This is a genomic window from Novosphingobium mangrovisedimenti, assembly GCF_025153475.1.
Classification (GTDB): Bacteria; Pseudomonadota; Alphaproteobacteria; order Sphingomonadales; family Sphingomonadaceae; genus Novosphingobium; species Novosphingobium mangrovi_A.
Genome location: NZ_JANZXA010000004.1, coordinates 1 through 55,876 on the forward strand (window position 1 = coordinate 1; position 55,876 = coordinate 55,876).

The 55,876-nt window shown below is 64.9% G+C and carries 56 protein-coding genes (1 of these 56 cut by a window edge); 34 read left to right on the top strand and 22 right to left on the bottom strand.

All coding sequences use genetic code 11. From position 1 onward, the window contains the following. Positions 1-264: transposase (locus tag NZK81_RS07165; RefSeq protein ID WP_260045354.1), on the top strand; the 264-nt coding region annotated here is incomplete at its 5' end. Positions 265-276: 12 nt separating this feature from the next. Here NZK81_RS07165 and NZK81_RS07170 read toward each other — a convergent pair. The 6 genes from NZK81_RS07170 to NZK81_RS07195 form a co-directional block, all read right to left on the bottom strand. After that, the gene (locus tag NZK81_RS07170) at positions 277-1,347 is read right to left on the bottom strand and encodes a beta family protein (protein WP_260045357.1); all 1,071 of its coding nucleotides are present in this window, start codon (positions 1,345-1,347) and stop codon (positions 277-279) included. A gap of 2 nt (positions 1,348-1,349) precedes the next feature. Then, positions 1,350-1,871 carry an ImmA/IrrE family metallo-endopeptidase gene (locus tag NZK81_RS07175; protein ID WP_260045359.1) on the bottom strand — a complete coding sequence of 174 codons (522 nt, stop codon included), beginning with the start codon at positions 1,869-1,871 and terminating at the stop codon, positions 1,350-1,352. Then, the gene (locus tag NZK81_RS07180) at positions 1,871-2,362 is read right to left on the bottom strand and encodes a hypothetical protein (RefSeq protein WP_260045361.1); all 492 of its coding nucleotides are present in this window, start codon (positions 2,360-2,362) and stop codon (positions 1,871-1,873) included. Before NZK81_RS07180 ends, NZK81_RS07175 begins: the two co-directional genes overlap by 1 nt. Before the next feature lie 214 nt (positions 2,363-2,576). Further along, entirely contained in the window at positions 2,577-2,864 is a 288-nt protein-coding gene (locus NZK81_RS07185; RefSeq protein WP_260045364.1) for a helix-turn-helix domain-containing protein, read from the bottom strand. A 48-nt stretch (positions 2,865-2,912) separates the two neighbouring features. After that, positions 2,913-3,332 carry a type II toxin-antitoxin system RelE/ParE family toxin gene (locus tag NZK81_RS07190; protein WP_260045366.1) on the bottom strand — a complete coding sequence of 140 codons (420 nt, stop codon included), beginning with the start codon at positions 3,330-3,332 and terminating at the stop codon, positions 2,913-2,915. A gap of 169 nt (positions 3,333-3,501) precedes the next feature. Next, positions 3,502-4,218 carry a hypothetical protein gene (locus tag NZK81_RS07195; protein WP_260045368.1) on the bottom strand — a complete coding sequence of 239 codons (717 nt, stop codon included), beginning with the start codon at positions 4,216-4,218 and terminating at the stop codon, positions 3,502-3,504. Between the two features lie 198 nt (positions 4,219-4,416). Between NZK81_RS07195 and NZK81_RS07200 the strand changes: the two genes are divergently transcribed. The 6 genes from NZK81_RS07200 to NZK81_RS07225 all read left to right on the top strand — a co-directional run bounded on the left by NZK81_RS07200 (position 4,417) and on the right by NZK81_RS07225 (position 9,682). Further along, positions 4,417-5,589: an acyltransferase family protein gene (locus NZK81_RS07200; RefSeq protein ID WP_260045370.1), complete on the top strand. Its 1,173-nt coding sequence runs from the start codon at positions 4,417-4,419 to the stop codon at positions 5,587-5,589. 226 nt (positions 5,590-5,815) lie between these two features. Beyond that, positions 5,816-6,391: a helix-turn-helix transcriptional regulator gene (locus NZK81_RS07205; protein WP_260045372.1), complete on the top strand. Its 576-nt coding sequence runs from the start codon at positions 5,816-5,818 to the stop codon at positions 6,389-6,391. A gap of 77 nt (positions 6,392-6,468) precedes the next feature. Beyond that, a complete protein-coding gene (locus NZK81_RS07210) occupies positions 6,469-6,813 on the top strand; it encodes a hypothetical protein (protein ID WP_260045375.1) in 345 nt (114 codons plus the stop codon). A 45-nt stretch (positions 6,814-6,858) separates the two neighbouring features. Continuing rightward, positions 6,859-7,371, top strand: a complete 513-nt coding sequence (locus tag NZK81_RS07215; RefSeq protein ID WP_260045377.1) for a hypothetical protein — start codon at positions 6,859-6,861, stop codon at positions 7,369-7,371. Further along, positions 7,278-7,907: a JAB domain-containing protein gene (locus NZK81_RS07220; RefSeq protein WP_260045378.1), complete on the top strand. Its 630-nt coding sequence runs from the start codon at positions 7,278-7,280 to the stop codon at positions 7,905-7,907. Before NZK81_RS07215 ends, NZK81_RS07220 begins: the two co-directional genes overlap by 94 nt. 140 nt (positions 7,908-8,047) lie before the next feature. Next, complete coding sequence (locus NZK81_RS07225; protein WP_260045380.1) at positions 8,048-9,682, top strand: alpha-D-glucose phosphate-specific phosphoglucomutase; 1,635 nt, start codon at positions 8,048-8,050, stop codon at positions 9,680-9,682. 19 nt (positions 9,683-9,701) lie between these two features. Here NZK81_RS07225 and NZK81_RS07230 read toward each other — a convergent pair whose 3' ends face one another. Both NZK81_RS07230 and NZK81_RS07235 read right to left on the bottom strand, forming a co-directional pair. Then, positions 9,702-10,235 (bottom strand): MarR family winged helix-turn-helix transcriptional regulator, encoded by a 534-nt coding sequence (locus NZK81_RS07230; protein WP_260045382.1) that lies wholly within the window; start codon positions 10,233-10,235, stop codon positions 9,702-9,704. Positions 10,236-10,240: 5 nt separating this feature from the next. Continuing rightward, on the bottom strand, positions 10,241-11,503 hold the full coding sequence (locus NZK81_RS07235; RefSeq protein WP_260045384.1) for a cytochrome P450: 1,263 nt from the start codon (positions 11,501-11,503) through the stop codon (positions 10,241-10,243). A 311-nt stretch (positions 11,504-11,814) separates the two neighbouring features. Here NZK81_RS07235 and NZK81_RS07240 point away from each other — a divergent pair, with 311 nt between their 5' ends. The 3 genes from NZK81_RS07240 (at position 11,815) to NZK81_RS07250 (ending at position 14,918) form a co-directional block, all read left to right on the top strand. Then, positions 11,815-13,125, top strand: a complete 1,311-nt coding sequence (locus NZK81_RS07240; protein ID WP_260045385.1) for an NtaA/DmoA family FMN-dependent monooxygenase — start codon at positions 11,815-11,817, stop codon at positions 13,123-13,125. Positions 13,126-13,127: 2 nt separating this feature from the next. Next, entirely contained in the window at positions 13,128-14,294 is a 1,167-nt protein-coding gene (locus NZK81_RS07245; protein WP_260045387.1) for an alpha-hydroxy acid oxidase, read from the top strand. A gap of 171 nt (positions 14,295-14,465) precedes the next feature. Beyond that, entirely contained in the window at positions 14,466-14,918 is a 453-nt protein-coding gene (locus NZK81_RS07250) for a tRNA (cytidine(34)-2'-O)-methyltransferase (RefSeq protein ID WP_260045389.1), read from the top strand. Positions 14,919-14,943: 25 nt separating this feature from the next. Here the strand turns inward: NZK81_RS07250 and malQ are convergent, their stop codons facing one another. Next, positions 14,944-16,932 carry a 4-alpha-glucanotransferase gene (gene malQ, locus NZK81_RS07255; RefSeq protein WP_260045391.1) on the bottom strand — a complete coding sequence of 663 codons (1,989 nt, stop codon included), beginning with the start codon at positions 16,930-16,932 and terminating at the stop codon, positions 14,944-14,946. Between the two features lie 178 nt (positions 16,933-17,110). Here malQ and NZK81_RS07260 point away from each other — a divergent pair, with 178 nt between their 5' ends. The 4 genes from NZK81_RS07260 to NZK81_RS07275 all read left to right on the top strand — a co-directional run bounded on the left by NZK81_RS07260 (position 17,111) and on the right by NZK81_RS07275 (position 22,207). Further along, the gene (locus tag NZK81_RS07260; protein WP_260045393.1) at positions 17,111-17,989 is read left to right on the top strand and encodes an alpha/beta fold hydrolase; all 879 of its coding nucleotides are present in this window, start codon (positions 17,111-17,113) and stop codon (positions 17,987-17,989) included. Between the two features lie 428 nt (positions 17,990-18,417). Continuing rightward, positions 18,418-20,991, top strand: a complete 2,574-nt coding sequence (locus NZK81_RS07265; protein ID WP_260045395.1) for a TonB-dependent receptor — start codon at positions 18,418-18,420, stop codon at positions 20,989-20,991. 137 nt (positions 20,992-21,128) lie between these two features. Beyond that, complete coding sequence (locus tag NZK81_RS07270) at positions 21,129-21,971, top strand: arylamine N-acetyltransferase family protein (protein ID WP_260045397.1); 843 nt, start codon at positions 21,129-21,131, stop codon at positions 21,969-21,971. 14 nt (positions 21,972-21,985) lie between these two features. Next, on the top strand, positions 21,986-22,207 hold the full coding sequence (locus tag NZK81_RS07275) for a hypothetical protein (protein ID WP_260045398.1): 222 nt from the start codon (positions 21,986-21,988) through the stop codon (positions 22,205-22,207). A gap of 2 nt (positions 22,208-22,209) precedes the next feature. On the opposite strand, the gene moaB is transcribed toward NZK81_RS07275, so the two are convergent. The 3 genes from moaB to NZK81_RS07290 all read right to left on the bottom strand — a co-directional run bounded on the left by moaB (position 22,210) and on the right by NZK81_RS07290 (position 25,353). After that, a complete protein-coding gene (gene moaB / locus NZK81_RS07280) occupies positions 22,210-22,737 on the bottom strand; it encodes a molybdenum cofactor biosynthesis protein B (RefSeq protein ID WP_260045400.1) in 528 nt (175 codons plus the stop codon). Beyond that, positions 22,727-24,508 (bottom strand): lytic transglycosylase domain-containing protein, encoded by a 1,782-nt coding sequence (locus NZK81_RS21615; protein ID WP_311202072.1) that lies wholly within the window; start codon positions 24,506-24,508, stop codon positions 22,727-22,729. Before NZK81_RS21615 ends, moaB begins: the two co-directional genes overlap by 11 nt. Before the next feature lie 77 nt (positions 24,509-24,585). Then, on the bottom strand, positions 24,586-25,353 hold the full coding sequence (locus tag NZK81_RS07290; RefSeq protein WP_260045402.1) for a uracil-DNA glycosylase family protein: 768 nt from the start codon (positions 25,351-25,353) through the stop codon (positions 24,586-24,588). Positions 25,354-25,452: 99 nt separating this feature from the next. Here NZK81_RS07290 and NZK81_RS07295 point away from each other — a divergent pair, with 99 nt between their 5' ends. The 10 genes from NZK81_RS07295 to NZK81_RS07340 all read left to right on the top strand — a co-directional run bounded on the left by NZK81_RS07295 (position 25,453) and on the right by NZK81_RS07340 (position 35,720). Next, positions 25,453-27,102, top strand: coding sequence for an electron transfer flavoprotein-ubiquinone oxidoreductase (locus NZK81_RS07295; RefSeq protein WP_260045404.1), 1,650 nt, complete (start codon positions 25,453-25,455; stop codon positions 27,100-27,102). Between the two features lie 123 nt (positions 27,103-27,225). Then, on the top strand, positions 27,226-27,660 hold the full coding sequence (locus NZK81_RS07300) for an endonuclease domain-containing protein (protein ID WP_260045406.1): 435 nt from the start codon (positions 27,226-27,228) through the stop codon (positions 27,658-27,660). After that, positions 27,657-28,466 carry a 4-(cytidine 5'-diphospho)-2-C-methyl-D-erythritol kinase gene (locus tag NZK81_RS07305; protein WP_260045408.1) on the top strand — a complete coding sequence of 270 codons (810 nt, stop codon included), beginning with the start codon at positions 27,657-27,659 and terminating at the stop codon, positions 28,464-28,466. The genes NZK81_RS07300 and NZK81_RS07305 overlap by 4 nt, the downstream gene beginning before the upstream one ends. Before the next feature lie 8 nt (positions 28,467-28,474). Continuing rightward, positions 28,475-29,212: an N-formylglutamate amidohydrolase gene (locus NZK81_RS07310; protein ID WP_260045410.1), complete on the top strand. Its 738-nt coding sequence runs from the start codon at positions 28,475-28,477 to the stop codon at positions 29,210-29,212. Between the two features lie 94 nt (positions 29,213-29,306). Continuing rightward, positions 29,307-31,163: a dihydroxy-acid dehydratase gene (ilvD, locus tag NZK81_RS07315; protein WP_260045411.1), complete on the top strand. Its 1,857-nt coding sequence runs from the start codon at positions 29,307-29,309 to the stop codon at positions 31,161-31,163. Between the two features lie 101 nt (positions 31,164-31,264). Beyond that, positions 31,265-31,603: a hypothetical protein gene (locus NZK81_RS07320; RefSeq protein ID WP_260045413.1), complete on the top strand. Its 339-nt coding sequence runs from the start codon at positions 31,265-31,267 to the stop codon at positions 31,601-31,603. Next, a complete protein-coding gene (locus tag NZK81_RS07325; RefSeq protein ID WP_260045415.1) occupies positions 31,590-32,987 on the top strand; it encodes an NAD(P)H-hydrate epimerase in 1,398 nt (465 codons plus the stop codon). The genes NZK81_RS07320 and NZK81_RS07325 overlap by 14 nt, the downstream gene beginning before the upstream one ends. Positions 32,988-33,081: 94 nt before the next feature. Then, a complete protein-coding gene (locus NZK81_RS07330; protein WP_260045417.1) occupies positions 33,082-34,341 on the top strand; it encodes a class I SAM-dependent RNA methyltransferase in 1,260 nt (419 codons plus the stop codon). After that, positions 34,338-34,799 carry a GreA/GreB family elongation factor gene (locus NZK81_RS07335; RefSeq protein WP_260045419.1) on the top strand — a complete coding sequence of 154 codons (462 nt, stop codon included), beginning with the start codon at positions 34,338-34,340 and terminating at the stop codon, positions 34,797-34,799. Before NZK81_RS07330 ends, NZK81_RS07335 begins: the two co-directional genes overlap by 4 nt. 132 nt (positions 34,800-34,931) lie before the next feature. Then, positions 34,932-35,720, top strand: a complete 789-nt coding sequence (locus NZK81_RS07340; protein ID WP_260045420.1) for a helix-turn-helix domain-containing protein — start codon at positions 34,932-34,934, stop codon at positions 35,718-35,720. A gap of 30 nt (positions 35,721-35,750) precedes the next feature. On the opposite strand, the gene NZK81_RS07345 is transcribed toward NZK81_RS07340, so the two are convergent. The 5 genes from NZK81_RS07345 to NZK81_RS07365 form a co-directional block, all read right to left on the bottom strand. Further along, positions 35,751-36,011, bottom strand: coding sequence for a hypothetical protein (locus NZK81_RS07345; protein ID WP_260045422.1), 261 nt, complete (start codon positions 36,009-36,011; stop codon positions 35,751-35,753). 170 nt (positions 36,012-36,181) lie between these two features. Next, on the bottom strand, positions 36,182-36,610 hold the full coding sequence (locus tag NZK81_RS07350; protein ID WP_260045424.1) for an MAPEG family protein: 429 nt from the start codon (positions 36,608-36,610) through the stop codon (positions 36,182-36,184). Between the two features lie 51 nt (positions 36,611-36,661). Further along, complete coding sequence (locus tag NZK81_RS07355) at positions 36,662-37,615, bottom strand: threonine ammonia-lyase (protein ID WP_260045426.1); 954 nt, start codon at positions 37,613-37,615, stop codon at positions 36,662-36,664. 16 nt (positions 37,616-37,631) lie between these two features. Beyond that, positions 37,632-38,273 carry a class I SAM-dependent methyltransferase gene (locus tag NZK81_RS07360; RefSeq protein ID WP_260045428.1) on the bottom strand — a complete coding sequence of 214 codons (642 nt, stop codon included), beginning with the start codon at positions 38,271-38,273 and terminating at the stop codon, positions 37,632-37,634. Between the two features lie 4 nt (positions 38,274-38,277). Continuing rightward, positions 38,278-39,510, bottom strand: a complete 1,233-nt coding sequence (locus NZK81_RS07365) for a BtaA family protein (RefSeq protein ID WP_260045430.1) — start codon at positions 39,508-39,510, stop codon at positions 38,278-38,280. A 169-nt stretch (positions 39,511-39,679) separates the two neighbouring features. Here NZK81_RS07365 and NZK81_RS07370 point away from each other — a divergent pair, with 169 nt between their 5' ends. Next, positions 39,680-40,903 (top strand): saccharopine dehydrogenase family protein, encoded by a 1,224-nt coding sequence (locus NZK81_RS07370; RefSeq protein WP_260045432.1) that lies wholly within the window; start codon positions 39,680-39,682, stop codon positions 40,901-40,903. Positions 40,904-40,918: 15 nt separating this feature from the next. Here NZK81_RS07370 and NZK81_RS07375 read toward each other — a convergent pair whose 3' ends face one another. Then, positions 40,919-41,647, bottom strand: coding sequence for an SDR family NAD(P)-dependent oxidoreductase (locus tag NZK81_RS07375; RefSeq protein WP_260045434.1), 729 nt, complete (start codon positions 41,645-41,647; stop codon positions 40,919-40,921). Positions 41,648-41,701: 54 nt separating this feature from the next. Here NZK81_RS07375 and NZK81_RS07380 point away from each other — a divergent pair, with 54 nt between their 5' ends. The 4 genes from NZK81_RS07380 (at position 41,702) to NZK81_RS07395 (ending at position 46,039) form a co-directional block, all read left to right on the top strand. After that, positions 41,702-42,247 (top strand): Crp/Fnr family transcriptional regulator, encoded by a 546-nt coding sequence (locus tag NZK81_RS07380; protein ID WP_260045436.1) that lies wholly within the window; start codon positions 41,702-41,704, stop codon positions 42,245-42,247. Between the two features lie 5 nt (positions 42,248-42,252). Then, complete coding sequence (locus NZK81_RS07385; RefSeq protein ID WP_260045437.1) at positions 42,253-43,455, top strand: carboxynorspermidine decarboxylase; 1,203 nt, start codon at positions 42,253-42,255, stop codon at positions 43,453-43,455. A 389-nt stretch (positions 43,456-43,844) separates the two neighbouring features. Continuing rightward, positions 43,845-45,071, top strand: coding sequence for a type III PLP-dependent enzyme domain-containing protein (locus NZK81_RS07390; protein ID WP_260045439.1), 1,227 nt, complete (start codon positions 43,845-43,847; stop codon positions 45,069-45,071). A gap of 128 nt (positions 45,072-45,199) precedes the next feature. Beyond that, entirely contained in the window at positions 45,200-46,039 is an 840-nt protein-coding gene (locus NZK81_RS07395) for a hypothetical protein (protein ID WP_260045441.1), read from the top strand. Between the two features lie 65 nt (positions 46,040-46,104). On the opposite strand, the gene NZK81_RS07400 is transcribed toward NZK81_RS07395, so the two are convergent. From NZK81_RS07400 to murI, 4 genes are all read right to left on the bottom strand, one after another. Next, entirely contained in the window at positions 46,105-47,205 is a 1,101-nt protein-coding gene (locus tag NZK81_RS07400) for an NADH:flavin oxidoreductase/NADH oxidase (protein ID WP_260045443.1), read from the bottom strand. A gap of 163 nt (positions 47,206-47,368) precedes the next feature. After that, positions 47,369-48,583: a 5-aminolevulinate synthase gene (hemA, locus tag NZK81_RS07405; protein WP_260045445.1), complete on the bottom strand. Its 1,215-nt coding sequence runs from the start codon at positions 48,581-48,583 to the stop codon at positions 47,369-47,371. Between the two features lie 108 nt (positions 48,584-48,691). Beyond that, the gene (locus NZK81_RS07410) at positions 48,692-49,519 is read right to left on the bottom strand and encodes a hypothetical protein (protein WP_260045447.1); all 828 of its coding nucleotides are present in this window, start codon (positions 49,517-49,519) and stop codon (positions 48,692-48,694) included. Next, positions 49,516-50,370, bottom strand: coding sequence for a glutamate racemase (gene murI / locus NZK81_RS07415; RefSeq protein WP_260045449.1), 855 nt, complete (start codon positions 50,368-50,370; stop codon positions 49,516-49,518). The genes NZK81_RS07410 and murI overlap by 4 nt, the downstream gene beginning before the upstream one ends. A 117-nt stretch (positions 50,371-50,487) precedes the next feature. Here murI and plsY point away from each other — a divergent pair, with 117 nt between their 5' ends. The 5 genes from plsY to NZK81_RS07440 form a co-directional block, all read left to right on the top strand. Beyond that, positions 50,488-51,075, top strand: coding sequence for a glycerol-3-phosphate 1-O-acyltransferase PlsY (gene plsY, locus NZK81_RS07420; RefSeq protein WP_260045452.1), 588 nt, complete (start codon positions 50,488-50,490; stop codon positions 51,073-51,075). Next, positions 51,072-52,175 carry a DNA-processing protein DprA gene (gene dprA / locus NZK81_RS07425; protein WP_260045454.1) on the top strand — a complete coding sequence of 368 codons (1,104 nt, stop codon included), beginning with the start codon at positions 51,072-51,074 and terminating at the stop codon, positions 52,173-52,175. The genes plsY and dprA overlap by 4 nt, the downstream gene beginning before the upstream one ends. Then, positions 52,172-52,591 carry a DUF4260 domain-containing protein gene (locus NZK81_RS07430; protein ID WP_260045456.1) on the top strand — a complete coding sequence of 140 codons (420 nt, stop codon included), beginning with the start codon at positions 52,172-52,174 and terminating at the stop codon, positions 52,589-52,591. The genes dprA and NZK81_RS07430 overlap by 4 nt, the downstream gene beginning before the upstream one ends. A 139-nt stretch (positions 52,592-52,730) precedes the next feature. Next, positions 52,731-55,322 carry a type I DNA topoisomerase gene (gene topA / locus NZK81_RS07435; RefSeq protein ID WP_260045458.1) on the top strand — a complete coding sequence of 864 codons (2,592 nt, stop codon included), beginning with the start codon at positions 52,731-52,733 and terminating at the stop codon, positions 55,320-55,322. Between the two features lie 29 nt (positions 55,323-55,351). Next, on the top strand, positions 55,352-55,876 hold the 5' portion of the coding sequence (locus NZK81_RS07440; protein ID WP_260045460.1) for a hypothetical protein. The gene runs 63 nt beyond the window's last position; only the first 525 of its 588 coding nucleotides appear in the window; the start codon lies at positions 55,352-55,354; its stop codon lies off the right edge, out of view.

Genomic DNA, 55,876 nt, shown 5'->3' on the forward strand with positions numbered 1-55,876 from the left:
GGAGACATCGTCATCCTCGACAACCTCTCCAGTCACAAGAAGCCCGCTGTCCGGGCCAGAGGAGCACGGCTCCTGTTCCTGCCGCCCTACAGCCCCGATCTCAATCCGATCGAGCAGGTCTTTGCCAAGCTCAAGCATCTCCTGCGAAAGGCCGCAGAACGATCCGTCGAAGCAACATGGCGACGTATCGGCTCCCTGCTCGATGACTTCCCGCCCAATGAATGCGCAAACTACCTCAGAAACTCAGGATATGCATCAACGTAATGTCATCAGAGTCTAAATTGGGTCGATCCACTCGCCCTGAGGTGGCGGCACATCACCTTCATCGCGATAGTGGTTCTGCAGGTAGAGGTGGATATTGACTCGGGCTGCAATTGCTTGAGGCCCAGTTGAAATCCCGCCTGGTAAGCCTTGAGCGGTCTTCTCAATAAGACCTGTACCCCACACCATGGGACGAGATTCCCATTCTAAAAGTCGAGTAACTCGAGTTGCTGCGTCTTTAAATGACCAGCCTTCTTCTTTTGATCGGGCGATAATCCAGTTTGATTTAGTTGGAAAATCTATTCGTGGCAGTGGTTTGCTGCCGCCTCCATCATAACGCCGGGGTTTGGTGCTCGCCCAGTCGCCGTAGAATATTTGGTAGTTGCCGAATATCTTGGCTAATTCATTAAAGACACCTCGTGCGGCGATATTCTTACTGGATGAAAAGTCATCAAAATCAGAGAATACGTTTGGAAAATTCGATCCAGACACAACGAATTTCGCCAATTCATTGGTATCAACTAGGCGTCGAATGTATGAGGAAATATCTTCAATAAGTTCTATGCTGTTGTCTGCGTATCCGTAGTCGAAAATGGTAAGAATATCGTCTTGAGGATTTTCAGTTATATAATGCAGAACGCTATCAAACAGAAAGAGTTGTGCTGGCTCTAGGCGGAACACATAGCCACGGCCCAGCGCCTTCGCGCGTGCGATCTGATGGGCAATGCCGGTACTGGAAACGCCTTGAAGCTGGATTGTAGGAATGTAGTTTGAGTGTCCTGCAATCAGGTCCATCCACTTTTCTGCGCCGTGATCTCCATCCAGAAGTGACCAAAAATACTCTCTTGAGGGTAAGTCGGACTTGCTTTGGAAGTGCCGATCAATGTCGGCAATTAATGGGATTCCTTGCAGGCTCTTTTCTACGATTTTATGTGTATTGTTAAACTCTATTGAGTTCAGCCATGGGGCTAATAGAACGACAGGAAGCATGCTCTGTTTTTCCAACAGAGGCAGCATTTCCATTGCCTTCATCTCTGCACGACGGATGCAGAGAGTAGGGTAATATCGGTTGGTAAATTCGGACATTCTCAAAAACCAAATCGAAAGCCGACTGCTAAGCGTGAGGCTTTGAACGCTTTGGCAATCTCTTCAACGGTGTCTTGTCGGGGGGGGGTGTCAAATGTCGAGTTATGCCATTCCAAAACTAAATTCCATGGCAGTAATATGGCTGCGGCTAGTTTATTTGCCTGAGCTTCTTGGCGGTTGGATAGCCGTGAACGATATAGAATGTTGTCAGTTATTCCATCAGCATCAATCTGATCTCTATGCAGTAGATAATGAGAGATCTCGTGACATACGGTAAAACGTTGCCTTACAGGCAAGTCCGTATTGTTCACTTCGATTTGGAATTGCCCACCTGATAACTTTATTAGGCCAGAAATCTCGGATTGTAGGGTTTTGCTGATAACAGATATCCCAAGGGCCCTTGCAATTTCTCCGACTTTGACGGGAAATTGGCCAAGCAGATGCCAAAACTTTTCAAGGTCTGCAGGGTTGCATTGTTGCCATAGACTCAAAGCTGGGTCGGCTTCAGGAATGTCCACAGGCATCAGTCCGTTTCACCTTCGTCTGTGGGCTCACCCTCGGCCAAGTTTTCGTCGAGGGTAGATGGGGGCTTTGATGTCATTATTAGCGGCAATAGAAGAACGATTTCTTTGCGTATACGTTCTTTCATCCAAGGTCTAAAATGGCCATCTTCTCGCTGAAATTCACTATCTATATGGTTGAGGGCGGTTCCGTTTTTCTCAAATGCTGATTTTATCTCATTTATAGCTTGGACTTCGGCAAATTTACCAGCATCTTTTTTAAGATTTCGAAATCCGATCGCCCCCAATATCCCTAGGGCAATGGCACAAACTGAAAATATTACTGTAACCGTAGTCAGTAGTACTATTACAATAGTGTTATAATCGACTCTGGGAGGCTGCCCCGGCGGTGCTGAGTGTATGAGGCCATGAATTGCTTTGAACGCAATTATAGCGAGAGAAAGAGTGGCGATGACAGCCAGCGTGCGGTTGAATATCTTCCAGAACTCTTTCATTTTGACGAGATAGCCTGCGTCAGATCTAGGCGCAATGTGCGCTCGAAAGTACTTACTTTAAAAGTTTGCAATCGGAGGCTGTGCGGCGGATTTTGAGGGAGTCAAAAGATGACTCGAAACAGGCATTAGTATCGCGGTTAAGGGAGGTCGCTTTACGGTGCCACAAGGCGCCACGCCGACAGGATTACGGTGACAGTTTACTTAACTCCCAAATTCACCCCATCCGCTCAATCAATGCCAACGCGGCTTCAGGGTCTGCATCCACCATGCTCAGCAGGGTGCGCGCAGGAGCATCGGGGACTCGGCGGTGCTGCTCCCAGTCACGAATAGTCGCGACGGGCACGCGCAGCTTGGCCGCAAAGTTGATCTGGCTAAGCTTCGTCTTGGCACGGATGGCCTTTACGTCCGGGCCAGCGGCGACACGGCCTTTGCTCTTGTCGCCTTCGGCATAGGCGATGGCGTCCGTCAGGCCGCCTGCGATTTTTTCGAATGCGTTGCTCATAATCCTCGGTCCTTTGACCATCGGGCCGGCCTGCTGCCAGCGCCGTATTCAATCTGCGCCCAGACTTTCCCTTAGTTTCGCAGTTAGCGAGCGGAGCGCGTTGCGCTCGCCTTGCGTGAGGTTGGCTTTTTCGCCTTTGCCGAACACCGTCAGCAGAAATACGGGAATGTCTCCGCCGCCGAAATACCACACGATCCGGTAGCCGCCCGACTTGCCCTTGCCGCGACCGGCAAGGCGTGCCTTGCGGACGCCGCCGGTGCCTTGCATCACGTCTCCGCCTTCGGGATCGGATGCCACCAGATCAACTGCAGCCTGCCTTTCCTCCTCGGCCATTCCGGCGTCCTTGACGGCGCGCAGATAGCTTTCGGTCTCGATGACGGTCTGCATGTTGGGGTTTGTACGGCATTGCCGTATAATATTCAAGGTGGCGGGGCGCTGTTTTAGGTTGTCAGGCAGCCGGTGCTGCAAGCCACTACGCGGACAGTAAGGGGAGCGCGAGGGCGATGGCCCTCGCACCTTTCCTTCCTCCCTTCCTGAAACGTCATGCTGTGGGGCCTGTGCCCCTCCACCATCCTTCCTTCGACAAGCTCAGGATGAGCGGAGATGGTCCCCCTCCCCGGGGCGGGGAGGATCTGGTTCAATCCTCTCTGTAGTTGTCCTCTTCCTCATCGTCGTCCGGGGCGGGGAGGGCGCGGGGGCGGTGTTGGTCGGCTTCGTTGCTTTTCTGGTAGGCTTCCCAGAGGCGGCGGGTTCTCTCGCTCATCGTGGCCTGGTGGCGCTGGCGCATCTTGTCGATCTGGGCGTCGATGCTGGCGAGGATTTCCTCCGAGCTCTGGTTGCGCTCGGCCTGTTGTTCCTCTTCCCATTGCTTGCGCCATTCCTTCTTGAGCCGCTGGAGGCTGGACTGGGTGGCGGCGTCGAGGTTGTGGAGGCTGTCGGCGGCGAAGCGGTGGGGTGCCCGGTTGCGCAGGAGGAACATCAGCAGGGCATCGTTGAACACGCGGCGGGTGCCGACGCGTTTGCCGTAGGAGTAGACCGGCACCTCTATCCCGTAGAGCGCGCGTTCCATGGCGACGTCCTCCAGCCGCTGGACGCCGAGCGCGAGCGCGGCCTCCCAGGCCTTGCGGAAGCTTTGACCCTTGGGGTGGCGGCGCAGGAGGTAGGCGCCTTCGGGTGTCATGTTTACGGCATGGGCGGCGGCGCGCACGGAGCCGGTGTCGGCCAGCGCCTCTATGAAGCCGCGCTGGCGTTCGGGCGTCCAGCCGTCGTGGCGTTCGCATTTGCGCGGGACGGGGGTGAAGCGGGGCAGGCTTTTGGTGCGAGGATGATCGGGGCGGGGTGTTCTGTCGATCATCGGGCGACTCCGGTCTGCGGCAGGGGGGCACGATTGTGACCGATCCGGCCGGTTGTAGGACAGCGCCTTTGCGGGCCGGTCGCGATGACATTGTTGTAATCGGGGGTGCCGCAAATGGTTAACATGAGCTATCATGGCCGTATCCGGTAGCGGGGTGGACGGCCGACATGACGCAGCATCGACGAGGACCCGCACGGGATGACTGCTGACGTCGCGGCGGCCGGTGCCGCTTCGGCTCGGGACAGTGCCTCGGGCCAGAGTGCTTCGCAGCCACGCCCCTCGCTCTATTTCGCCGGGCTCGACGTGCTGCGCGCGGTGGCGGTGGCGAGCGTGCTCTACACGCACTATTTCGCGGAGCGGTACTGGCTGCTGGGCGTGCACTGGGGCGGGCTGGGGGTTCAGTGCTTCTTCGTGCTGAGCGGCTTTCTCATCACGCGGATCATCCTGGGCGAGCACGACAGGCAGGAGTTCCGCTATGGCCGGTTCCTGCTGCGGCGCTTCGCGCGGCTTTATCCGTGCCTGCTGGCCTTTCTCCTCGTGGCGCTTGCGGCGACGCCGGGGCGGGACCACGGCCATTTCTTCTGGCATGCCGCCTACCTGAGCAATGTCCTGTTCGTGCTGCAGGGCAACTGGGACGGGATGTACAGCCATCTGTGGTCGCTGGCGGTGGAGCAGCAGTTCTACCTGGTATGGCCGGCCGTGATCCTTGCCGTGCCGCGGCGGTTCCTGCCGGCCTTGTTGGTGGCCGTGATCCTTGCCGCGCCGGCGTTCCGGTTGATCTGGCTGGCGGCGGGGATGGCGGACTTCGGGGTCTGGGTCCTGCCGCCGGCGGTGCTGGATTCGCTGGGCGTTGGCGGGCTGCTGGCGGTCGCGATGCGGGCCGGCGTGCGGACCGGGGTGATCTTCGGCGTGTTCCTGGCGACCGGCCTGATGTTCTGGTTCGTGCCTTTCTCGCTCGTGCTGGGGCCCGTCGATGTATGGCCGACGGCGATGAGCTTCCTGTTCGGCTGCCTTGTCGTGCTGGCGCTGTCGCTGGGGCGGAACGAGCGTCTCGTGGCCTCGCCGCTCGTCCTGCCGCTGATCTACGTCGGGCAGATTTCCTACGGCATCTATATGTACCACCTGATGGTGCAGGACCTGCTCGGCCCGCTTCTCCAGCCGCGTCTGGGGGTGTTCGGGGCCCTGGCGGACCGCATGGTCTGGGCGGGTGTGAGCTTCGTGCTGGCCGCGCTTTCGTACCATGTGCTGGAGGTGCCGGTGCGGTCGTGGATATTGCGGCGCGCGGGCGAAGGGCTGTCCCCCGCGAGCGTGCAGCGCCAGCGGGCGCGGCCCTCGCTGGAGCTGATCGTCGCGCGCATTCGCGGGCAGTGATCGCGGCAAGGTGGTGCGCCCCGGGCGCGTTTTGCGCTCTGCAGGGTGGAGCATTTGCCGCGTCAGCATACCAACTAACGGAAATTGCTCGATTGTGGACCAAACCGCAGTGACATTTTTGTAATCAAGGGGGTGCATCACATAGTTAACCTGCGCTATTACCGCATCGATGCGATGGTGGTGTGGACATCTATCATGAAACGGCGTCAGCCAGAGCGGGCGGACCATGTCTGCTGACGATGAAGCTCTGCGCGCCCGGCCGGGTGAGGCTGCCGGGGGTGACGACCAGTATGGACGGCTGCTGCGGGCCTTCTCCCGGCTGACGGCCAAGCAGCACGAAGTGCTGCGCTACGTCTCCGAAAACCGCACCAGCAAGGAGATCGCCTGGGAACTGGGCATCTCCGAAAGCGCGGTGAACCAGCGGATCGAGGCAGTGCGCGGCCGCACCGGGTCTCCGCCCCGCGCGGAGCTGGCACGCGCTTACCGGCAGTACCTGCAGGACCTGGAAGAGGCCTGTAAGCCGGTACCAGATAAGATTCCTCAGGTTCCGGACCGCCTGCCGATCGCACAACCTCAGCCTCAGGACGGGCCGGCCGAGCAGCTTGCCCTTGCCGACGCGGTGCATTTCACGCTGACACCGCCGTGGCAGGGGGAGGTCATCGGCCGGGTCGGCCCGGAGGTGCTCGACGGCCCGCATGCCGGTCTCAGCCGCACCGCCGCCATGGTCGTCATCGCCGGGGGGATGCTCCTCGTCGCGATGGTCGGTCTGGGCGTCGTTGATGCGCTGAGCAAGCTGTTCTGACCGGCGGCGGAACGTGCCTCCAGCCATGCACGAGACAGGCGCATCGCTCGGGCCGGTGCGGCAGATGGAGGGTCCTTATGTCCATGACGATCACGGCCGCTGCGGCCAGAATTTCCCGCCAGCTTCCCGAAGCCGAGCTGTCGCTCGATTCCGCGCTGCTGGCCTCGACGCGCCTGATGGAATCGATGCTGCTCGCCCGTGGGGCCGAGGGGGTGCAGGTCTATGCCGCGCAGAACGCGCTGATGCGCCTGGCCAAGACGCAGCGCTCGCTGATCGAGACGCAGAACGACATGATCCGCGTCCACCGCGACCTGCTCGATGCCGGGCGCGAGGTGAAGGCGATTGGCGACGATGCCGGGAACTGCCCGGACCAGTCTGTGGGTCTGCTCGTCGAGGTGGAGCCGGCACGTCAGCAGGCCTGAGCCGGTTCCGCTGCCGCCCGGTGCCGCGATGGCATGGTGCGAACCATGCTTGAGTGGCTCTGGGCGGCACGGCCCTTCCTGCAATACGGCTATGCCGCGCTTCTTCTTCTTGCCGCCCTGTCATGGGGCGCCGCGCCCGAGCGTATTCTGGCGTTCGTGCTCGGGGCGATGCTGGCGGTCGACCAGCTCTATCATTTCGTGGTTGGCGGCTCGATCCTCTGGCGCCACGCCGATGTCGGTCACATGGTCATCGACTGCGTGGTCTTCGCCACCGTGCTGCCGGTCGCGCTACGTGCCAACCGGGTCTACCCGTTGTGGATAGGAGGCGCCCAGATCATCGCGCTGATGGCGCACGTCTACCGGTTCTCTCTCACGGAGATCGACCGGACGGCGTACGACATGATGGCGGTCATGCCGTCGTACATCCAGCTTACGGCGATGACGGCAGGGCTGGCATTTCACATGTGGCGGCGGAACAGGCTGGGCAGCTATCCGTCCTGGCGCGACTCCTATACCCCTATGCCGGCGACCGTTCCGAAGTCGTTGCGCGGCGGCTGATCCGGCACTTCGGCTCGATCCGCACGATCTGGTCCGCATCGATCGAGGCGCTCGACGAGGCGCTGGCGCAGGCGGAGGAATGCCCGGCGGAGGTCGGCGCGCTGATCGTCGCGGCCCGCCAGCTTGCCGAGGCCGCCGCGCGCGAGGCGCTGATCGGGCAGCCGATAGACACCCGCGCCCCGGAATTCCGTTACTACCTCGTCCGGCGGCTGGGCATGCGCCGCGAAGAATGCCTGATGATCCTGTTCTTCACCGGGGAGGGGCTGTTCCTTGCCGAGGACTTCTACGACGGCGGCCAGCGCGCCGAAGTGACCATTCCCCTGCGCCAGACCGTCCGCCGCGCTCTCGACCTCGATGCACGGCGACTCGTGGTTGCGCACAATCATCCGTCCGGTTCGGCCGAGCCGAGCGAGGCGGACATCGCCGCGACGGCGCAGTTGCGCCGGGTGGTGGAAGCGCTCGAAGTCGGGCTCGACGATCATTGCATCGTTGCCGGCAATGTCATCGCCAGCATGCGGTCGATGGGCTTGATCTGAAGGCCGGGCGCGGCCTGTACCGGATGGGTACACCGGTTTCCCCGCAGTTGCACAATCGAATGTTTGACATAGTCGGCCCGACACGAAACTGTCGGATGCGCAGTCTACGCCGCGTGTCGCGGTGCAATGGAGATCGACGCTTGAGCCAGATTGTCACGGTTCCTACCCAGCCCTTCGAAGGACAGGCGCCCGGTACTTCCGGATTGCGCAAGAAGGTGAAGGTTTTTCAGCAGCCCAACTATGCCGAGAACTTTATCCAGTCCGTTTTCGATGTGGTTTCGCCCGAGCCGGGCGCGGTGCTGGTGATCGGCGGCGACGGGCGCTTCCACAACCGCACCGTAATCCAGCAGGCGATCCGCATGGCGGCGGCCAATGGCTACGGCAAGGTGCTGGTCGGGCAGGGCGGTATCCTGTCGACCCCGGCGGCAAGCAACGTGATCCGCAAGTACAAGGCCAGCGGCGGGCTGATCCTGTCGGCCAGCCATAATCCCGGTGGGCCCGACGAGGACTTCGGCATCAAGTACAACATCGCCAACGGCGGTCCCGCGCCCGAGGGCGTGACCGGCGCCGTGCTGGACCGTACGAAGGAAATCGACCGCTGGCTGACGGTGGAGGCGGACGACATCGACCTCGACACGCCCGGCGATGTCACCGTCGGCGGGATGACCGTCTCGGTGATCGATCCGGTTGCCGACTATGCCGACCTGATGGAAGAGCTGTTCGATTTCGACGCGATCCGCGCGGCGGTGCAGGGCGGCCTGACCATGCGCTTCGATGCGATGAGCGCGGTGACCGGCCCCTATGCCACCGAAATCCTCGAAAACCGGCTGGGCTTTGCCAAAGGGACCGTGGTCAATGGTACGCCGCTGGAGGATTTCGGCGGTCATCATCCCGATCCCAACCTGATCCACGCCAAGGATCTCTACGACCTGATGATGGGCGAGGGTGCCCCCGATCTTGGTGCGGCCTCGGACGGGGACGGGGATCGCAACCTCATCATCGGGCGCGGGCGCTTCATCACCCCGTCGGATTCGCTCGCCATGCTGGCCGCCAACATCGAATGCGCGCCGGCCTACAAGGGACGCCTGACCGGGATTGCCCGCTCGATGCCGACCAGCGCCGCCGCCGACCGCGTGGCCGAAGCGCTGGGCGTGCCGTGCTTCGAGACGCCTACGGGCTGGAAGTTCTTCGGCAACCTGCTCGATGCCGGCAAGGTCACGATCTGCGGCGAGGAAAGCGCGGGAACGGGCTCCGACCACGTGCGCGAGAAGGATGGCCTGTGGGCCGTGCTGCTGTGGCTCAACATCCTCGCCGTGCGCAAGATCAGCGTCGATGCGCTGGCGCGCGAGCACTGGGCGCGCTTTGGTCGCAACTACTACGCGCGGCACGACTATGAAGGCATCGAAAAGACCGGCGCCGACGCGTTGATGGATGGCCTCAAGGCCCGGCTCGACACGCTGCCGGGCAAGGCTTTCGGCGCGCTCGTCGTCGCGGTGGCGGACAGCTTTTCGTATACCGACCCGGTGGACGGCTCGGTCAGCGCGAACCAGGGCATCCGCGTCTTGTTCGAAGGTGGCAGCCGCGTGGTCTTCCGCCTTTCGGGCACCGGGACGCAGGGGGCGACGCTGCGCGTCTATCTGGAAAACTACACCGGCCCCGACGGTGATCTCGATGCCGAAACCGGCGACATGCTGGCCCCGCAGATCGCGGCGGCGGAGGCGATCGCGGGGATCGTGCAGCACACCGGGCGGACGGCGCCGGACGTGATTACCTGAGGCCCGCGCGCCTCTGCGTCTAGCCCAGCCTTTCGAGCAGGGCGAACGTGCTTCCGGCCGGCAGGCCGGCATCGCCTGTCGATCGGAGGGGAAGCCCCCGGCGCTTCACGTAAGCCTCCAGGGCTTCCCTCAGGGCCTTGAGTTCACCGGTGAGCCCGGCGCAGCGGGGCGCGCTGAATTCGCCGAGGAAGGCTTCCGCGGTTTCGAGCGCGCGGTCTTCCGCCTGGCGCTTCATGGCCTGCGCCTTGTCGGTCGGCACCAGCAGCATGGCGCGCTTGTGGTGCGGGTTCGGCATCTTTTCGAGAATGTCGGCATCGACCAGTTCATTCACGATGCGCTGGATCACCTGGCGTGGATGCCCCAGATCTCGCCCGATCTGGGGAACCGTCGGTGGCACCGGGGCCTCGAACACCGCGAAGAGCACCAGCTTCTGCAATGTCGACATGCCGGAGGCTTCGGACAGTTCTCCGAACAGATCCTCGAAGCAGTTCTGCAGGCGCAGGATCTCGTCGATCATCGCCAGGAATACGTTAGACCTGATGTTTCCACTCATGGCGATCAGCTATCCCAGACAAGGTGGAGCGTGTCGACGCCCAGGATGTGGCTGCACAGGAACGTGGCCGGCCGTTCGGGATCGAGCCGGAACCTTGGCATGCGGGCCAGCAGTTCCTCGTAGAGCGTCTGCAGTTCGAGCCGCGCCAGGTGCGCGCCGAGGCAGCGGTGCGGGCCGGCGTTGAAGGCGATGTGCGACTTATTGTCCCGTTCGAGGTCGTAGATGCCCGGATCGGCGTAGGCGGCAGGATCGAGGCTCGCGCCGGGCAGGTAGAGCATCACCCGTTCGTTGGCCTTCATTTGCAGTCCCCCGAATTCCAGGTCCCGCGCGACCCGGCGAACCGGGACAACGAAGCTGTAGAGCCGCAGCATTTCCTCGGCGGCCTTTGGGATGAGGCCGGGGTCCGCACGCAGCCGGTCCTGGAGTTCGAGGTCCTGCGCGAGGTGCCTTACGGCATAGCCCATCGCGTTCATCACCGTGTCGAGTCCGGCGATGAACAGCAGCACGCCGTAGTTCTCCATGTCCTCGAGCGTTATCGGCTTGCCGTCGATCTCGACTTTCCAGAGCATGCTCAGGATGTCGTCGCGCGGGTTGTCGCGCCGATCGAGGATTTCGTCGCGCATGATGGCGGCGACTTTTATCAGGCGCTGCATCGCGGCGGCGCCGGCGTCGGCGTCCGCTCCCTGCGCGGCGAGATTCTCCTTAACCAGCGCGCGGTACTGCGGCATCATGTCCAGCGGGAGGCCCAGCATCTTCAGGAAGATCTGGACCGGCAGCGGTTCGGCCACGGCGGACATGAACTCGCAGCGCCCCTGATCGACGATCGGATCGATCAGGTCGACGGCCAGTTCGCGGATCTTGTCCTTCAGGCTGGAAACGGTCCGGGGAGAGAAGACGGTCTGGAGCGGTTGGCGGTATCTTTCGTGGAGCGGCGGATCGAGCAGGATCGGATAGGGAATCGGAACGTGGGGTGATCCCTTCGGCATCATCGCCAGCATCGCCATCATCTGATCGTGCGGCATCATCTCGCTGGAAAACGAGGAAGAGTCGCGCGCGCCATCGAAGGCGGCGTCCCGACCCAGGAATATCCAGTGTCCGCCGTTGCGCGGCGTCCAGAAGACCGGCGGTGCCTGCCTGGCCAGTTCCAGCACGCGCTGGTGGGGGTCTTCCAGCAGGCCGGGGTCGTGGAACATGTCGAAATCGAAGACGGCAGCCTCGGGTACGTGGTTCGGCACGGGTGCCAGAAGGGAGAGAGAGGCTGCATTCATGCGCTTGTTTCCCGGGTTCTGCAGAGTGAATAGAAAAGTTCCAATATGGAACATTATGTTCCATATTGGCCAGGCGGCGTCAAGTCGACATGCCGGCCGAGATAGGGTGCCTTCCTCTCCTCCCGCAGAGGTTGCTCCTGCTCTGCCCACATATTGGATATTATTTATTTCAATATCAGGGTAAAAATGCCCGTATTCGCGAAATTAAGGGAATCATTGTATACATGTATGGCAAGATAGTCCTTGCGCTGCGCCGCCTGCCGTTCCATCACGCGCCCGAGAGAGGAACTGCGCGGAACGGGCCAAGAACCATGAGCAAGAAAATCCACCTGATCAGCTTCGAGATTCATTCGCCGATCAATCACACGGTGCTGAGCTGGGCCGCGCCCGGCGACAACCGGCTCGATGCCATGGCGGATCTGAAGAAGTGGCAGGATCTCGCGCGCACGCTGGAGCGCGGCAAGTTCGACGGGCTGTTCTTCGCCGATACTCCCGGCGTGTTCGACCGCTACCGCGACAGCCACGAGGATGCCGTGAAGTACGGCGTGTGCTGGCCGAGCCACGATCCGGTCGTGCTGCTTTCCGCGCTTGCCGCCTCGACCACGCATCTGGGGCTGGCGGCGACGATGTCGACCACCTCGTACAAGCCGTGGTCGATCGTGCGCCAGCTTTCCACCGTGGACTACCTGTCGGGCGGGCGCGTGGGCTGGAACATCGTGACCGGCCACTTGCGGGGCGAACACCGCGCCATCGGCTACCGCGAGGTGATGGAGCACGACCGCCGCTACGACGCGGCCGACGAATTCATGGAGGTCTGCTACCAGTTGTGGGATTCGATCGGGGAAGGCGCGATCCTCGCCGACCGCGAGAGCGGCGTCTATGCCGATCCCTCCAAGGTGAAGTTCGTCAATTATCACGGCGAGTTCTTCGATTGCGAGACGGTCGGCCCGGTGCTGCCGAGCGCGCAGGGGCGGCCGGTGCTGTTTCAGGCAGGCACGTCCGGCCGGGGGCTGAAGTTCGGCATCGAGCACGGCGATGTCGTGTTCTCGATCCAGCCCAACCTGCCCGGCATGAAGCGCTACATGGGGCAGCTGCAGGCCGCCGCCGCCGAGATCGGCAAGCCCGAGCCCGGCGTCGTCTTCGGGGTGCAGCCGATCCTGGGCGGTACCGAGGAAGAAGCGCAGAAGCGGCTCGATGAGCTGATAGAACGCATGCCGCTCGAAGCCTGCCTCGCCCGTCTGTCGGGGACGATGGGCGTCGATTTCAGCGGCATCGACCTCGACAAGCCGATGCAGGAACAGCAGACCAATGCCTCGCAGGGGCTGATGAAGGCCTTTACCTCGGTACTGGGCGACCGGCCCTTCACCTTGCGTGAGGTGGCGATCAAGTGGGGCCTCTCGGTCGGCATGCCGCAGCTTGTCGGCACGCCCGAGCAGGTGGCGGACCAGCTCGAGCACATCTGGCGCGAAACCGGCTGCCACGGCTACAACATGACGCCCAACGTCATGCCCAGCTCGATCGAGGAATTCGTCGACGAAGTCGTGCCGATCCTCCAGAAGCGCGGCATCTACCGCACCGAATATGAAGGCAGGACCTTCCGCGAGAACCTGGAACTGTCCTGACCGTGGGAGACATTTCGCGGCGCGCGCACAACATTGCCGAGATGCGCGATCTGGCGCGCCGCCGGTTGCCGCGCGCGATCTGGGAGTTCATCGAGCGCGGCACCGAGGACGACCTGCTGATACACCGCAACGTCGAGGCGCTGCAAAGGGTGCAGCTCCTGCCGCGCACCCTGCGAGACGTGTCCGATCGCTCGGCCGGGATCGAGCTGTTCGGTCGCAGACAGCCGCTCCCGCTGGTCATCGCGCCGACCGGGGTCTCCGACCTGCTCTGGCATCGCGGCGAGCGCGCGATTGCCTTAGCCGCGGCCTCTGCTGGCATACCCTTTACCCAGACCACCAGTTCGACCACCAGCTTTGCCGACATCGCCCGGTGTGCCACGGCCGGGCACTGGATGCAGATGTACCTGTGGGAACGCCGCGACCTGTCCTGGCGCGTCGTCGAGAATGCCGCGGAGAACGGCGCAGAAGTGCTGGTGCTGACGGTCGACACGCCGATGTGGCCGCTGCGCGAGTTCAACAAGCGCGCGGGGATGGGCAACCCGGTGCGGATAAACCGCACGCTGGTGTCGGACTTCATCAAGCGCCCCTCGTGGTTCGCTTCGGTGATCGCGCGCTACTACCTGCAGGGCGGCTTGCCGCAGTTCGCCAACTATCCGCCCGAGGTGGGCGGCAAGCTCACTGGCTCCGTCAGCCGTGTCGCCAATTCGGCGTCGGTCTGCTGGAAGGACGTGGACGAACTGCGCAAGCGCTGGTCGGGCAGGCTCGTGATCAAGGGCGTGCTCTGTGCGGAAGACGCGCGCATCGCGCTCGACCATGGCGTCGACGGGATTGCCGTGTCCAACCACGGCGGGCGCAACTTCGATTCCTCGCCGCCCGCGATCGACGTTCTGGCATCGGTCGTCGATGCGGTGGCAGACCGCGCCACCGTGCTGTTCGACAGTGGCGTACGGCGCGGGGCGGATGTGGTGAAGGCACTGGCCGTGGGCGCGAAGGCGGTGCTGATCGGCCGCGCCACACTCTATGGCTGCGCGGCCGGCGGCCAGGCCGGCGCGCGCCACGCCATCGACCTGCTTGCGGGCGAGATCGACGTCGCCATGGCCATGGTCGGCGTGACGCGGCTCGACGAACTGGATCGCAGCTATCTCCTTCCGGGAACTATCCGCACCTGACTTTCGCCCATGGCCTCCCGCGCAAACGAGACGGGAGAGTTCGATGTACCGGGTGATCCACCTCATCAAGCGCAAGCCGCACCTCACGCACGAGGCGATCCGCGTCGGGATTAGGCAGGCGCCCGGCGATGCAGGCTTGCACAGTGCAGCCGTCGCCGCCAAGCAGCCGCGATGCGCATTGCTCTTTTCGAACCTGAAATCGCCGGAAACGTCGGCGGCATTCTGCGGCTGGGTGCCTGCATGGGCACGGCGGTCGATCTCATCGAGCCGATGGGCTTTGCCTGGGACGACAAACGCGTCCGCCGTGCGGCCATGGACTACATCGATCATGTCACGATCGCGCGCCATGCCGGTTTTGACGCTTTCCGCTCGACCATCGGCGCGCGAAGGCTGGTGCTGTTCACGACCAAGGCCACGCAATCGGTGTACGACTTCGCGTTCGAGGCCGACGATGTGCTGCTGTTCGGAAAGGAAAGCGCCGGGGTTCCGGCTGCCGTCGCCGAAGTCTGCGATGCCGGGGTCCGCATTCCGCTGCGCCCGGAAGTGCGCTCGTTGAACCTGGCCACGGCAGCGGCGCTCGCGCTTGGCGAGGCCTTGCGGCAGACGGGCGGCTTGCCGGGGTGACGGCGTGCCGGGCGCCGGCCCGCGCTTATTCCTTGCGCGCGTGATCCAGCGTCTCGATCCGTGTCGCGTTGTCCGGCTTGTCCAGCAGTTCCGCCAGAGGCGCGTCGAGGCGGCGGCGCCAGTTGGGGTGTTCGGTGATCGTGCCAGGAAGGTTGGGCTGTTCGCGCTCGGCAAGCAAATCTTCCAGCGGCGCGATGGCGAGTTGCGAGGCGGAGCGGCCGATGTGGCGAAGGGCGGCATCCACCACCGGCTCGGGATCGTCGGGCGCCGGGCGCGGGCGGGTGTTGTGGGTAAGCGTGGCCCAGAGGCGGCCGCGATCTTCCTCGCGGCGCCCGGCTTCCTCTTCGGGCGTGGTGCCGGCAGGGAAGCGGCCCAGTTTTTCCGCCCATTCGAGATCGCGTCCGGTCCACCAGCCGGCGACGGTCGTCGTATCGTGGGTGCCGGTCATGGCGACGCTGACGGGCGCGTAGTCCTGTCCGCCGATGAAGCCCTTGTCCGCCGCGCGTTCGAACCAGAGCACGCGCATGCCGAGCATCTTAGCGGCGGCGACCGGGGCGGCGAAGCCCATCGGCATGGTTCCGAGATCTTCGGCGACGATCAGCGCGTGGGCACGATGCGCTTCCAGCGCGACGAGGCGGATCATGTCCTTGAAGGGATAGGTCAGATAGGCACCCGCGCTGGCGTCCTCGCCCGCGGGAACCAGCCATAGCCGGGCAAGGCCGAAGGCATGGTCGATGCGCAGCCCGCCGGCACGGTCGAGCGCGGAACGCAGGGTGGCGATCCAAGGCGCATACCCGGCGCGCCCGAGGCCCTGCGGGGAGAAGCCGGTGAGCATCCAGTTCTGCCCGTGCGGGCCGAGCGGATCGGGCGGGGCGCCGATGGTGAGGCCCTGCAGCATGGCATCGCGCATCGACCAGCTATCGGCGCCGCCGGTGTGAACGCCCACGGCCAGATCGGCGAGAAGGCCGATGGCCATGCCTGCCCTGGTCGCGTCGGCCTGAACCCTGGTCATGCCTTCGCGGGCGAGCCATTGGGCGAAGAGGTGAAAGTCCGTCTCGTTGCGGTTTTCGGCGGCGAACTTTGCCACGGCGGGGCCGTCCGGATCGTGATAGGCGGCGGGCCAGTCCTGCCATCCGTCCGCGCCCCGGGCCCGGAAATGGACGTCGAGCGCATCGAACAGCGCCTGTCGCTGCAGGCTTTCGCCGTGCGGGGCGTTGTCCCGCACGATCCGTGCGCGCGTGGCATCGTCGAGGCCGGCGAATGTCTTGCGCAGGTCGGCCAGGCGCCGGGGCAGGGCGCCTTTCCAGTCGATCAGGGGGCCGCCCGTTCGTTCGGGGAGTGGAGGAAGTCCCAGCAGTTCCGGCGCGCCCATGGCGGTGTTGAGGTAGAGGCGGCTGGAGGGCGAATAGGGTGAGAAACCCTGTCCGTTGCCGGGAAACAGCGCGTGAACCGGGTTGATCGCCAGCACGTCCGCCCCGCGCGCGGCGAAAAGCTGCACCGCCTCGTCGAGTTCGCCGAAGTTGCCGAAGGGATGGCTGGCGGCGCCGCGCAGGGCAGGGATCTGGACGGCCGGGCCCCAGAGCTTGCCCGACGCGAAATCGTGGACCGTGGGGCAGCTTTTCGGGGCGACGGCCAGGGTCAATTCGTGGCCTGCCAGCGAAAGCTGGTAGTAGCCCGGCTCGTCGACCGGGGGCAGCATCCAGTTTTCGACCGGCAGCGCCGTGCTCAGCCCGTGTTCATCGGTCAGCTCGGCGCGGGCGATGCTGGCGGGAAGGGGAGTGGGCTGGCCTGCTTCGGTGACGATCATCGCCGGCGGCTGGCGGCTCTCCGCTTCCAGCCGCTCCAGGCTGCGCGCAATGTCCCGCTCGCTTTCGGCCGGATAGCCCAGCGCGGTTGCAATCGCCGCGAGAGAGGCGTCGGTGACGGTCTGGTGTGTTCCGTTGACGTCCCACCACCTGCGGGCAATGCCGATTGCCTCCGCGAGCGTGTACAGTTGCTCTATGCCTGCCTCCACCGACTGCGCAGGCCTGGTCTCACCCCGAGCAAGCCGCTGCCCAGCTTAGCGTTCCCATAGCATCGCGACAATCGCCGACGGCCGGTCCTGCACGGCCGGTTGCCCAGGTTCCAATCTAGGGACTTGCGTGCGGGACAAGGGCAGTCGACGATGCCGTCAAACTGTCTGGGAGAGATACATGCCAAAGATCGACATCGCAGTGACCGGCGGCGAAATCGGGATCGCCTATGAACTGCTGGGCAAGGAGGGCGATCCGCCGATCGTGCTCACGCCGGGCGGGCGGTTCACCATGGACGTGCCGGGCCTTCGTGAAATGGCGGAGGCATTCGTGAAGACGGGCAAGCGCGTGCTGATCTACGACCGTCCCAATTGCGGGCTGTCCGATGCCTGCCTGCTGGGCGATAGCGAATCCGAGATGCAGGCAGAGGCGCTGACCGGGCTGATCCGCAAGCTGGACCTCGGCCCCACGGTCATCGCCGGCGGTTCGGGGGGCAGCCGCGTTTCCCTGCTGGCGGCGGCGCGCGATCCGGAGATCTGCTCGCATCTGGCGATCTGGTGGATCTCGGGCGATCCCATCGGCCTGATGCAGCTGGCCACCTACTATTGCGGCGAAGCGGGCACGCTGGCCAGCGTCGGCGGCATGGAAGCGGTGATGAAGGCCACGAGCTGGGCCGAGAACTTCGGCAAGAGCGAACAGGCGCGCGAATACATCCGGGGCTACGATCCCGACAAGTTCATCGCGGTGATGCAGAAGTGGGCGGCAGCCTACGTGCCGTCGCCGATCACGCCGGTGCCGGGCATGGCTCCGCGCGACTTTGCGCGGCTGACGATGCCCACGCTGGTGTTCCGCAGCGGCAAGAGCGACCTGTCGCATACGCGCGCCACGTCGGAATGGGTGCATCGTCTGGTGCCGCACTCTGTCATGCTCGATCCGCCGTGGAACGACGACGAGTGGAACTACCGGTCGGGCCAGACGATGGAAGGCAGCGAGGGGCACACGCTGTTCCGTTCGTGGCCGAAGCTGGCACCGATGATTCTCGAATTCATCGGGGGATGACAAGGCAGGCGCCGGTGACGGCACCCTTTCCACACTGACAAGACGCTTGTCTATGGAAGAGATCGCCAGTGCGGCTTTGCTCCGCGATGCGACAAAAGAGCCGATTATGCGTCGGCATTATATGTAACTTACTGAATTTAAATGTGATAATTTTTAGTTCCGGGCCGCGTCCGGGCAGATGGGCATGTCGCGTATGCCAACACTTCTGCCGGGCATATTCTTGACGCATGTGCAGATTTAGAGGCAATTCTCTTTCCGTTGCATTCGAGGTGTCGCCAAGGCACCCGCGGGAGGATGGCGATTGGCCGAAGATTTCCGGCCGGCATAGGGCGGGGCAACCTTGCCCGTTCGGACAACCTCCCCACGCATTGCGATGATTGGCAGGCGCCGGCGTGCCGGCTTCTGCGCCAAAACGGGAGGGAATTGGCGTGAAACGACTTAGCAGCAGAAGTGCGATTCTGGCGGCCACGGCGATGGGCGCCGTTCTGACGACGCCGGCCATGGCGCAGGATTCGGGCAGCGATGCCCTGGACAGCGGCGCCATTATCGTGACCGCGCGCCGCACGGAGGAACGCCTGCAGGACGTTCCGATCTCGATCTCGGTCTATAGCCAGGCCGATATTTCCAAGCGCAACATCGTCAATTCGGCGGACCTTGCGACTTATACGCCCTCGCTTTCGGTGAATTCCAAGTTCGGTCCGGAGAAGGCGTCGTTCTCGATCCGCGGCTTCGTGCAGGATCTGGGCACGGTGCCTTCGGTCGGCGTTTATTTCGCGGATACCGTCGCCCCGCGCAGCGGCGGCGCGACGACCTCGGGCGAAGGCGCCGGTGTCGGCAGCCTGTTCGACCTGCAGAACGTGCAGGTGCTCAAAGGGCCGCAGGGCACGCTGTTCGGCCGCAACACCACCGGCGGCGCGGTCCTGCTGGTGCCCAACAAGCCGACGGACATGCTCGAAGGCTATGTCGAAGGGTCCTACGGCAACTTCGACATGCGCCGTTTCCAGGCCGTGGTGAACGTGCCGCTGGCCGATACCTTCAAGGTGCGCCTCGGCGTCGACCGGATGAAGCGCGACGGGTACATCCACAACCTCACCGACATCGGGCCCAGCCGGTTCAACGACACCGACTATGTCGCCGCGCGCCTGAGCGTGCTGGCCGAACTGACGCCCGATCTCGAGAACTACACCATTGCCACCTACACCCGTTCCGACACCAACGGCACGGTCCCCAAGGTGATCGCCTACAACCCCAATTCGGGCTTCGGCGGCTTCGCGGCGCTGCAGATCGCGGGCGAGGCTTCCGTCGGCGGCGGCTGGTGGGATGTTTCCAACACGCATCCCAACCCGAAGAACAAGTTCACCACCTGGCAGATCATCAACACCACCACCTGGCAGGCATCGGATAACCTGACGGTCAAGAACATCGTCAGCTATGGCCAGTTCCAGGAGATCGCCCGGCAGACGCTGGAAGGCGAATACTACGCGATCCCCGACGGGGTCAGCCCCTATGGCACGATCAACCCGTTCATCTCGCTGATCCACCTCGGCAATTTTCCGAAGTTCAAGAATGCCGACGAAGAGACGATCACCGAGGAACTGCAGCTCCAGGGGCGCACCAGCGATGGCAAGCTGACCTGGCAGGCGGGCGGCTATTTCGAGCAGGCCAACCCGATGGGCTACAACGTCCAGTTCACGCCGTTCCTGCTCAACTGCGTCGATCCCTACCAGTTCCAGTGCTACGGGATCAGCCCGACGTCATCGAGCATCTCCACCCCCTGGCAGAAGCGCTGGTACAAGAGCCGCGCGCTCTATGCGCAGGGCACCTACAACTTCACCGACCAGCTCGCGGTCACGGCCGGCGCCCGCTACACATGGGACAGCCAGAGCTACGAGTACGACGGCGTCGGCATCTTCTTCGAAACGCCCTTCGTGCCCTCGTGGTACTGTAACAACCCGCTGATCAACGGCCTGATCGTCGATGGCGTGAACACCGGCCTGAAGAAACCGATCGCGCCCTACGACTTCAGGCAGTGCTATGCCAAGGACACGGCCAAGTCGGACAAGCCGACCTGGACGATCGACCTCGAATACAAGCCGACCAACGACATTCTGCTCTTCGCGAAGTGGACGCGCGGCTATCGTGCAGGCGGCGTGAACCCCACTTACGTTCCCTTCAACATGTGGGGACCGGAAAAGGTGGATACCTATGAACTGGGTACCAAGACGTCGTTCTACAGCGGCTCGCTGAAGGGCTATTTCAACGTTACCGGCTTCTACAACGACTTCCGCGACCAGCAGATCCAGGCGACGCTGGTGGCCAAGCAGGGCGCGCCGCTGCTGGGCGGCACCGCGATCATCAACGCGGGCAAGTCGCGGATCTGGGGTATCGAGGTCGATGCCTCGGTGACCGTTGCCGACATCCTCAAGATCGATGCCGGCTACACCTACCTCAATACCAAGCTGCAGGAGCTTTCGGGCATTCCCGATCCCGAGCCGGTTCCGTGGGAGCCGGGCGCGAGTTCCTGGGCCTATGTCGTGCCGACCGCGGTCGTGGGCGGCCCGCTCAGTCTTTCGCCCAGGCATCGCCTGACGCTGACGGGGACGGTGAATGTTCCGGTTCCCGAAAGTGTGGGCAAGCTCTCGGTAGGGGCGACGTTCGTCTATACCGCGAAGCAGTACGCCTCGCGCGCGGACGACACGGCATGGGCCAATTACCAGAATCCGCCTGCCGGTACCGTGTCGACCGACTGGATCGTCTTCGCCGGCGTTATGCCGCCCCGCAATCCGGGGCTGATGCCGTCGACCAAGCTGCTCAATCTCAATGCCAACTGGGATTCGATCTTCGGCAGCCCGATCGACGCCTCGTTCTTCATGACCAACGTCACCAACGAGAAGTTCCCGGTGAACGTCGTCAACGGGTTCAATTCGTTCGGTCTCGAATCGCAGCTCGTCAACGAACCGCGCATGTACGGCGTGCGCCTGAAAGTGCGGTTCGGCGCCTGAACCGTTCCCTTCGGGGTCGTGCGGTGGCGGCCTCCTTCGGGAGGCCGCCGTTTGCGGCCTGCACAGGGTGTAAACAGGTTATCCACAAGCTGTGCACAGGCTTGCCTGCCGGTTCGTTCACAGACTAAGTCCGCGGCATGGATCTCGACCGCTACCTCGCCCGCATCGGGCTCGATGCCCGTCCCGCCATGGATGCAGCCGGTCTGGCCCGGCTGCAATCGGCGCAACGCATGACGATCGGTTTCGAGAACCTCGACATCCCGCTCGGCCGCGGCATCCGCATCGACAGCGAAAGCGTGTTCGACAAGCTCGTGCTGCGAGGGCGGGGCGGATACTGTTTCGAGCAGAACCGGCTCTACAGCGATGCGCTGTCGGCGCTGGGCGTGGCCAATCGCCCGCTGCTGGCGCGGGTGCGGCTGGCCGTGCCCGAAGGCGTGACGCCGCCGCGTACCCATGTCTGTCTGCTGGCGGAGGTGGCAGGTACCCTGCTGCTCGCCGATGCCGGCTTCGGCGGCAGCAATGTCCCGCCGCTGCTGCTCGAGGACGGGGCCGAGGCAGGGACGGCCGACGGCGCCCGCCACCGCCTGCGCCGTATCGGCGAGAGCGGCACGACGGGCGGGCAATGGCTGCTCGAACGGGCAGGGCCGCCCGAGGCCACGGACGGTCGGGCCGCGCCGCACGCGGACTGGCAGGCCCAGTACACCTTCGATTTATCGGACGTGGCGCCCGACGATCTCGAACAGGCCAACCACTGGACCGCGACCCGTCCGGACACGCGCTTCACTTCGCTGCACATTGCCAGCATTCCGCAACCGGAGGGCTTCGCCTCGATGGTGGACCGGGAACTGACCGTGCACCACGCGGGCGGAACCGACCGCCGCATGATCGCGGACAGCGCGGACTACGCCCGCACGCTGCGCGACGTGTTCCGCATTGCGCTGGAGGAGAAGGAAGTGACAGGTTTGGCGCTGTTTGCCTGAGAGGGATGGAACAGATGCCGTATCTGCCGCCTGCCGGTGCTGAACAGATTGTCGTTCGACTGGCGGATTGTGGCCTCGATCACGCAGCCCTGACCGAACGGCGGATGTCGGACGCCAAATCTGGAATGTTCGGCCGCATCTTCATGTCGCTGACAGCGCAGGAAGATGACCTGTTCAGCGAAGGCTTAACGTTCGGATTCGTCGGCAACGAGGAAATGGCAGGGCCGAGGCCCTGACTTCAAACCTCGCGCAGGCGCGGCATCAGTTCCACGAAGTTGCAGGGCCGGTTGCGGCTGTCGAGCTGTTCGGCAAGGATGCCGTCCCAGCCGTCCTTCACCGCGCCGTTGGAGCCGGGCAGGGCGAAGATATAGGTCCCGCGCGAAACCACGGCCATGGCGCGGCTCTGTACGGTCGAGGTGCCTATGGTCTTGTAGGAGAGCCAGCGGAACAGTTCGCCAAAGCCCGGGATTTCCTTTTCCTTGACCCGGTCGAGCGCCTCGGGGGTCACGTCGCGGCCGGTGAGGCCGGTGCCACCGGTGGAAATGATGGCGTCGACGCTCTTGTCATCGATCCAGTTGTTGAAGCGGTCGGCGATGCGGGCGGCATCGTCCTTTTCGATCGCGCGATAGGCCAGCTTGTGCCCCGCGTCCTTGATCCGCTGCGCCAGAATGTCGCCCGAAGTGTCCTCGTCCGGGCCGCGGGTGTCGGAAATGGTCAGCAGGGCGATGTTGATGGGCTTGAAGGTACGCTCTGTATCAATGGCCACGCAATATCGCTCCGTTCGCCGCCATGCGCACTCCCTGCGATCCCGAAAGGCCGGGGAACGTGGGCCACATGTCCTGTGCCAGCGCCATGCGGCTTTCCGATGGGCCGCCGGCCTGACGCTCGTACATCCAGTAATTGCGCAGGACAATGTTCACGTAGCCGCGCGTTTCCCAGTAGGGCAGCGATTCCATCCACAGCAGCGGATCGCCCTGGTCCTTCACTTCGGTGTTCCAGCGCGTGACGGGCGAGAGGCCGGCGTTGTAGGCGGCCATGACCTTGGGCAGCAGGCCCTGCGTGCCCCTGGCATCCTTCAGCATTTCGAGGTGCTGCTGGCCGAAGGCGAGATTGACCTCGGGCTTGTTGAGGTCGCTGGCCGAACCCGAGACGCCGATGTCGGCGGCATGGTCCTTCGCAGCGGAGGGCATGATCTGCATCAGTCCGCGCGCACCGGCGGGGCTGACGACGCCGGCGCGGAACAACGATTCCTGCAGCGTGTGCGCATAGACAAGCGCCGGATCGACCTTCCAGCCGCCCACCGGCGTCCACTTCGGCGTCGGGAAACGCGTCGCGGGTTCGGGCTTGCCGCCGTAGGGTGCGTTGTAGGCCATCCACAGCTGGGTGGAGGGCAGGCCGAGGTCGCGGGCCAGACGGGTCAGCGGCTCGTACTGCGAGGCGTCGCCGATACGGGCCTGATGGCGCAGCACCTCGTCGGCAAGGCTGTCTTCGCCGATCTCGGCAAGTTCGACGGCGGTGCGGACATTGGGGTTGGAGCGCAGGCGCTGCCAGTCCGACTGGGTAAAGTCGGCCTCGGCATGCTGTTCGGGCAGCGTTATGCCGAGCTGTTCGGCTGCGAGCATGCCATAAAGCGTCTCGTCGCGCCGGGCGGCATCGCGCAGCACTTTCGCGGCCTTGTCGGGGCGGCGCTGCCGGACGTAGGCCCGGCTCTGCCAGTATTGCGCGGCGCTGACCAGTTCGGCGTTCCCGGACGTGCGTTCGACCTTGCCGAAGGCATCGGCGGCGCCGTCGTAATCGCCCAGGCGCCATGCTGCGAGCCCTGCGGTCCACCAGGCTTCGCCGACCCATGGGCCGCTGCCGAGCGCGGCCATCTGCGCCATCTGGTAGGCTGAGGCGTCCTGGTTCTCTATGTAGAAGCTCCAAGCCACGCGCTGGCGCCATTCGGCCCGGCTGGCGTCGCTGAGACCCGCATCGATGCCGTCGAGCAGGACGCGCGCGCCCATCGGATCGTCGTTCTTGATGCGGTCGAGAATGCCTGCCGAGATCGTGTCCGGCATCGTGCCATCGTTGATCGAGGCCGGGCGCACGCGCTTGGGCATCGAGGGCAGGCGCGCGAACTGCTGCTCGCTGGGCAGGTTGGGCACGCTGTCGGCACCGCGCTTGAGCGCCAGGCGGCTGATGCGGTCGGCGCCGGGCAGCTCCGTGCCCTGGGACAGCCAGTCCTGCAGGTCGGGCAAGGCGATCCGGGGCGATCCGGCGGCGAGGTAGTATTCGGCGCGCGCCTGCTGATGCAGCGGGCCATCGGGACGGTCTGCCAGCATCTTCTGCACCGTCGTCCAGTCCTTGGAATCGATCGCGTCGAAGATCTGCTTGTAGTAGGTGCGGTCGTCCTGGCTCAGCAGCGAGGGCACGGCGGTTCGATCCGCGCGCGTGCGGAAGTAGTCTACCGCCGCGCTGTTGGCGAAAGCCGGCGTCGCTGCCGCCATTGCCACGGCGGCAAGGCCGAGGCCCGCAAACCATCCTGACCTGATCTTCATGTTCCAGTCATGTCCCCGCATCGCGCGATACCTTTGCCCGTTCCCGCGCCAGTCCCGGCGTGGACGCAACCTGTCGTTCAGGCTGCGGTCCACTCGAGCCAGGCTTTCCAGAGGACCGGCTTTGCGCGCGGTTGTCGCATCAGCGCAGGCAGGCCCCAGGAGGCAAGCATGGGTACCGTTCGTTCATGTTGGTTAAATTTTCGTAAAACGGCAGGGCGTTGCGGCAATTCGTGGCCGAGAAGCGGCAGGATGTTGCCGCCGAGCACAAGCAGCCGCTCCGGGGCCACCAGTGAGACATGATGCGTCAGAACTTGCCCTATTCCGCGCTCTGCCAGCGCGTTCCAGTCGGCTGCCGGAGTGTGACGCGGCAGGGCGCTGGCAAGGTACACGTCCTCGCGCCGCATGCCGAAGGCGCCGAGCATGGCATCGAGCAGCTTGCCCTGAGGGCCGGACAGCAGGACATCGCGATCGTCTGCCTCCGGTTCCTCGACCACGACCATGAGCCTTGCCCCCTTGGCGCCGCTCGGCGCGATGCGGGCACTCATGCCGCCGTCGTCCAGCAGCGGTTCGCCCAGCCACCAGGGGTGAAAGGCGGCGAGATCCTGCGGCAGCACCGCGGGGTCGATCTGTGTCGGGGGCGGCGGCGCGGCTTCGGCCGCTGCGCGGGCGGCCCGCCGTTCGATCGCGGCGCGCTGCTCCGCGCGTGCGTCCTGTCCTTCGAGTTCCGGCGTGGCCAGCCATTCGCGCGGTTCGTCAAGAAAGTCGCAATCGACGCCCGCCTCTCGCCACCAGTCGAGCGCGCCTGTAATATCGGCCAGAAAATCGGGATTTGCCGGATGATCCATCAGAGCGGGTCTTGACCTGCCGCGTGCAAGCAATCAAGGCACGTTGGGAATTTAATCGGGCGGCTAAAGGGTCCGATCAACAGGTTTCGGGGGATACCCATGATTGAACGCGAAGAGATGCCTTATGACGTCGTCATCGTCGGTGGCGGGCCCGCCGGCCTGTCAACGGCGATCCGGCTCAAGCAGGTGGACCCTGAACTGCAGGTCTGCGTACTGGAAAAGGGCTCGGAAATCGGCGCGCACATCCTTTCGGGCGCGACCGTCGATCCCAAGGCACTAGACGAGCTGCTGCCGACCTGGCGCGAGGACGGCTGCCCGCTGGCCGAGACCCCGGTGACCGACAACTGGCACTGGCACCTTACCAAGGGCGGCAAGTTCTCGATCCCGCACATCATCCAGCCGCCTTTCATGTCGAACCACGGCAACTACACCGGCTCGTTGGGCAACCTGTGCCGCTGGCTGGGTGAAAAGGCCGAGGAACTGGAAGTCGAGATCTTCCCCGGCTTCCCCGCCGCCGAAGTGCTCTATGACGACAACGGCGCGGTGATCGGTGTGCAGACCGGGGACATGGGCGTCGATCGCGAGGGCAATCCCAAGGGCGATTTCCAGCCGGGCATGAACCTGCTGGGCAAGTATACCGTGTTCTGCGAGGGCGCGCGCGGCCACCTGACCAAGCGGCTCAAGGCCAAGTACGACCTCGAGGCCGATTGCCAGCCGCAGATCTACGGCCTGGGCATCAAGGAACTGTGGGACATCGATCCCGACAAGCACGTTCCCGGCCGCGTGATCCACACGCAGGGCTGGCCGCTCAGCGAGAACGACGCCTGGGGTGGCGGCTTCCTCTATCATCAGGCCGGCGGTCAGGTCGCGCTCGGTTTCGTGACCGCGCTCGATTACAAGAACCCCTACATCTACCCGTTCGAGGAATTCCAGCGCTGGAAGCAGCACCCGCAAATCCGCGCGATCCTCGAAGGCGGCAAGCGCGTCGCCTATGGCGCGCGCGCGATCAACGAGGGTGGCTGGCAGTCGGTGCCGCAGTTGGCTTTCCCGGGCGGCGTGCTGGCGGGCTGCTCGGCCGGTTTCGTCAACGTTCCGCGCATCAAGGGCACGCACACCGCGATGAAGAGCGGCATGCTCGCCGCCGAATCGATTGCCGCGGCGATCAAGGCGGGCCGCGAGCAGGATGCGCTGATGGAATACGACGCGGCGGTGCGTGAAAGCTGGATCGCCAAGGAACTGAAGCTCGTGCAGAACGCAGAGCCGATGGTTGCCAAGTGGGGCGGCGAACTGGGCACGATCCTCGCGGGGACCGACATGTGGCTGCGCACGCTGTTTGGTTTCGGCCTTGCCAAGCCGATGAAGCATCACACCGATGCCTCGTGCCTGGAGCGCGCCGATCTCTACAAGCCGATAGACTATCCCAAGCCCGACGGCGAGATCAGCTTCGACCGCCTGACCAGCGTCTCCTACTCGTTCACCAACCACGAGGAAGAGCAGCCCTGCCACCTGCGGCTGAAGGATCCGACGGTTCCCACCGAGATCAACCTGCCGGTCTATGCCGGGCCTGAAGCACGCTATTGCCCGGCGGGCGTCTACGAATTCGTCGATCCGGACGGCAGCGGCATGCGCCTGCAGATCAACGCGCAGAACTGCGTCCACTGCAAGACCTGCGACATCAAGGACCCGACCCAGAACATCGAATGGGTCACGCCCGAAGGCGGCGGCGGCCCGAACTATCCGAATATGTAATCCTCCCCGTCCCGGGGAGGGGGACCATGCGAAGCATGGTGGAGGGGCACAGTCGGTTTACGCGCCCTCGAAAGACAACGCAGGCGGTTTGCGTGACGCTGGCCGCCTGCTAGCCTCCCGCCCATGATTACGGGTCCCCGCCGCACTCTCAAGCACGCGCGGAAGTTGCGCAGCGAGATGTCGCTGCCCGAGGTCATGCTCTGGCGCGAACTGCGCAAGCGTCCGGGCGGGTTGAAGTTCCGCCGCCAGCATCCGGCGGGGACTTTTATTCTCGATTTCTATTGCGCCGCAGCCGGTCTCGCGATCGAGGTTGACGGCATGGCGCACGACTCTATCCGGGCTGCCGAGGCGGATGCTGCAAGGTCGCGGTTCCTGCGCTCACAAGGTGTCGCGACCTTGAGGGTTCCGGCAAAGGTGGTTCTTGAGGACGTGAACGTGGCGGTTTTGCGCATTGTCGAGGTTTGTGAGGGGCGCTTGCAGAGAGGCGGGGAGGTGCGGCTTGTGCCCCTCCACCATCCTGCGGATGGTCCCCCTCCCCCGGCGGGGGAGGATGCATGAACGAAACCGCCTATGCCAAGATCAACCTTGCGCTGCATGTCCGCAGGCGGCGCGAGGACGGCTATCACGATCTGGAAACGCTCTTCGCCTTTGTCGATGGCGGCGACAGGCTATCAGCCACGTCTGCCGGGCAGGACAGCCTGACGACCCACGGCGAATTTGCCGGGAAGATCGACGATCCCTTCGGCAACATCGTCGCCAAGGCGCTTTCCGCCCTGCCGCACGGGGAGGGCTGGGCGGTCACGTTGGAAAAGCGCCTGCCGGTGGCGGCGGGGCTGGGCGGCGGGTCCGCCGATGCCGGGGCGGTGTTCCGCATGGTGGAGGGCAGCCATGGCCTGCCCGATGACTGGCACGCCCGTGCGGCATCGCTTGGTGCCGATGTTCCGGCCTGCGTCCTGTCGCGCCCTTGCGTCGGCACGGGGACCGGCACCGAACTGGAAGAAGTTGCCGAGAACGATCTGGCGGGATGCCCGGTCCTGCTGGTGAACCCGCGCGCGCCAGTGCCGACGGGGCCGGTGTTCAAGGCATGGGACCAGCTCGATCGCGGGCCGATGCCCAAGGGCACCTTGCGGGAAATTGCGCTGCAAGGGCGCAACGATCTCGAAGCGCCCGCCATCGCCATCTGTCCGGTGATTGCCGATGTGCTGACCGCACTGCGCGAGACGGGCCCGTTCCTCGCCCGCATGTCCGGTTCGGGCGCGACCTGCTTTGCGCTCTACGACAGTGAGGCTGCTCTGAAGGCGGCAGCGGAAAAAATCGCATCCGCGCATCCCGGCTGGTGGCAAATGGCGGGAAAGCTGCGATAATCCCGCCCATGCAGTCCCCCGAGATTACCGAAGCCTATCGCATCGTCGGCGCCCCGCGTTTCGGCGGCATCCTTGTCGTGGCCGATCATGCCTCCAACCGCGTTCCCGATGACATCGCTCTCGACATCGCGCCGGAATTGATGGACGAGCACATTGCCATCGACATCGGCGTGGGCGGCATTGCCGAACGCATGGCGGAGCGGCAGGGCACGGCGGCGCTGCTCGGCAATGTCAGCCGCCTCGTCTGCGATACCAACCGCACCGAACAGGACCCGGCTGCGATTCCCGAGGCCAGCGATGGCCATGCGATCCCCGGCAATCTTGGCATAGACCGCGAGGCGAGGCTCGCGCGCTTCCATCGGCCGTTCCACGACAAGCTGACAGATCTGCTCGAAAGCACCCCGCCCGCGTTGACGCTGATCCTGCACAGCTACACCCCGTGCCTTGCCAGCAAGCCCGAGGAAAAGCGCCCCTGGCACTGCGGCCTGCTCTACGACGAGGACGATCGCGGCGCGCGTCTGGCGCAGCCGCTGCTGGAAGCCGAAGGGCTGATCGTGGGCGACCAGCTTCCCTATTCGGGCAAGGTCTATAACGCGGCGATAGAACGCCATGTCGAAAGCGAAGGGCGTCCCTATCTCTACATAGAGATCCGGCAGGACCTCATCGCTGATGACGCCGGACAAGCCGAATGGGCCGTGCGTCTTGCGCGGATCTGCAATAAAGTTGCGCTGGAAATGGGCGCCTGAGGCCACTTTTTGCTTCGATTGAGGCCCCTTGTGGAGTAGGGGCGCGAGCAAGACCCCGCGCATTTCAGCGCGCAAACCGATCGGAGTTTCCCGCATGCCCGCCTATCGTTCCCGCACTTCCACCCACGGCCGCAACATGGCCGGTGCGCGCGGTCTGTGGCGCGCGACGGGCATGAAGGACGCCGACTTCGGCAAGCCGATCATCGCCGTGGTCAATTCCTTCACCCAGTTCGTGCCCGGCCACGTCCACCTCAAGGACCTCGGCCAGCTCGTCGCCAGCGAGATCGAGGCGGCGGGCGGCGTCGCCAAGGAATTCAACACCATCGCGGTCGATGACGGCATCGCCATGGGCCATGATGGCATGCTCTATTCGCTGCCGAGCCGCGACCTGATCGCCGACAGCGTCGAGTACATGGTCAACGCGCACTGCGCCGATGCCATGGTCTGCATCTCCAACTGCGACAAGATCACGCCGGGCATGCTGATGGCCGCGCTGCGCATCAACATTCCGGTGGTCTTCGTCTCGGGCGGGCCGATGGAAGCAGGTAAGGTGATCCTCAAAGGCAAGGAGCACGCGCTCGACCTCGTCGACGCCATGGTTGCCGCCGCCGACGAGAGCTACACCGACGAGGAAGTGAAGAGCATCGAGCGCTCGGCTTGCCCGACTTGCGGCTCGTGCTCGGGCATGTTCACCGCCAATTCGATGAACTGCCTCACCGAGGCGCTGGGCCTGTCGCTGCCAGGCAATGGCTCGATGCTGGCGACGCATGGCGACCGCGAGGTCCTGTTCCGCGAGGCCGGGCGTCTCGTCGTCGACTTGTGCCAGCGCTATTACGAGCAGGACGACGAAAGCGTCCTGCCGCGCGCCATTGCTGGTTTCGGCGCCTTCGAGAACGCGATGAGCCTCGATATCGCCATGGGCGGATCGACCAACACCGTGCTCCACCTGCTCGCCGCCGCCAACGAGGCGGGCGTGGACTTCACCATGCAGGACATCGATCGGCTGAGCCGCAAGGTGCCCTGCCTGTCCAAGGTCGCCCCCGCCAAGGCCGACGTGCACATGGAAGACGTCCACCGTGCGGGCGGCATCATGGCGATCCTGGGCGAACTGGACCGTGCCGGCCTGCTGCACAGCGACCTGCCGACCGTTCACGCCAAGACGTTGGCCGATGCGCTCAACCGCTGGGACATCGCGCGCACCAACGACGCCTCGGTGCAGGAATTCTTCAAGGCCGCGCCGGGCGGCGTGCCGACGCAGACCGCTTTCAGCCAGTCGCGCCGCTGGGACGAACTCGATCTCGACCGCGAGAACGGTGTCATCCGCAACAAGGAGCATGCCTTCAGCCAGGACGGCGGTCTCGCGGTGCTCTATGGCAACATCGCGCGCGACGGCTGCATCGTGAAGACGGCCGGCGTGGACGATTCCATCCTGAAGTTCACCGGCACAGCGCGCGTCTATGAAAGCCAGGACGCGGCAGTCGCAGGCATTCTGGGCGGGCAGGTTCAGGCCAACGACGTCGTCGTGATCCGCTACGAAGGGCCGCGCGGCGGGCCGGGCATGCAGGAAATGCTCTATCCCACCAGCTATCTGAAATCGAAGGGGCTGGGCAAAGCCTGCGCGCTGCTGACCGACGGGCGTTTTTCGGGCGGCACCTCGGGCCTGTCCATCGGTCACGTCTCGCCCGAGGCGGCCGAGGGCGGCGAGATCGGCCTTGTCGAGAACGGCGACACGATCGAGATCGACATCCCGAACCGCACCATCAACCTCATGGTCTCCGACGAGGGCCTCGCCGAACGGCGCATCGCTCAGGAAGCGCGCGGGGACAAGGCATGGTCCCCGGTCCACCCGCGCCAGCGCAAAGTCTCGGCCGCGCTGCAGGCCTATGCCGCGATGACCACCAGCGCCGCTAGGGGCGCCGTGCGCGACGTTACGCAGCTCAAGCGCGGGTAAGGGCGTTGCGCGGCGTCCGTCCTTCGACAGGCTCAGGACGAGCGGGGTTTGAAAAGCCCCGTCCGCTCATGCTGAGCTTGTCAAAGCATGTTGGTGCCGCGTTGGTCCTCTTTCTCGCCGCCTGTTCCTCCAGCAGCGAACCGCCGCCGGTCGCCGCCGGGGACGAGCACATTGCCTGCGCGGTGGGCGGATCTGCGGAATTGGCTGAAGTCTGCTCGGTCGAACGGTCCGAAAAGGACGGCAAGCTCACGCTGGTCGTCCACCATCCCGATGGCGCCTTCCGCCGTTTCGACGTCAAGACCGACGGCACCGGCCTTGTGGTGTCGGACGGCGCCGAGGAAGCCCGCATGACGCTGGTGGACGGCAAGCTCGACGTTACGGTCGGGCCCGATCGCTATGTGTTCCCTGTCACGACGAAGGCCGCAGATGCCGAAAGCTGACCAGATCCTCACCGTCACGCAGATGCGCGAGGCAGAGCAGGCGCTGATCGATGCGGGTTCCAGCGTCGATGCGCTGATGCAGATCGCCGGGCGCGGCGCGGCGGACTGGGTCTGGCGCATGGCCGCGCACCGCAAGGTGACGGTGCTGTGCGGTCCGGGCAACAACGGTGGCGATGGCTATGTCATTGCCGAAACGATCCGCGAGCGGGGCGGGCAGGTGTCTGTCGTGGCGGCGACCGAGCCGAAGACCGATGCGGCGCGGAACGCCCGCGCGCTCTACGGCGGCGAGGTGCTGGCTCCCGGCGCGGAGGTGAGCGGAGACGTGCTGGTCGATTGCCTCTTCGGCAGCGGGTTGACGCGGCCGCTCTCTCAGGACCTGTTCGACCTCCTGACCGGCCTTGCCGCGCACCATCACCACTGCGTGGCGGTCGACCTGCCGAGCGGTGTGCAGTCGGACAGCGGCATGCTGCTCAATGAAGGCTTGCCGCAGTATGACCTGACGATTGCGCTGGGGGCGTGGAAGTTCGCGCATTACCTGATGCCGGCATCGGCCATTGTCGGCGCGCTCCGGTTGGTTCCGATCGGTGTGGCGCCAGTCGAGGGCGCGGCCACGGTGCTTGGTGCCCCGCGGATCGCGGCGCCTGATGCCGATGCGCATAAGTACCGGCGCGGGCTGCTGGCCGTCGTCGGTGGTCGCATGCCCGGGGCCGCCCTGCTGGCCGCAAGGGCCGCGCAAGGGGGCGGGGCAGGGTACGTCAAGCTCTTCGCCGACAGCCATGACAATGCGCCTGCCGATCTCGTGGTCGAAACCGGGCCGCTTTCCGAAGTGCTGACCGATGACCGCAACAGCGCCGTTCTGGTCGGCCCCGGCCTCGGCCGCGATGGTGAGGCGCGCGAGCGGCTGGCGGTGGCGCTGGCCGATCCGGTGGCGGCGGTCGTAGATGCCGATGCGCTGGTGCTGCTGACCCCGCGCGCGCTGGCCGAGCGCGCCGCGCCGACCATCGCCACGCCGCACGAAGGCGAACTCGCCGCACTGGAGCGGGCCTTCGAACTCGATGGCGCAGGCAGCCGCCCCGAACGCGCGCTGGCACTGGCGCGGGCGAGCGGCATGATCGTTGTCGCCAAGGGCCCCGATACCGTGATTGCCGCGCCTGACGGCCGTCTTGCCTGCGCCCCGCGCGCGACCTCATGGCTTTCCACCGCCGGGACCGGCGATGTTCTGGCGGGCGTGATCGCCAGTCGCGTGTCGAACGGGATTCCCGCTTTCGAGGCGGCCTGCGAGGGCGTCTGGCTGCATGGCGAGGCGGCGCGGCTGTGCGGCGCAGCCTTCACCGCCGGGCAACTGGCGGCGAAAGTGCCCGAGGCGCTCGCCGCATACCTGTAAATTTCAGCCCGCTCGTGCTGAGCTTGTCGAAGCACGTTCGGTGCGCCACATACCGCCCTTCCGACAGGCTCAGGGCGAGCGGATTTTTAATACCATGAGTGAAACCGAAGAAATCCTGCGCATCGCCTCCAAGGGCGACGGCGTCACGGCCTCCGGCCGCTTTGCCTGGGGCGCGGCGCCGGGCGATCTGCTGCGCGAGGACGGCACCCTCGAATGGGGTCCGCACCATGTCGAGCCGGCGTGCCGTCATTTCGGCCGCTGCGGGGGATGCCAGTTGCAGCAGCTCGACGAGGAGAGCCTGACGGCCTTCGTCGAGGCGCGCGTGGCCAATGCCTCGGCCTCGCAGGAACTGGGCGCCGAGCACATCGCGCCGCCGCACCTCTCGCCGCCCGGCACGCGTCGCCGCGCCAGCCTGCGGGCAGAAAGTTCGGGCGGGCGGATCGTCATCGGCTTTCGCGAGGCGAAATCGCACCGGCTTGTCGAGCTGGAGGAATGTCCCGTCCTCGCGCCCGAACTCACCGCGCTGCTCGGTCCCTTGCGCAAGCTGCTCATCACCATGGGCAAGGCTGCTCCCGCGAAGAAGGGTGGTAAGGGAAGGCCCGGCAAGCATCAGCAACAGCGCATGGCGGCCGACATCGAGATGACGCTTGTCGAACAGGGCGTCGATCTCGGCGTGAAGGGCCTGACCGCCGAAGGTCTCGCCGCGACCGAGGCGATGCTGGCCTTTGCGCAGGAACACGGCCTTGCCCGCCTTACCATGGACGGCGGCTATGGCTTCGAGACCGTGTGGGAGCCCGTGCCGGTAACGGTGAAACTGGGAGAGGTCTCGGTGCCGTTCCCGCCGGGTTCCTTCCTGCAGGCCACGCTCGACGGCGAGCAGGCGCTGGTAGGGGCCGCGCGCGAATGGCTGGAAGGCGTGCCCACCGTGGCGGACCTGTTTTCCGGCCTTGGCACTTTCGCGTTCGCGCTGGCGGGGCCCGGCACCAAAGTGCTCGCTGCCGAGGCTGCGCGCGATGTCCATCTGGCCTGCAAGTCGGCCGCCGAGCGGGCGCAGATGCAGGTCTTTGCCATGCACCGCGACTTGTTTCGCAATCCGCTGCAGGCAGACGAACTCTCCAAGTTCGCCGCCGTCGTTCTCGATCCGCCCCGCGCCGGCGCGCGCGAGCAGGTGGAGTGCATCGCGGATTCGGACGTCGAGCGCGTGGTCTATGTCTCGTGCAATCCGTCGAGCTGGTCGCGCGATGCGGCGCGGCTGGTGGAGGCGGGCTTCCGGCTGGCGGAGCTGCGGCCGGTGGGCCAGTTCCGCTGGTCGACGCATGTGGAACTCGCCAGCCTCTTCGTGAGGGGCCAGTGAGCGTCGCCTTCCGCCGCGAGGGCGATGACGAGCATCTCGAGCCCAAGTTCGAGATCCCGATCCCGCCCGGGCCCAACCTTGTTACGGCGCGTGGCAAGGCGCTGATCGACGCCAGGGTTATTGAAATGGAAGCCCGGGTCGCAGCGGACCTCGATGAAACCGCGCTAAAGGCGGCCAAGCGCGACCTGCGTTACTGGCAAACCCGGCAGGTGACGGCTGAAGTCCAGCCCGTGCCCGATGGCAGCGTGGTCGCCTTCGGAACCCGCGTCACGTTCCTGCTCAACGGCAAGGAACGCGTGCTGGGGCTGGTCGGCGATGACGAGGCCGATCCGGCGGCAGGGCTGGTTTCTTTCTCGGCACCGCTCGCCCGCGCGCTGATGGGGGCGGAAGAGGGCGAGTTGCTGCCCTTCAACGGCCGCGAGGATGCGATCGAGGTGCTGGCGGTGGATGCGCTTTAGACGGGCGCTCATACAACGCTTGCTTTCCCAAGCATGTTCGCAAGCCTGACTATGGCGAACTTTTTGGGGTATTCAGCGGACTTCCCTGGAATAGGTCTGCGTCTGTCCGCACAGTGATCGAGATGGTGGAAGATGACAGAGGGCATTGAAACACTGAGCGAGCGGGAAAGGGAGACTCTGCGTCTTCTCCTTGGCGGTCACGATGCGAAGTCGATAGCCCGCGAACTGGGATTGTCGGTTCACACGATCAACGAACGTCTCCGCGAGGCCCGCAAAAAACTAGGGGTTTCCAGTAGCCGTGAGGCCGCACGGCGCCTGGCGGAAAGCGAACGGGCCACCCCCCATTTTCTGGGGGACAAGGTTTTGGGGGATGCGGGTGCCGCTCCCCGCGATGAAAGACATGGGCAGTCCGAAAAGCGCCAGACGGTGGGTTACCGCCTCGTCTGGCTCGGTGGAGGAATGCTTATCATGTCACTTATCATTGCCGCTGCTGTGCTCTCATCGACGTTGGCGGGAAGCGCCAGCAAGCAGGCGCCATTGCCTGAGCAGGGTCCGGTTGCCGAAAGTGTCGATGGCAGTGCTGACGCTGTCGTCGTGCAATCGGCACGTGCATGGGTCAGTTTGCTGGACGAGCAACACTGGAGTGAAGCCTGGCATCAGGCGGGAACAGCTTTCCGATCCAAGATAACCGACGAACAATGGGTTTCGATCATTTCAACGGTCCGGAACCCGCTTGGGGCCACGTCCTGGCGCACGGTTCAGAGTGTCTTGAAGACCAACGCCGTTCCGAACGCGCCCAAGGGCGAATATCGGATCATCAAGTTTCAGACGGACTTTGCTCAAAAGAACGGGGCAATCGAAACTGTTGTCCTGTTCAAGGAGGGCGCGGATTGGAAAGTGGACGGGTATTTCATCCGCTGATCTTCCGGATCTGGCGGAGCGGGGTGGCTGTCAGGCCCCGCCCGCCTTGTCCATCAGGTCCATGAAGTCGCGCGCGGCGTTGCGGTCGTCTTCGTTGTCGAAGGCGACGTCGAGATCGGGCGCGCCGCCGAACATGTACATAAGCGTCCACAGCGCGAAGCGGCGGCCCTTGTCCTTTTCCATGCCGAAATCGACGCGCATTTTCTCGACGCCCGCTTCCAGCGCGCCGGGTGCGATGGCGGCGGGATCGTCGGTGCCGAAGTAGCGGCGCAGCTGGTCGTCGAAGTCCATTTGAAGCCTATACCAAGATTCGTTGTTCGAGGTGTCAGTATTCGACATTCGTCATTGCGAGTTGCCGAAGACAGCGAGGCAATCCAGCGCCGCGTAAGCCGCGCTGGATTGCTTTGCCTACGGCTCGCAATGACGAATGGGGATGAGGCAATGCCTTGCTGGCTACCGGCTCAGAACATCGCCAGAGCCGCGCGGGCGACCAGGAACATCAGGCAGAAGCTGGACAGTGCGAAGACGCCGAAGCGCAGGTTCACCTTGTTGATCGTCGCCTGAATGATTGAGTGGATCACCCGCAGACCGAAATAGGCCCATCCGACCTGCGCATTGAGCCCGTCGCCCTGACCGATGATGGCGAGCACGATGGCGACTGCATAGAATACCGTAGGTGCTTCATGCAGGTGGTTGTAGTTGTGGGCTTTCCACTGGACCTGCGCGGGCAGGATATTGTCGAGCGACATGCTCGGATCGTCGACCAGTTCCTCGGGATCGATCTTTGTCGCGCCAAGGGCGGGGATACGCGTTCCAAAGAGCCAGAACCACATGACCATGGTCCACGCCGCCAGCGCGACCACCGGTTGCAGGATTGCCATTCCGACCATTTCTCGTTCCCCTCAGTTGTGCTTGCAGCGTCGACCGGGCGATCGGGCTTGTCAATCGGTCCCGGTCAGAACCGCGGCGAAAGCGGCGGCGTCGACATTGCCGCCTGTCAGCACCACGGCGGTGCGCGGCGCGAGGTCCACCTTGCCGGCAAGGACCGCCGCCAGCGCCGCCGCGCCGCCCGGTTCGACGACGAGGCGCAGTTTCTCGAAGGCGAGGCGCTGCGCCGCCCGCACTTCCGCCGGCGTGACGACAAGGCCGAAGGGGCAGCGTTCGCGCAGGATCTCGAAGTTGATCGGGCGCGTTGCCTGGGTCTGCAGGGAATCGCAGGGCGTGGGCGGCGCATCGGCGGAGACGTGCTGGATCGTACCCTCGGCCAGGCTGCGGCACACGTCGTCCCAGCCTTCAGGCTCGACCGGCACGACCGCCGCGTCGGGGCAGGCCAGCGCCAGTCCCGCAGTCAGCCCGCCGCCGCCGCAGGGATTGACGATCAGGTCCGGCTGGCCATCCATCTGTCGCGCCAGCTCGATGCCGATGCTGCCCTGTCCCTCGATCACCCAGGGGTCGGCATAGGCGTGAACCAGGGTGGCCCCGCGCTCCGAGCACACCCGCTCTGCCACTTCGTCGCGGTCCTTGCCGCCGGGCCGGTCGTAGAGAATGATCTCGGCACCCAGCGCGCGGGTGTTTGCGAGCTTCACCGCAGGTGCATCGTTGGGCATGACGATGGTCGCCGCGATGCCGAGTTCGCGGGCGGCCCAGGCGACGCCCTGCGCGTGGTTGCCGCTCGATACGCCGACGACGCCGCGCGCGCGTTCCGCGTCCGAAAGCGCGGTCAGGCGATGCCAGCCGCCGCGAATCTTGAAGGCGCCGATCGGCTGCAGGCATTCGGCCTTGCACCACACGGTCCGCCCTTCGACGTCGAGCGGGAGCAGCGGCGTGGGTGGCAGGATTTCGGCGATCTTGCGGGCAGCGAGGGCCACGCCTTCGGCAGTCGGGGAACGAGTCATGCGAAGCGCAATAGCGTCAGCGGGTTAGACGCACCACCTGATAGTAGCCCAGAGGACCGCGCAGCACTTCCGCGCGCAGGCCGTGGGCATGGGCGAGCCGTTCCGCGACTTGCGGCAGGTCGCGCCGGGGCGAGACGTGGAAGCGGCCGAGCCAGCCGTCCAGCATCCGGCGCAGCAGGTCGGGCATGCCGTCGCAGTCGCCGAAGTCCACCACGTGCAGCGAGCCACCCGGCGCCAGCGCGGCGGCGGCGCGGGTGAGGCAGGCCTGCCATCCGGGGATCATCGAGAGCGCATAGGAGAGCACAACGCGGTCGAAGCCTTCGCGTCCGAACAGCGCCGATGCATCGAAATCGGTTGCATCGCCCAGTGCCAGCCGGCCTTCGGTGCCGAGCCGCTTGCGCGCGTTCTTGAGCATCTCAGAAGAGATGTCGAGCCCGTGGCAGTGCACGCCAGGCCAGGCCTTGCGGATCAGCTCTAGATTGCGCCCGGTGCCGCAGCCCAGTTCGAGTACGGCCATGCCAGGGTGGCAGTCCAGCTCACGGATCAGACGGTCGCGGCCGAACAGGTAGTACTTGCGGGTGAAGTCGTAGATGTGGCGCTGGCCGCGATAGACCTTGTCCATCAGCGCGGCATGATCGGGCGTGGGCACGCTCGCCATCGGGTCAGTCCTTCAGGACGTAGAGGTGGACACCGCCGTAGATCGACGAACGGTCGGCCAACGTCGCGGCCTGCGATTCCGCCTCGCGGTAGTCCCACTTGTCGAGGATCGCATCGGGCACGCGGCCCGGCAGCAGCGAGGGTTCGGCGGCGGTGCGGAACAGCACGCGCGCGCCGGGGCGGGCGGTACGGGTGATCTGGCTCCACAGCTCGGTGAGCTGCTCGTCGGTCATCCAGTCCTGCGCGTCGAGCAGGATGTAGCGGTCGAGCGAGGCTTCGCCGCTTTCGGCCAGGACGTGGACGAAATTGGCATGGCGCAGGTCGAGCCGGTCGAGCCGGTCGCGTACCAGCGGCAGGTTGGCGGCCTGCAGGTAGGGCGGCAGCGGGGCTTCCTCGGTCTTGCCATAGGCGCGCCCGAAGGCCTGCCAGGCGAAGTAGTTGTCGTTGACCGGGAAGTGGCAGGCCAGCTTTTCGAGGCGGGCGCGCAGCACGTCGGCCATGCGCTGCTCGCCAGCCAGCGCGTCGTACTGCGCGGGGGGAATGCCGAGGCCGAACAGCGAGGCGGGGTGGTTGGTCAGCCAGCGCACCAGCTTGCGCTCGAAGATCGGGGCGAAGCGCTCGTCGAACACGCGGCGCTGGTCTTCCAGCGACCCGGCGCCGAGGATTTCGCTCGGGTCGATCTTGTAGAGGCGGGCCAGCTTGTGGGCTACGCCGATGAAGTTGCCGAGCAGCCCGTGGCGGTAGATGCCCTTGGTGAAGGCCTTGATCCGGCGGCGGCCGACGAGATCGCGGCCTTCCCAGTAGCGGCGCGTTTCCTCGTCGAGGTGCGGGGCAAGCCGCTCGCGGTAGGTCGCGAGGTTCTCCGGATGATCGGCCTCGGCGATGAAGCGGCGCAGATCGGCATAGTCGGTGAGGTGCCGGATCGCGGTGTGCTTCAGATTGTTGAGCGCGATATGCGCGGTGTTGAGGTCGACCACGGTGATCCCGGCGGGATCGGCGGTGAGATAGGAGAGGGCATTGCAGCCGCCGCTGGCGATGGTGATGATGCGGCTGTCCGGCCGGATCTGCAGCGCTTCCATGTCGGCAACCGGGTCTTCCCAGATCTGCGCATAGACGAGGCCCTTGAAGGCGAGCGCGAAAGCCTTGTCGAGCAGGCGCGCCGCGCGCGGGCTTTCATGGCGGACGACGGCGCCTTCGATGAGTTTGGAGCCGGCCTGGTTGGGTGCAGTCTTGGACATGTGGCGGTGATCCCCCGCGCCTGAAACAGTTTCCCGCACTTGCGGCGCAGGCATGACCGGGTGATGACGCCGCGATGTCAGATTATGACAGTTTGCGTGCCGGTTGAGTTGTCACACAGGCGTTCTATATGCGCGTGTTCGTATATGGCCTCCCGAAGGAGATGGATTGGTGAGCAAGGTTCTGGTGATCGGCGCAGGTGGCGTCGGCTCGGTCGCGGTTCACAAGATGGCGATGAACCCCGAAATCTTTTCGGATATCCATCTGGCCAGCCGCACGGTTTCCAAGTGCGATGCGATCGCCGCATCGGTGAAGGAACGCACCGGCGTATCGATCAGCACTTACGCGATCGATGCCGATGACGTGGAGGCGACCAGCGCGCTGATTCGGTCGATCGGGCCGAAGCTGGTGGTCAACCTGGCGCTGCCCTATCAGGATCTGGCGATCATGGATGCCTGCCTGGCGACCGGCGTGAACTATCTCGACACCGCCAACTACGAACCGCGCGACGTCGCCAAGTTCGAGTATTCCTGGCAGTGGGCCTATCAGGAGCGGTTCAAGGAAGCAGGCCTGATGGCGCTGCTGGGTTCGGGCTTCGACCCGGGCGTGACCAGCGTCTTCGCGATGTGGCTGAAGAAGCACAAGCTCAAGACCATCCGCAAGCTCGACATCCTCGACTGCAACGGCGGCGACCACGGCCAGCATTTCGCGACCAACTTCAACCCGGAAATCAACATTCGCGAAGTCACCGCGCCGGCGCGCCATTGGGAAAACGGCGCGTTCGTCGAGACTCCGGCGATGAGCACCAAGGTCTCGTTCGACTTCGAGGGCGTCGGCCCCAAGAACATGTACATGATGTACCACGAGGAGCTGGAAAGCCTCGCCAGGTTCCTGCCCGAACTGGAGCGCGGCCGTTTCTGGATGACTTTCGGCGATGCCTATATCCAGCACCTGACCGTGCTGCAGAACGTGGGCATGACCCGCATCGATCCGGTCATGTACAACGGCGTCGAGATCATCCCGCTGCAGTTCCTGAAAGCCGTGCTGCCCGAGCCCGCCTCGCTCGGAGCGACGACCAAGGGCAAGACCAACATCGGCGACATCGCCACCGGCGAAGCGCTCGACGGTTCGGGCGAGAAGACGTTCTACATCAAGAACATCTGCGACCACGAGGAAGCCTTTGCCGAAACCGGCAACCAGGCGGTGAGCTACACCACCGGCGTTCCGGCGATGATCGGCGCGGCCATGGTGCTCACCGGCAAGTGGAGCGGCCCAAATGGTGAGGGCGGCGTGTTCAACATGGAGCAGATGGACCCCGATCCGTTCATGGACATGCTCAATACGCAAGGGTTGCCGTGGACGGTCGAGGAACTGAGCGAACCGCTGCCGTTCTGATTGGCGCCGCGTGGGTCAGCCCGTCTGGCGGATGATCCTTTGCGCGAGGCCTGGTGCCCAGCGGTGTATCCGGCGCAGCCAGCGGACTTTGCCGACATCGACAATGGCGCGGCGCTGCGCGATCCCGGCGAGGATTTCGCGTGCAGCTCGTTCGGGCGAAAGTTTCGCGCCGCCGCGCTCACGCGTCATGGGCGTGTCGACCAGTGGCAGGAAGGCTTGCAACACCTTGACCGGTGTATGGGAAAGCTGCGCGCGCAGCGATAGCGAGAGACTGTCGAGTCCGGCCTTGGTGGCGCAATAGACTGCCGAATCCACTTTTGGCACGATGGCGAGTCCGGAATTGACGTTCAGCACGAAGGGATCGCGGGCCTCCAGCAGGTCCGGCAGAAACAGCGCGATAAGTTCGGCAGGCGCCGTCAGGTTCACCGCGATCTCGCGAGCGATGGACGCAAAATCGAAGTCAGGGGCGGTGAAATGCGGCGTGCATTGGATCGCAGCGCAATTGATCAGGCCATGAAGCGGGCCGGAGGACACTTGTTCCCGCACGGCGACCGGACCGTTTCGTGTGTCGAGGTCCGCCTCGATGAAGGCGATGTCGGGCCACTCTGCCAGCAGCGCCTCGCTGCGTTCCGAGTGGCGACCGACTACGGTCAGCCGGTTGCCGGTGGCGAGGAGTTGCACGAGTTCACGGCCAATGCCGGACGTGCCCCCGGTGATCACGATGCGGTTGCGCTTGTCTTCCATAGCCCGCTGATGGAAGGGGAAGAGCGGTCTGTAATTAACCCGGGTTAAGCGATGATGCTCGATGAGATCGTGTCCGGCAAGGGCACGGAAATCGTCTGCCTGACAGGCGAACATGTCTTCCTGCAGGGAGACGTGGATCGCTGGGTCTATTTCGTCGAGAAAGGGCTCCTGAAGGCGTTTTACCTCGATCCCGACGGGCGTGAACATATCAAGTCGCTTCTGGTTCCGGGGGCGGCAATCGGCAGTCTGGTGGCGCTAACCGGCGGTGGACGGTGCAGTTTCGGGTTGCGGGCGATTGCGGACAGCCGGCTGCGCGCTGTTCCTTATGCCGCGCTGAAAGAGGTCGCAGACCATGATCTTGGCACGGCCCGGCAAGTTATGGCGGTGTTGACGGAGCTGGCGATGCGCAAGGAAAAGCGCGAGTACGAATTGCTCTGCCTTAGCGCCGAAGAGCGCTACGAGCGGTTTCTCGATGAAGTGGCGCCGCGCGCGCCGGGGCTGAGTCAGATGGACATTGCCGCCTATCTCGGTATCACCCCTCCCGCCCTCAGCCGGATCAGGCGGCGGCGTGGCATGACCTCCAGACGCGGAAGTGATTGACGGAAATGGAAACCAGAGCCGGCGATCCGGGCGCCTTTGCCAATTTCGACCTGTCGCGCGTCGACAGTCCCGCCTTTGTGGTCGATGCCGCGAAGCTGCGCGACAACCTGCGTATCCTGCAGGACATCGGCGAGCGGTCCGGCGCCAAAGTGCTGGCCGCGCTCAAGGCGTTCTCGATGTGGTCGACCGCGCCCATCATCGGCGAATACCTCGACGGCGTGTGCACTTCGGGCCTGTGGGAAGCGCGGCTGGCCGGCGAGTTCTACGACGGTGAAATCGCGACCTATTGCGCGGCCTACAAGCCCGATGAACTCGACGAGATCCTGCGCCTGTCGGACCACGTGATCTTCAATTCGCCGCAGCAGATCGAGCGCTGCTGGGCGATCATCGAGGCGGCCCGCGCGCGCGGCGAGGATTTCGACATCGGCCTGCGCCTCAACCCGCTGCAGCCCGAGGGCGAGGTGCCCAAGTACGATCCCAGCGCCCCGCATTCGCGGCTGGGCTTTCCCATCGACCAGCTGACCGAAGAGCATGTCGAGCTGGTCGACGGGTTCCATGTCCACAACTTGTGCGAGCAGGACTTCGAGCCGCTCCGGCGCACCTGGGACAAGGTGTTCGACTACCTCGAACCCTGGTTCGGCCAGTTCAAGTGGATCAACCTGGGCGGCGGCCACCACATTACCCGCGCCGATTACCAGCGCGAGGAACTGGTGGAGTTCCTGCGCGACGTGGCCGACGACACCGGGGCCGAGGTCTATATCGAACCGGGCGAGGCCGTGGCGCTCGATGCCGGCATTCTGGTGGGCACCGTGCTCGATCTTGGCTGGAACGGCATGCCGGTCGCCGTGGTCGACATCTCGGCCACCTGCCACATGCCCGACGTGATCGAAGCTCCCTATCGCCCCGCCATGCTGGGTGAATTGCCGATCGAGGACGACCGGATGGTGGACGAGGGGCAGGGCGGGGCCGTGCGGCTTGGCGGGCCTTCGTGCCTCGCGGGGGACGTGATCGGCGACTACCGTTTTCCCGAACCGGTCCAGCCGGGCCAGCGCTTCGCCTTCCTCGACCAGGCGCATTACTCGATGGTCAAGACCACGACCTTCAACGGCGTGCCACTGCCGTCGATCTGGCTGTGGGACTCGGAAACCGACTCGCTCGAATGCATCCGCCGCTTCGACTACGAGGACTTCCGCGACCGACTGAGCTGAGGGGGCGCGCTGGCGGCACTTCGCACCGTCCGTCTCATCGCTGCCCCGGCCGGTCCTGAGCCATGGCGAATCGCCGGGAGCGTTTCCGCTTGCTCATGCGTTGAGGGTTTGTCGGCGCGCGGCACGTTCGTGTCTGGCAGGATGTTCACCCTCATGGGAGGAGGCCGTGGAACACGCTGGTTTTACAAGAGAACTGCGCCATTCACGGGACGCTGAAGGCCGTCTGTGGCAGGTCTGTGACATTTTTGTGAACCGGTCCGATTTTCACTTGCGATTCATGAACGCTATCCTATATCCGCCCCCTCGCTGCCCCATGGGGACTTCCAAACCGCAAGGCAGCTTCGTCTCTGTGTTGTCTTGGCCGCATGGCCTATTGGGGGTCCCTTGAGTTGCACCAGTATCCTGACGCACCGGCTGTAGCGCGCGCCCTGGCGCCCGACGAACCCGTTATCCTCAATCGCCCGCACGCTGCCGCGCGCGCTGCCCGTTTCTTCGCCACGAAGTTTCCGGGCAAGTCGCTCTATGCCGTGAAGGCGAATCCCTCGCCCGATCTCGTGCAGATCCTGTGGGACAACGGCATCACCCACTATGACGTCGCCTCGATCAACGAGGTGCGCATGGTGCGCGGTGTCCTGCCGCAGGCGACCTTGTGTTTCATGCACCCGGTCAAGACCGCGAGCGCGATCCGCGAGGCCTATTTCCAGCACGGCGTGCGCACCTTCAGCCTGGATACCCAGGAAGAGGCAGACAAGATCGTTGCGGCCACCACTGACGCCGAGGGCAACCCGGCGAAGGACCTGCGCCTCTGCGTGCGTCTACGCGTATCGTCCGAATATTCGGAACTGAGCCTCGCCTCCAAGTTCGGCGTCGATCTGGCCGATGCCGGGGCGCTGCTGCAGTCGACCCGTCAGGTTGCCGACTGGCTGGGCGTGTGCTTCCACGTCGGTTCGCAGGCGATGACGCCGTTCGCCTATGTCCAGGCGCTCGAACGCGCGCGTGCGGCGATTGCCGACGCGGGCGTGGTTATCGACATGATCGACGTCGGCGGGGGCTTTCCCTCCTGCTATCCCGGCATGGAACCGCCGCCGCTCGAAGATTACTTCGCGATCATCCACCGCCACTTCGAGGCGCTGCCGATTGCCTACAACGCCGAGCTGTGGTGCGAACCCGGTCGTGCGCTGGCGGCTGAGTACAACTCGCTGATCGTCAAGGTCGAGAAGCGCCGCGGCGACGAGCTCTACATCAACGATGGCGCCTATGGCGCGCTCTACGATGCGGCCCACGTGGCATGGCGTTTCCCGGTGCGGCACATCGCGCGCGAGGAAACCAACGACAACGCCGCCATCGACGTTGCCGACCTGCAGGCCTTTTCGTTCTATGGGCCGACCTGCGACGATGCCGACTTCATGGAGGGGCCCTTCATGCTGCCGGCGGAAATCAAGGCTGGCGACTGGATCGAGGTGGGCATGCTCGGCGCCTATGGCGCGGCCATGAAGACCGCGTTCAACGGCTTCGGCGGTGCACAAGTCGTCGTTGTGACCGACGAGCCGATGGCCAGCCTCTACACCGGCCGGCCGGACCCTCGCGTGTCGGACAACGTCGTCTCGCTGCGCTGACAGGGTATCGGCGATCAGGATCAGGAAGCCCCCGGATCGGAGACGGTCCGGGGGTTTTCTTTTTTTAACGTGCGCCGACCCGGGTGGGCCGACTAGTCTTGCGCTTCTGACGCCCACGGAGGGGATGGATGTTGCAAGTCATGCTGCTGGCGGGGGCCTTGCTTCCTGCGTGTACACCGATCGACGGCGCCGACACCGTATTTGCGGACAAGTCGGTCGAATGGATCGTGATAGGCGAGTCTCACGGCACGAAGGAAACACCTGAGGTATTTGCCGACCTGCTCTGCCTTGCCGCGGTGCAGGGACGAAAGCCGGGCGTGGCTCTGGAAATGCCCGAGACGATGGCTGCGGATCTTGATGCCTATCTTGCCTCGGACGGCGGTCCGGGCGCGCGAAAGGCGCTGCTCGCACACGATTTCTGGCAGGGTCCGGTAAAGGATGGCCGGTCCAGCGCGGCGATGATCGACCTGCTGGAAACGCTGCGCAAGCAGATGCAGGCTGGCCGGATCGCGGCCGTGGTTCCCATCCAGCCCTCGGGGCGGGCCCTGCGTTCCGCTGAATATGAGCGCGCAATGGCCAAGAATGTCGAGAAGGCCCGGACGGGCAAAGGGGCTGATCTCACGCTGGTGCTCGTCGGAAATTTCCATGCGCGCCTTGCGTCTGGAGGCGCGCGCGGGCCGGGCTACCTGCCGATGGCCGGCTTCCTCCCGCAAGGCGCGACGCGCAGTTTCAACGCAACCGGCAATGGCGGGGCGGAGTGGAATTGCGTGCTGCTCTCGGGCGCAAAGGAGGGGGCGGAGCCGAAGTGCGGTATGCACGACTGGGGGCCTGCCCGCACGAAACGCCCTCGCGGCATCGTTTTCGCCACGTCCGACAGGGCCGGATATACCGGGTGGCTGAATATGGGGCTGATGACGACCGCTTCACCGCCTGCGGTACCCTTTCGCGAAGAGACCGAAGGTCGCTGAACTTCAGGGTCGACACGCTGCATGCAGTCCGGCGGACCTGGATGCAGCGTGTCGACGTTTGACGGCTATCCGTTGGCGAACAGGTCCTTGAAGCGGTGCGGTTGGCAGCGCAGGAACTGCGGGGCCGCGTGCACCTGTGCGCCAAGCGCCGCGGCGGCATGCCATGGCCAGCGCGGGTCGTAGAGCACGGTGCGGGCCAGTGCGATCATGTCGGCATCGCCGGTGCCCAAGATCGCCTCGGCCTGCTCGGGTTCGGTGATGAGGCCCACGGCAATGACCGGGACCGAGACGGCCTCTTTCACGCGGCGGGCGAGGGGAACCTGATAGTTCGGTCCGATCGGGATGGCCTGCGCCGGGTGCAGGCCGCCGCTTGAGACGTGCATGGCGGAAACACCGCGTGCTTCCAGCGCCTTTGAAAAGGCGATGGTCTCTTCGATGTCCCATCCGCCTTCGACCCAGTCGGTGCCCGAAACGCGGACCGTCACCGGCTTTTCGGCGGGGAAGGCGGCGCGCACGGCGTCGAAGACTTCGAGCGGGAAGCGCATGCGGTTTTCCAGGCTGCCGCCGTATTCGTCGGTGCGGTGGTTGGAGAGCGGCGAGAGGAACTGGTGCAGCAGGTAGCCGTGCGCCGCGTGGATCTGGATCGCATCGATCCCGAGCCGCGCGGACCGGCGGGCGGCTTCGGCAAAGGCATCGCGAATGCGGGCGAGGCCGGCGCCGTCCAGTGCCTCGGGGGCGTTTTCGTGGGGCTGGAAGGGAATGTCGGAGGCTGAGACCGTCTGCCAGCCATTGGGCGCATCGGGGGCGATCTGCCCGCCGCCGTCCCAGGGGCGGGCGGTGCTCGCCTTGCGTCCGGCATGGGCAAGCTGGATGGCGATCGGTATGTCCGACCAGCGACGCACGGTCTGGAGCACCTTGGCCATGGCCTGCTCGGTCTCGTCGCCCCACAGGCCGACATCGGCGTAGGAGATGCGCCCTTCCGGCGTGACCGCGGTCGCTTCGATGGTGAGGATACCCGCGCCCGAGAGCGCGAGATTGCCCAGATGAATGGCGTGCCAGTCCGTCATCCGGCCATCCTCGGCCGAATACTGGCACATCGGGGCGATGACGATGCGGTTGGACAGGGTGAGATTACCGATGGTGATCGGCTCGAACAGCTTGGCCATGCATTTGTCCTTGTATCTCGCCATGCGCGATCGGGGGGAGAAAGGGAGGGGAGACCGCGCCGGCCCGGGACACGTGGTGTCCGCATCCCCAAAAGAAAAGGGCCTCTTGCCGAAAGACAGGAGGCCCCATGAAAAGAATATCTTGGCGCGATGAAAGGCCGTGTCAGGCGGCCAGCTTCATCTCCATGCGTTCCCAGATCTCGACGAGGGCGCCGGTCAGTTCGCGCATCATTTCCTCGGTATGGGCCGGGCCGGGCGTGAAGCGCAGGCGCTCGGTGCCGCGCGGCACGGTCGGGAAATTGATCGGCTGCACGTAGGCGCCGTATTCGGCGAGCAGGATGTCGCTGATCGCCTTGGCCTTGACCGGATCGCCGACCATCAGCGGCACGATGTGCGTGGTCGAATTCATCACCGGGAGCCCCGCGTCGCGGAACATCTGCTTGAGCATGGCGGCCGAGCGCTGCTGGCCCTCACGCTCTTCGTTCGAGCTCTTGAGGTGCTTGACCGAGGCCAGCACGCCCGCGACCAGAACCGGCGAAAGCGAGGTGGTGAAGATGAAGCCCGGCGCATAGGAGCGGATGCAGTCGATCACCTTCTGGTCGGCCGCAATGTAGCCGCCCATGACGCCGAAGGCCTTGCCCAGCGTGCCCTCGATGATGTCGATGCGGTGCGCTGCCTCGTCACGGTCGGTAATGCCGCCGCCGCGCGGGCCGTACATGCCGACCGCATGGACTTCGTCGATGTAGGTGAGGGCGTTGTACTTGTCCGCCAGATCGCAGATCGCGTGGATCGGGGCGATGTCGCCATCCATCGAATAGACCGACTCGAAGGCGATCAGCTTGGGCGTTTCGGGATCGGTCGCGGCCAGCAGTTCCTCGAGGTGCTCGAGGTCGTTGTGGCGGAAGACCTTCTTCTCGCAGCCCGAATTGCGGATGCCGGCGATCATGCTGGCGTGGTTGAGTTCGTCCGAGAAGATCACGCAGCCCGGCAGCAGCTTGGCCAGCGTGGAGAGCGTGGCGTCGTTCGAGACATAGCCCGAGGTGAACAGCAGCGCGCCTTCCTTGCCAAGCAGGTCGGCCAGCTCGCTTTCCAGCTCGATGTGGTAGTGCGTGTTGCCGCCGATGTTGCGGGTGCCGCCCGAACCGGCGCCGACGTCGTGCAGCGCCTCTTCCATGGCCTCGATTACCTTGGGGTGCTGGCCCATGGCGAGGTAGTCGTTCGAGCACCACACGGTGATCGGCTTGGGGCCGTTGTGGCCGGCAAAGCAGCGGGCGTTCGGATAGGCACCCTTGTTGCGCAGGATGTCGATGAAGACGCGATAGCGGCCTTCGGAATGGAGGCGTTCGATCGCCTGGTCGAAGATATGTTCGTAGTTCACGAAGCGTCTATCCTGCGTTGTCCTGGCCGGCCGCGCTGTGCGGGCTAGCGATACACAATATATAATTTCGTCCGGCCATTACATGATGGAATCGTTCATGACCAGCCGCTAGTCCCGCGCGCGGGACACGAAAAACCACTTTTCCGTATGACTTGCCGGTGCCGGGTCGCCTCCGGTGACGACGGTCATATGGGGCGCGTCCTGGCGCAGGGCATTGATCGTCATCAACCACTCTTTCGATTCGGTGCGGTAGTCGGGCACGTCCGCGCGTGCGGCCAGCTTGGCGGGCGGGCGCAGGCTGCGCAGGCTTTCGTCGACGAGTGCCGCCGGTCCCGCGAAGAGGAATTCGCGGCCGTTGCCCAGCCGGACATAGACCATCTTCGCGTCCGGACCGAGGCCGTCGGCGGGAATGACCACGACGCCCGGGGCCAGCGCATGCGGCGCGCTGGCCGTTGGTTGCTGCGACCTGTCGGCGCCGTCCTGCCCCTCCACCCGGCCACCGTTGCGCAGCGGACCATCCTGCAGGATCACCACATGCCCGGCGTCGGCCAGCGCCCTGTTCACACGCTTCTGCGCGGAACTGCTGAAATTCTCGACGTCCAGGTCCCGGGCGACTTCAGGACTTGTTCCGGCGTCGATCACGATCGGTTTTTCGCCGGGGACGATCAACTGGTAGCTGTGGATCGCGTAAGGCGTCGGGCGCAGGCCCCAGCCGGCGACGAGCCTGTCGCGCATGACCGAGCGGTACCCGATCAGTTCCACGCGCACCTTGGTCGGCAAGGGCCCCTCGATGGAACCGGCCAGTTCACGCAACTGCGCCATGGTAACGGGCTTGGCCTGCGTCTGGCCGTGCCCCGGATCGATCAGGTACCAGTAGAAGGGAACGCCGACGACGACGAGCAGGGCCAGCAGCCAGTAGTTCAGCCGACGCGTCAAAACCTTTCGACCCTCTGCAGTCCGTAGCGCTCCAGCATTGCTCCGTGCGCTTCCGGTACATCTTCCGATCCCGTGAATAGCGCGCGGTCCGGCACTTTGCGAGCCCATTCCTGTCCCGATGTGAGGCGGGCGATCTGCCGGGCGATGCCCTGCGCGCCGTGCACGAAGCGCACATCGGGGCCGAAGGCATGCGACAGTTCCGCCTCCAGCAGCGGAAAGTGCGTGCATGCCAGCACGACCGTGTCGATCCGTTCGCCGCCGGGCATGGCGCGCAGAGCCCGGGCTGCGCCTTCGATGGCGGCGGGGTCGACAGGCTCGCCGCGCATCTTGGCTTCAGCGGCCTCGACCAGGCCGGGGGCGGCGTGGCGCAGCAACACCTTGCCCGAGGCGAATTCCTCCTCGAGCCGGTCGACATAGGCCTGGCGGATCGTCGCTTCGGTGCCGAGCAGGCCGATCACGCCGCTCTTCGTCATGGCCGCGGCGGGCTTGATCGCGGGCACGGTGCCGACGATCGGCACTTCGAGCACGTCGCGTACCATGCCCAGCGCGATCGTCGAGGCCGTGTTGCAGGCGATGCACACCAGGCGCGGATGGAAGCGTTCGGTCATGCGGCCGAGCAGGCCGGCAACGCGCGCGGCGATCTGCGCCTCGCTCTTGGAACCGTAGGGCAGGCCGGCGGTATCGGCGGCGTAGATCACCGGCGCATCGGGAAGCAGCTTGCGCACTTCCTCCAGCACGGTCAGCCCGCCCACGCCGGAGTCGAACAGCAGGATCGGCGCGGCAGGATCAGCCTGGGTGCCGACCTGGGCCGCCGGTGCCGATTGCGGCGCGCTGAGCGTTTCGGATGTCATTCTAGGCTTAATTTCCCTGAACCTTGCGTCCTGTTAACCGCCGCGACCTGCAAAGAGCAACGTACAATCCTGCAAGGTGCCTTCTGCTCACGGCAACAAGCGGCTAAGGCAGCGGCCATGGATTGGATTCTTGCCTTGGTGCTGGGCTACGCGCTCGGATCGGTGCCTTTCGGGCTTCTCATCACCCGTCTCGCCGGAGCGGGAGACCTGCGCAGCATCGGTTCGGGCAACATCGGCGCGACCAACGTGCTGCGCACCGGCCGCAAGGGCCTTGCCGCCGCGACGCTGTTGCTGGACCTGCTCAAGGGGCTCGTCGCGGTGCTTGTCGTCGCGCACTTCTGGCCGCAATGGACGGGCCTTGCCGCGCTGGCGGTTTTCGTCGGGCACTGCTTTCCGGTCTGGCTTTCGTTCAGGGGCGGCAAGGGCGTGGCGACCACCGCTGGCGTGGCGTTCGGCCTCGCCTGGCCGGTGGGGCTGGCCTATGCCGTGACATGGCTCGGCCTGCTGGCGACGGTGCGGATTTCCTCCGTGGCGGGAATGAGCGCCGCCGTGGTCGCGCCGATCGCCGCGCTGGCGCTGGGGCACCGGGACGCGGCGCTGGTGCTGGCGGTGATTGCCGCCATCGTGCTGTTCCAGCACCGCGAGAACATCGCCCGTCTTCGCGCGGGCACCGAACCCAGGGTCGGGAGCGGCAAGAAGGCATGAGCGCGGGGGTGGCGTTGTCGCAGGACGAAGCCTTCGCCCGTATCCGCCTGCTGCGTTCGCCCAACGTCGGCCCGGTAACCTACGCACAGCTGCTGACCCGTTTCGGGAATGCGCGCGCCGCGATCGAGGCCTTGCCCGGCATCGCCGGACGCACGGGAAGGGCGTACGCGGCTGCCTCCGAACAGCGTATCCACGACGAGGTCGCGGCGGTGCGCAACGCCGCCGCGCGTTATCTGTTTCACGATTCGCCCGATTATCCGCCGCTGCTGGCCGGGATCGAAGGCGCGCCGCCGATCCTGACGGTGCGCGGCGATCCCGGCCGGGCGATGCGGCCCTGCGTGGCCGTGGTGGGCGCGCGCAATGCTTCCGCCGGGGCGGTGAAGATGGCGCGCGATTTCGCGCACGGGCTTGCCGAGGCCGGCTTCACCATCGTTTCGGGGCTGGCGCGGGGGATCGACGGCGCGGCGCACGAAGGTGCGCTGGCGGGGGCGGACGGCGCGACGATCGGCGTGATCGCCAGCGGCATCGACGTGACCTATCCGCCCGAACATGCCGCCTTGCAGGAGCGCATCGCCGAAGAGGGCCTGCTGGTGGCGGAGCAGCCGCCCGGCACCGAACCGCTGGCCCGGCATTTCCCCGTGCGCAACCGCATCATCGCGGGGCTCGCGGCGGGAACGCTGGTGGTCGAGGCGGCGCCCAGATCGGGCTCGCTGATCACCGCGCGGCTGGCGGGCGAGACAGGGCGCGAGGTCATGGCTATTCCCGGCTCCCCGCTCGATGCCCGCTCGCATGGTTGCAACCAGCTGATCCGGGATGGCGCGGTGCTGGTGCAGACGCCGCAGGACGTGATCGAGCTGCTCTCCGGCTTCGACGGCATGCCCCGCTCCATCTTTCGCGATGCGCCGCCGGATTGGGCGGGCGAGGCGGAGCAGGAGGCGCCCGCCGGGATCGTCGATCTGCTCACGACCGCGCCGGTTGCCGTCGATGAACTGATCCGCCAGTCCGGGGCAAGCGCCGCCGGTGTGCAGCTTGCCCTGCTGGAACTGGAAATCGCCGGGCGCCTGCTGCGCCACGCCGGAGGAAGAGTAAGCCTGACGTGACCGATCCTGTCGAAACCGGGACCGCGCCGGCCGATGGCGCGGTGCAATCACCGCTGCGCGCCGTCCTTCGCCTCGAGGGTGCCGCGATCCTGATGCTCTCGCTGCTGCTCTACCATCAGGCCGGGGCTGGCTGGCTGATGTTCATGGCGCTGTTCCTTGTCCCCGATCTTTCGTTCCTGGGTTATCTCGCCGGTCCCCGCATCGGCGCGGTGGCCTACAACGGCGCGCACAGCCTGACCGGGCCGCTGGTTCTGGCCGCGCTGGCCCGGACGACGGGCCATGCCGAGGCCGTGCCCTACGCCGTGATCTGGGCAGCGCACGTCGGGTTCGACCGGATGCTGGGCTACGGGCTCAAGTATGGGCGGGGATTTGGCTACACCCACCTTGGCAGGATCGGCCGTGCCGCCAAGATGTGAAATCGCAGGGCCGTAGTCATGGCGACGTCAAATTGGAGTGCTTGACGAACCGCCCATTCGCTTCCCACCCTATGCGTACACACATACGCGTACGCGCACACGTAAGGGCGCCGCGTAGGGGATATAACGAAAGTCTGAAATGCAGCTCGTCATCGTCGAATCTCCGGCCAAGGCCAAAACCATCGAGAAATACCTGGGCAAGGACTACAAGGTCCTCGCCAGCTACGGCCACGTCCGCGACCTGCCGCCCAAGGACGGCTCGGTCCGGCCGGACGAAGACTTCGAGATGGACTGGCAGCTCTATGGCGACAAGCAGAAGCAGGTCCGCGCGATCACCGATGCCGCCAAGGCTTCCGACCGCCTGATTCTCGCGACTGACCCTGATCGCGAGGGCGAGGCGATTTCGTGGCACGTGCTCGAACTGCTCAAGAAGCGCCGTGCGGTTCCCAAGGACGTGCAGCGGGTCACCTTCAACGCCATCACCAAGGACACCGTCACCAAGGCGATGACGCAGCCGCGCGAGCTCGATCAGGACCTGATCGACGCTTACCTTGCCCGCCGCGCGCTCGATTACCTGTTCGGCTTCACGCTCTCGCCGGTGCTCTGGCGCAAGCTGCCGGGCGCGAAGTCCGCTGGCCGCGTGCAGTCGGTGGCGCTGCGTCTGATCGTCGACCGCGAACGTGAGATCGAGGCGTTCAAGCCGCAGGAATACTGGTCCGTCGCCGCGCTCATGGCGCACGACGGCACCGATTTCACTGCCAAGCTGGTCACGTTCGAGGGTGAGAAGCTCGACCGTCTGAGCCTGGGCGACGAAGGCATAGCCATGCGCGCCAAGGCGGCGGTCGAATCCGGCGCCTTCAAGGTCGAGAATGTCGAGACCAAGCCGCACCGCCGCAATCCGCAGCCGCCGTTCACCACCTCGACGCTGCAGCAGGAGGCCGCGCGCAAGCTCGGTTTCTCGGCCAGCCAGACCATGCGCGTGGCGCAGACGCTCTACGAGGCGGGCGCGATCACCTACATGCGTACCGACGGCGTGCAGATGGACCCCAGCGCCATTTCCGCTTGCCGCAAGGCGATCGCGGACCGCTATGACGGCCACTACCTGCCCGACCAGCCGCGCCAGTATTCGACCAAGGCGAAGAATGCGCAGGAAGCGCACGAGGCGATCCGGCCTACCGACTTTTCCAGGGACCGCTACGGTTCGGGCGACGAGGCGCGCCTCTACGACCTGATCTTCAAGCGCGCGATGGCGAGCCAGATGGCCTCGGCCTCGCTCGAACGCACCACCGTGACCTTGCGCGACGGCACCGGCCGCAACGAGCTGCGCGCCACCGGCCAGGTCGTGAAGTTCCCCGGCTTCCTCGCCGTCTACGAGGAAGGGCAGGACAACAAGTCCGACGATGACGACAGCGGCCTGCTGCCCTTCATGAAGTCGGGCGACATGCCGGCCAAGAAGGACGTGACGGCAGAGCAGCACTTCACCCAGCCGCCGCCGCGCTATTCCGAGGCAAGCCTCGTCAAGCGGCTGGAGGAACTGGGCATCGGCCGGCCTTCCACGTACGCCGCGACGATCCAGGTCCTGAAGGACCGCAGCTATGTGCGGACCGAAAAGAACCGGTTCTTCGCCGAGGAATCGGGCCGTCTTCTCACCGCGTTTCTGGAACGCTTCTTCGAACGCTACGTCGCCTACGACTTCACCGCCGGGATGGAGGAGGAACTCGACGACGTTTCGGGCGGCCGCCACGAATGGAAGGCGCTGCTCGAGGAGTTCTGGCGCGACTTCAAGCCCAAGTCCGACGAGGTCATGGAGAAGAAGCCCTCGGAAGTGACCGAGGTGCTCGACGAGTTCCTGTCCGACTATCTCTTCCCGCCCAAGGAGGACGGTTCTGATCCGCGCGTGTGTCCCAAGTGCGGGCAGGGTCGCCTGAGCCTGCGCGGCGGTCGTTATGGCGCCTTCGTCGCCTGCTCGAACTATCCCGAGTGCAAGTTCACCCGCAAGTTCGCGCAGCCCGGCGGCAATGGCGAGCAGGCCGACGATCAGGAACTGGGTAAGGACCCCGAGACCGGGCAGGAAATCACCCGGCGCGTCGGTCGTTTCGGTCCCTACATCCAGCTCGGCGAGGGCAAGGAGGCCAAGCGCGCCTCGATTCCCAAGGACATCGACGAGCTGACGCTGGACTGGGCGCTCAAGCTGCTCAGCCTCCCGCGCGAGGTCGGCAAGCACCCCGAGACGGGCAAGGAAATCGTAGCGAACATAGGGCGTTACGGGCCGTACCTGCTGCATGACGGCAAGTATGCCAAGCTGCGTTCGACCACCGATGTCTTCGAGACCGGCATGAACGCCGCCGTCTCGCTACTGGCGGAGGCAGCGCAGAATGGCGGTCGCGGCGCGCGGACCAAGGCCGAGCCGATCAAGGTTCTGGGCAAGCATCCGACCAGCGAAGGCGAGATGAAGGTCATGGCCGGCCGCTATGGCCCCTACGTCACCGACGGCAGCACCAACGCCACCCTCCCGCGCGACCAGAAGCCCGAGGACCTCACCGAGGAACAGGCGATCGCCCTGATCGACGCCAAGGCCGCCAAGGGCCCGGCCAAGGGCAAGAAGAAGGCCGCGCCCAAGAAGAAGGCTCCGGCGAAGAAAGCTGCGACGAAGAAGACCACGGCAAAGAAGGCACCTGCGAAGCAGAAGGCCGAGGCATCACCCGATCAGGGTGACGATGTGCCTTGGTAGGGGCAGGCCTGATCGCCCTCGCTGCCGCAGTGGCCTTCGGCGGCGTGAATCCGCCGGAAATGAACGCGCGTGCGCTGGGTCAGGTGGTTTCCGCGAACAGTGGTGTCCTTGGCACCGACGTGTCCATTCAGGTCGAAGTTCTGGTTACGCCTGATGGCAAGCCGGTTTCCTGCAGGGTGGTTCACGGCGATGCGTCCGACAAGGTCAAGAGGGCCGGCTGCGAGGCTTTCCTCATGGCTGTGCCGATGAAGCCCGCGAAGCTCGATGACACGCCTACGTACGGCGTGATGTCCTCGGGCATTTCCCTGGCGAGCTCGAGCGCTTTCAGGAAAAAGATGAAGTCGGACTTCTGGTACAACGTGGAACTGGAGGTTGCGGGGCTACCGAAAGACCTTGCGAAAGATCCGACCGTCAGCATCCGGACGGCCATTGGCGCGGACGGGGCGCTGCTGCGCTGTGTCGGGGAACCCGAGCGCGCGGCGCTGGTCGGGGCGGCCTGCGCCGAGCTTGGCCGGAATGCGCCGCTTCCCGTGATAACGGATGCCTCGGGTGAA

What these genes read in the sequence shown, in the direction of transcription:
- NZK81_RS07195 (WP_260045368.1), bottom strand. Translation starts at nt 4,218, where the DNA reads ATGATCGACAGAACACCCCGCCCCGATCATCCTCGCACCAAAAGCCTG.
- NZK81_RS07385 (WP_260045437.1), top strand. Translation starts at nt 42,253, where the DNA reads ATGGAAACCAGAGCCGGCGATCCGGGCGCCTTTGCCAATTTCGACCTG.
- NZK81_RS07395 (WP_260045441.1), top strand. Translation starts at nt 45,200, where the DNA reads ATGTTGCAAGTCATGCTGCTGGCGGGGGCCTTGCTTCCTGCGTGTACA.
- NZK81_RS07290 (WP_260045402.1), bottom strand. Translation starts at nt 25,353, where the DNA reads ATGGATCATCCGGCAAATCCCGATTTTCTGGCCGATATTACAGGCGCG.
- dprA (WP_260045454.1), top strand. Translation starts at nt 51,072, where the DNA reads ATGAGCGCGGGGGTGGCGTTGTCGCAGGACGAAGCCTTCGCCCGTATC.
- NZK81_RS07215 (WP_260045377.1), top strand. Translation starts at nt 6,859, where the DNA reads ATGCTTGAGTGGCTCTGGGCGGCACGGCCCTTCCTGCAATACGGCTAT.
- plsY (WP_260045452.1), top strand. Translation starts at nt 50,488, where the DNA reads ATGGATTGGATTCTTGCCTTGGTGCTGGGCTACGCGCTCGGATCGGTG.
- NZK81_RS07240 (WP_260045385.1), top strand. Translation starts at nt 11,815, where the DNA reads ATGAGCAAGAAAATCCACCTGATCAGCTTCGAGATTCATTCGCCGATC.
- NZK81_RS07365 (WP_260045430.1), bottom strand. Translation starts at nt 39,510, where the DNA reads ATGTCCAAGACTGCACCCAACCAGGCCGGCTCCAAACTCATCGAAGGC.
- NZK81_RS07250 (WP_260045389.1), top strand. Translation starts at nt 14,466, where the DNA reads ATGCGCATTGCTCTTTTCGAACCTGAAATCGCCGGAAACGTCGGCGGC.
- topA (WP_260045458.1), top strand. Translation starts at nt 52,731, where the DNA reads ATGCAGCTCGTCATCGTCGAATCTCCGGCCAAGGCCAAAACCATCGAG.
- murI (WP_260045449.1), bottom strand. Translation starts at nt 50,370, where the DNA reads ATGACATCCGAAACGCTCAGCGCGCCGCAATCGGCACCGGCGGCCCAG.
- NZK81_RS07350 (WP_260045424.1), bottom strand. Translation starts at nt 36,610, where the DNA reads ATGGTCGGAATGGCAATCCTGCAACCGGTGGTCGCGCTGGCGGCGTGG.
- NZK81_RS07260 (WP_260045393.1), top strand. Translation starts at nt 17,111, where the DNA reads ATGCCAAAGATCGACATCGCAGTGACCGGCGGCGAAATCGGGATCGCC.
- NZK81_RS07345 (WP_260045422.1), bottom strand. Translation starts at nt 36,011, where the DNA reads ATGGACTTCGACGACCAGCTGCGCCGCTACTTCGGCACCGACGATCCC.
- NZK81_RS07235 (WP_260045384.1), bottom strand. Translation starts at nt 11,503, where the DNA reads ATGAATGCAGCCTCTCTCTCCCTTCTGGCACCCGTGCCGAACCACGTA.
- NZK81_RS07330 (WP_260045417.1), top strand. Translation starts at nt 33,082, where the DNA reads ATGAGTGAAACCGAAGAAATCCTGCGCATCGCCTCCAAGGGCGACGGC.
- NZK81_RS07230 (WP_260045382.1), bottom strand. Translation starts at nt 10,235, where the DNA reads ATGAGTGGAAACATCAGGTCTAACGTATTCCTGGCGATGATCGACGAG.
- NZK81_RS21615 (WP_311202072.1), bottom strand. Translation starts at nt 24,508, where the DNA reads ATGAAGATCAGGTCAGGATGGTTTGCGGGCCTCGGCCTTGCCGCCGTG.
- NZK81_RS07295 (WP_260045404.1), top strand. Translation starts at nt 25,453, where the DNA reads ATGATTGAACGCGAAGAGATGCCTTATGACGTCGTCATCGTCGGTGGC.
- NZK81_RS07180 (WP_260045361.1), bottom strand. Translation starts at nt 2,362, where the DNA reads ATGAAAGAGTTCTGGAAGATATTCAACCGCACGCTGGCTGTCATCGCC.
- NZK81_RS07355 (WP_260045426.1), bottom strand. Translation starts at nt 37,615, where the DNA reads ATGACTCGTTCCCCGACTGCCGAAGGCGTGGCCCTCGCTGCCCGCAAG.
- NZK81_RS07270 (WP_260045397.1), top strand. Translation starts at nt 21,129, where the DNA reads ATGGATCTCGACCGCTACCTCGCCCGCATCGGGCTCGATGCCCGTCCC.
- NZK81_RS07360 (WP_260045428.1), bottom strand. Translation starts at nt 38,273, where the DNA reads ATGGCGAGCGTGCCCACGCCCGATCATGCCGCGCTGATGGACAAGGTC.
- NZK81_RS07300 (WP_260045406.1), top strand. Translation starts at nt 27,226, where the DNA reads ATGATTACGGGTCCCCGCCGCACTCTCAAGCACGCGCGGAAGTTGCGC.
- NZK81_RS07205 (WP_260045372.1), top strand. Translation starts at nt 5,816, where the DNA reads ATGTCTGCTGACGATGAAGCTCTGCGCGCCCGGCCGGGTGAGGCTGCC.
- NZK81_RS07200 (WP_260045370.1), top strand. Translation starts at nt 4,417, where the DNA reads ATGACTGCTGACGTCGCGGCGGCCGGTGCCGCTTCGGCTCGGGACAGT.
- NZK81_RS07210 (WP_260045375.1), top strand. Translation starts at nt 6,469, where the DNA reads ATGTCCATGACGATCACGGCCGCTGCGGCCAGAATTTCCCGCCAGCTT.
- NZK81_RS07170 (WP_260045357.1), bottom strand. Translation starts at nt 1,347, where the DNA reads ATGTCCGAATTTACCAACCGATATTACCCTACTCTCTGCATCCGTCGT.
- NZK81_RS07185 (WP_260045364.1), bottom strand. Translation starts at nt 2,864, where the DNA reads ATGAGCAACGCATTCGAAAAAATCGCAGGCGGCCTGACGGACGCCATC.
- NZK81_RS07275 (WP_260045398.1), top strand. Translation starts at nt 21,986, where the DNA reads ATGCCGTATCTGCCGCCTGCCGGTGCTGAACAGATTGTCGTTCGACTG.
- NZK81_RS07325 (WP_260045415.1), top strand. Translation starts at nt 31,590, where the DNA reads ATGCCGAAAGCTGACCAGATCCTCACCGTCACGCAGATGCGCGAGGCA.
- NZK81_RS07175 (WP_260045359.1), bottom strand. Translation starts at nt 1,871, where the DNA reads ATGCCTGTGGACATTCCTGAAGCCGACCCAGCTTTGAGTCTATGGCAA.
- NZK81_RS07400 (WP_260045443.1), bottom strand. Translation starts at nt 47,205, where the DNA reads ATGGCCAAGCTGTTCGAGCCGATCACCATCGGTAATCTCACCCTGTCC.
- ilvD (WP_260045411.1), top strand. Translation starts at nt 29,307, where the DNA reads ATGCCCGCCTATCGTTCCCGCACTTCCACCCACGGCCGCAACATGGCC.
- NZK81_RS07375 (WP_260045434.1), bottom strand. Translation starts at nt 41,647, where the DNA reads ATGGAAGACAAGCGCAACCGCATCGTGATCACCGGGGGCACGTCCGGC.
- NZK81_RS07310 (WP_260045410.1), top strand. Translation starts at nt 28,475, where the DNA reads ATGCAGTCCCCCGAGATTACCGAAGCCTATCGCATCGTCGGCGCCCCG.
- NZK81_RS07340 (WP_260045420.1), top strand. Translation starts at nt 34,932, where the DNA reads ATGACAGAGGGCATTGAAACACTGAGCGAGCGGGAAAGGGAGACTCTG.
- NZK81_RS07305 (WP_260045408.1), top strand. Translation starts at nt 27,657, where the DNA reads ATGAACGAAACCGCCTATGCCAAGATCAACCTTGCGCTGCATGTCCGC.
- NZK81_RS07380 (WP_260045436.1), top strand. Translation starts at nt 41,702, where the DNA reads ATGCTCGATGAGATCGTGTCCGGCAAGGGCACGGAAATCGTCTGCCTG.